Origin of the sequence: Acidovorax sp. T1, assembly GCF_002176815.1 — a bacterium.
GTDB lineage: Bacteria > Pseudomonadota > Gammaproteobacteria > Burkholderiales > Burkholderiaceae_C > Acidovorax.
This window is the reverse complement of sequence record NZ_CP021648.1, coordinates 2,113,291-2,170,961: the sequence shown is the minus strand read 5'-3', so window position 1 is coordinate 2,170,961 and position 57,671 is coordinate 2,113,291. Positions and strand designations below refer to the sequence as shown.

General features: G+C 64.1%; 46 protein-coding genes, 2 tRNA genes and 2 pseudogenes (2 of these 50 only partly in view). 29 read left to right on the top strand and 21 right to left on the bottom strand.

Annotation, left to right across the window (positions count from 1 at the left end; genetic code table 11):
* Window positions 1–42, bottom strand: partial view of a DUF6150 family protein gene (locus CCX87_RS10075; RefSeq protein ID WP_087745970.1) — the start only. Its footprint begins 243 nt before the window's first position; only the first 42 of its 285 coding nucleotides appear in the window; the start codon lies at window positions 40–42; the stop codon falls past the left edge of the window.
* A gap of 321 nt (window positions 43–363) precedes the next feature.
* On the opposite strand from CCX87_RS10075, the gene CCX87_RS10070 reads away from it, so the two are divergent.
* Window positions 364–1,668 carry a PQQ-dependent sugar dehydrogenase gene (locus CCX87_RS10070; protein ID WP_087748281.1) on the top strand — a complete coding sequence of 435 codons (1,305 nt, stop codon included), beginning with the start codon at window positions 364–366 and terminating at the stop codon, window positions 1,666–1,668.
* Window positions 1,669–1,773: 105 nt separating this feature from the next.
* Here the strand turns inward: CCX87_RS10070 and CCX87_RS10065 are convergent, their stop codons facing one another.
* Window positions 1,774–2,160, bottom strand: coding sequence for a hypothetical protein (locus CCX87_RS10065; protein ID WP_198314698.1), 387 nt, complete (start codon window positions 2,158–2,160; stop codon window positions 1,774–1,776).
* A 234-nt stretch (window positions 2,161–2,394) separates the two neighbouring features.
* Here CCX87_RS10065 and CCX87_RS10060 point away from each other — a divergent pair, with 234 nt between their 5' ends.
* The gene (locus tag CCX87_RS10060; protein WP_087745968.1) at window positions 2,395–3,105 is read left to right on the top strand and encodes a VIT1/CCC1 transporter family protein; all 711 of its coding nucleotides are present in this window, start codon (window positions 2,395–2,397) and stop codon (window positions 3,103–3,105) included.
* Between the two features lie 93 nt (window positions 3,106–3,198).
* On the opposite strand, the gene CCX87_RS10055 is transcribed toward CCX87_RS10060, so the two are convergent.
* The 11 genes and pseudogenes from CCX87_RS10055 to CCX87_RS10005 form a co-directional block, all read right to left on the bottom strand.
* On the bottom strand, window positions 3,199–3,975 hold the full coding sequence (locus tag CCX87_RS10055) for a nuclease-related domain-containing protein (protein ID WP_198314697.1): 777 nt from the start codon (window positions 3,973–3,975) through the stop codon (window positions 3,199–3,201).
* Window positions 3,976–4,063: 88 nt separating this feature from the next.
* Entirely contained in the window at window positions 4,064–5,149 is a 1,086-nt protein-coding gene (locus CCX87_RS10050; protein ID WP_087745965.1) for a sensor domain-containing diguanylate cyclase, read from the bottom strand.
* Between the two features lie 481 nt (window positions 5,150–5,630).
* Entirely contained in the window at window positions 5,631–6,923 is a 1,293-nt protein-coding gene (locus tag CCX87_RS10045; RefSeq protein ID WP_087745963.1) for an MFS transporter, read from the bottom strand.
* Between the two features lie 2 nt (window positions 6,924–6,925).
* Window positions 6,926–7,686 (bottom strand): annotated as a pseudogene (locus CCX87_RS10040) (SDR family oxidoreductase).
* A 314-nt stretch (window positions 7,687–8,000) separates the two neighbouring features.
* Complete coding sequence (locus tag CCX87_RS10035) at window positions 8,001–11,666, bottom strand: class I SAM-dependent DNA methyltransferase (protein ID WP_087745961.1); 3,666 nt, start codon at window positions 11,664–11,666, stop codon at window positions 8,001–8,003.
* 22 nt (window positions 11,667–11,688) lie between these two features.
* On the bottom strand, window positions 11,689–13,008 hold the full coding sequence (locus tag CCX87_RS10030) for a type II toxin-antitoxin system HipA family toxin (RefSeq protein ID WP_087748279.1): 1,320 nt from the start codon (window positions 13,006–13,008) through the stop codon (window positions 11,689–11,691).
* A 30-nt stretch (window positions 13,009–13,038) separates the two neighbouring features.
* On the bottom strand, window positions 13,039–13,347 hold the full coding sequence (locus tag CCX87_RS10025) for a helix-turn-helix transcriptional regulator (RefSeq protein WP_087745959.1): 309 nt from the start codon (window positions 13,345–13,347) through the stop codon (window positions 13,039–13,041).
* Between the two features lie 134 nt (window positions 13,348–13,481).
* A complete protein-coding gene (locus CCX87_RS10020; RefSeq protein ID WP_086912472.1) occupies window positions 13,482–13,691 on the bottom strand; it encodes a YjfB family protein in 210 nt (69 codons plus the stop codon).
* A gap of 73 nt (window positions 13,692–13,764) precedes the next feature.
* The gene (locus tag CCX87_RS10015; protein ID WP_087745957.1) at window positions 13,765–15,219 is read right to left on the bottom strand and encodes a dihydrolipoyl dehydrogenase; all 1,455 of its coding nucleotides are present in this window, start codon (window positions 15,217–15,219) and stop codon (window positions 13,765–13,767) included.
* Between the two features lie 227 nt (window positions 15,220–15,446).
* Window positions 15,447–18,353 carry a bifunctional diguanylate cyclase/phosphodiesterase gene (locus tag CCX87_RS10010; protein WP_232476376.1) on the bottom strand — a complete coding sequence of 969 codons (2,907 nt, stop codon included), beginning with the start codon at window positions 18,351–18,353 and terminating at the stop codon, window positions 15,447–15,449.
* Window positions 18,354–18,453: 100 nt separating this feature from the next.
* Window positions 18,454–19,047 (bottom strand): IMPACT family protein, encoded by a 594-nt coding sequence (locus tag CCX87_RS10005; RefSeq protein WP_086912469.1) that lies wholly within the window; start codon window positions 19,045–19,047, stop codon window positions 18,454–18,456.
* A gap of 151 nt (window positions 19,048–19,198) precedes the next feature.
* On the opposite strand from CCX87_RS10005, the gene CCX87_RS10000 reads away from it, so the two are divergent.
* Entirely contained in the window at window positions 19,199–21,586 is a 2,388-nt protein-coding gene (locus tag CCX87_RS10000) for a YgiQ family radical SAM protein (RefSeq protein ID WP_087745955.1), read from the top strand.
* Window positions 21,587–21,623: 37 nt separating this feature from the next.
* On the opposite strand, the gene CCX87_RS09995 is transcribed toward CCX87_RS10000, so the two are convergent.
* Window positions 21,624–22,082, bottom strand: a complete 459-nt coding sequence (locus CCX87_RS09995) for a hypothetical protein (RefSeq protein ID WP_087745953.1) — start codon at window positions 22,080–22,082, stop codon at window positions 21,624–21,626.
* A gap of 214 nt (window positions 22,083–22,296) precedes the next feature.
* A complete protein-coding gene (locus CCX87_RS09990) occupies window positions 22,297–23,493 on the bottom strand; it encodes an amino acid aminotransferase (protein WP_087745951.1) in 1,197 nt (398 codons plus the stop codon).
* A 105-nt stretch (window positions 23,494–23,598) separates the two neighbouring features.
* Between CCX87_RS09990 and uvrB the strand changes: the two genes are divergently transcribed.
* The 15 genes and pseudogenes from uvrB to CCX87_RS09915 all read left to right on the top strand — a co-directional run bounded on the left by uvrB (window position 23,599) and on the right by CCX87_RS09915 (window position 35,058).
* Window positions 23,599–25,689, top strand: a complete 2,091-nt coding sequence (gene uvrB / locus CCX87_RS09985; protein WP_087745949.1) for an excinuclease ABC subunit UvrB — start codon at window positions 23,599–23,601, stop codon at window positions 25,687–25,689.
* Window positions 25,690–25,932: 243 nt separating this feature from the next.
* A complete protein-coding gene (gene iscR, locus CCX87_RS09980; RefSeq protein ID WP_005794107.1) occupies window positions 25,933–26,469 on the top strand; it encodes a Fe-S cluster assembly transcriptional regulator IscR in 537 nt (178 codons plus the stop codon).
* 101 nt (window positions 26,470–26,570) lie between these two features.
* Window positions 26,571–27,791: an IscS subfamily cysteine desulfurase gene (locus CCX87_RS09975; protein ID WP_087745947.1), complete on the top strand. Its 1,221-nt coding sequence runs from the start codon at window positions 26,571–26,573 to the stop codon at window positions 27,789–27,791.
* Between the two features lie 39 nt (window positions 27,792–27,830).
* Window positions 27,831–28,232, top strand: a complete 402-nt coding sequence (gene iscU, locus CCX87_RS09970) for a Fe-S cluster assembly scaffold IscU (RefSeq protein WP_087745945.1) — start codon at window positions 27,831–27,833, stop codon at window positions 28,230–28,232.
* Window positions 28,233–28,234: 2 nt separating this feature from the next.
* Window positions 28,235–28,558 carry an iron-sulfur cluster assembly protein IscA gene (iscA, locus tag CCX87_RS09965; RefSeq protein ID WP_087745943.1) on the top strand — a complete coding sequence of 108 codons (324 nt, stop codon included), beginning with the start codon at window positions 28,235–28,237 and terminating at the stop codon, window positions 28,556–28,558.
* An 83-nt stretch (window positions 28,559–28,641) separates the two neighbouring features.
* Entirely contained in the window at window positions 28,642–29,160 is a 519-nt protein-coding gene (gene hscB, locus CCX87_RS09960) for a Fe-S protein assembly co-chaperone HscB (protein WP_087748277.1), read from the top strand.
* Between the two features lie 70 nt (window positions 29,161–29,230).
* Complete coding sequence (hscA, locus tag CCX87_RS09955) at window positions 29,231–31,102, top strand: Fe-S protein assembly chaperone HscA (RefSeq protein WP_087745941.1); 1,872 nt, start codon at window positions 29,231–29,233, stop codon at window positions 31,100–31,102.
* 106 nt (window positions 31,103–31,208) lie between these two features.
* Window positions 31,209–31,547 (top strand): ISC system 2Fe-2S type ferredoxin, encoded by a 339-nt coding sequence (gene fdx, locus CCX87_RS09950; RefSeq protein ID WP_087745939.1) that lies wholly within the window; start codon window positions 31,209–31,211, stop codon window positions 31,545–31,547.
* Between the two features lie 72 nt (window positions 31,548–31,619).
* Window positions 31,620–32,333: a DNA polymerase III subunit epsilon gene (dnaQ, locus tag CCX87_RS09945; protein ID WP_087745937.1), complete on the top strand. Its 714-nt coding sequence runs from the start codon at window positions 31,620–31,622 to the stop codon at window positions 32,331–32,333.
* A 37-nt stretch (window positions 32,334–32,370) separates the two neighbouring features.
* A tRNA-Val gene (locus CCX87_RS09940) sits at window positions 32,371–32,445 on the top strand.
* Window positions 32,446–32,487: 42 nt separating this feature from the next.
* Window positions 32,488–32,562, top strand: a tRNA-Val gene (locus CCX87_RS09935).
* Window positions 32,563–32,772: 210 nt separating this feature from the next.
* Window positions 32,773–33,871, top strand: a pseudogene (locus CCX87_RS09930) (NAD(P)/FAD-dependent oxidoreductase).
* A gap of 141 nt (window positions 33,872–34,012) precedes the next feature.
* On the top strand, window positions 34,013–34,315 hold the full coding sequence (locus CCX87_RS09925; RefSeq protein ID WP_087745935.1) for a DUF883 domain-containing protein: 303 nt from the start codon (window positions 34,013–34,015) through the stop codon (window positions 34,313–34,315).
* A gap of 39 nt (window positions 34,316–34,354) precedes the next feature.
* On the top strand, window positions 34,355–34,750 hold the full coding sequence (locus tag CCX87_RS09920) for a phage holin family protein (RefSeq protein WP_087745933.1): 396 nt from the start codon (window positions 34,355–34,357) through the stop codon (window positions 34,748–34,750).
* Window positions 34,747–35,058 (top strand): hypothetical protein, encoded by a 312-nt coding sequence (locus CCX87_RS09915; RefSeq protein WP_087745931.1) that lies wholly within the window; start codon window positions 34,747–34,749, stop codon window positions 35,056–35,058. The genes CCX87_RS09920 and CCX87_RS09915 overlap by 4 nt, the downstream gene beginning before the upstream one ends.
* A gap of 82 nt (window positions 35,059–35,140) precedes the next feature.
* Here CCX87_RS09915 and CCX87_RS09910 read toward each other — a convergent pair whose 3' ends face one another.
* Window positions 35,141–36,223, bottom strand: coding sequence for a quinone-dependent dihydroorotate dehydrogenase (locus CCX87_RS09910; protein WP_087745929.1), 1,083 nt, complete (start codon window positions 36,221–36,223; stop codon window positions 35,141–35,143).
* Between the two features lie 38 nt (window positions 36,224–36,261).
* On the opposite strand from CCX87_RS09910, the gene rpiA reads away from it, so the two are divergent.
* Entirely contained in the window at window positions 36,262–36,951 is a 690-nt protein-coding gene (gene rpiA, locus CCX87_RS09905) for a ribose-5-phosphate isomerase RpiA (protein ID WP_087745927.1), read from the top strand.
* A 68-nt stretch (window positions 36,952–37,019) separates the two neighbouring features.
* Here rpiA and CCX87_RS09900 read toward each other — a convergent pair whose 3' ends face one another.
* The 5 genes from CCX87_RS09900 to CCX87_RS09880 all read right to left on the bottom strand — a co-directional run bounded on the left by CCX87_RS09900 (window position 37,020) and on the right by CCX87_RS09880 (window position 44,007).
* A complete protein-coding gene (locus CCX87_RS09900; RefSeq protein ID WP_087745925.1) occupies window positions 37,020–37,661 on the bottom strand; it encodes a glutaredoxin family protein in 642 nt (213 codons plus the stop codon).
* A gap of 118 nt (window positions 37,662–37,779) precedes the next feature.
* Complete coding sequence (locus tag CCX87_RS09895) at window positions 37,780–39,825, bottom strand: M3 family metallopeptidase (protein WP_087745923.1); 2,046 nt, start codon at window positions 39,823–39,825, stop codon at window positions 37,780–37,782.
* A gap of 66 nt (window positions 39,826–39,891) precedes the next feature.
* Complete coding sequence (gene folD / locus CCX87_RS09890; protein ID WP_087745922.1) at window positions 39,892–40,746, bottom strand: bifunctional methylenetetrahydrofolate dehydrogenase/methenyltetrahydrofolate cyclohydrolase FolD; 855 nt, start codon at window positions 40,744–40,746, stop codon at window positions 39,892–39,894.
* Between the two features lie 73 nt (window positions 40,747–40,819).
* Complete coding sequence (locus CCX87_RS09885; protein WP_086912443.1) at window positions 40,820–41,446, bottom strand: response regulator transcription factor; 627 nt, start codon at window positions 41,444–41,446, stop codon at window positions 40,820–40,822.
* On the bottom strand, window positions 41,443–44,007 hold the full coding sequence (locus CCX87_RS09880) for a PAS domain S-box protein (protein ID WP_087745920.1): 2,565 nt from the start codon (window positions 44,005–44,007) through the stop codon (window positions 41,443–41,445). Before CCX87_RS09880 ends, CCX87_RS09885 begins: the two co-directional genes overlap by 4 nt.
* 166 nt (window positions 44,008–44,173) lie before the next feature.
* Between CCX87_RS09880 and aceE the strand changes: the two genes are divergently transcribed.
* From aceE to CCX87_RS09830, 10 genes are all read left to right on the top strand, one after another.
* Window positions 44,174–46,888 (top strand): pyruvate dehydrogenase (acetyl-transferring), homodimeric type, encoded by a 2,715-nt coding sequence (gene aceE, locus CCX87_RS09875; protein ID WP_087745918.1) that lies wholly within the window; start codon window positions 44,174–44,176, stop codon window positions 46,886–46,888.
* A gap of 17 nt (window positions 46,889–46,905) precedes the next feature.
* Window positions 46,906–48,552, top strand: coding sequence for a dihydrolipoyllysine-residue acetyltransferase (gene aceF, locus CCX87_RS09870; RefSeq protein ID WP_087745916.1), 1,647 nt, complete (start codon window positions 46,906–46,908; stop codon window positions 48,550–48,552).
* Window positions 48,553–48,568: 16 nt separating this feature from the next.
* Window positions 48,569–50,419 (top strand): dihydrolipoyl dehydrogenase, encoded by a 1,851-nt coding sequence (lpdA, locus tag CCX87_RS09865; RefSeq protein WP_087745914.1) that lies wholly within the window; start codon window positions 48,569–48,571, stop codon window positions 50,417–50,419.
* A 216-nt stretch (window positions 50,420–50,635) separates the two neighbouring features.
* Window positions 50,636–51,127, top strand: a complete 492-nt coding sequence (locus CCX87_RS09860; RefSeq protein WP_087745912.1) for an AlbA family DNA-binding domain-containing protein — start codon at window positions 50,636–50,638, stop codon at window positions 51,125–51,127.
* Window positions 51,128–51,210: 83 nt separating this feature from the next.
* On the top strand, window positions 51,211–52,839 hold the full coding sequence (gene istA / locus CCX87_RS09855) for an IS21 family transposase (RefSeq protein WP_087745911.1): 1,629 nt from the start codon (window positions 51,211–51,213) through the stop codon (window positions 52,837–52,839).
* On the top strand, window positions 52,836–53,600 hold the full coding sequence (istB, locus tag CCX87_RS09850) for an IS21-like element helper ATPase IstB (protein ID WP_056269326.1): 765 nt from the start codon (window positions 52,836–52,838) through the stop codon (window positions 53,598–53,600). The genes istA and istB overlap by 4 nt, the downstream gene beginning before the upstream one ends.
* Window positions 53,601–53,639: 39 nt before the next feature.
* The gene (locus tag CCX87_RS09845; protein WP_198314696.1) at window positions 53,640–54,686 is read left to right on the top strand and encodes a Fic family protein; all 1,047 of its coding nucleotides are present in this window, start codon (window positions 53,640–53,642) and stop codon (window positions 54,684–54,686) included.
* Window positions 54,687–54,726: 40 nt separating this feature from the next.
* Window positions 54,727–55,107: a M48 metallopeptidase family protein gene (locus CCX87_RS21560; RefSeq protein WP_143218392.1), complete on the top strand. Its 381-nt coding sequence runs from the start codon at window positions 54,727–54,729 to the stop codon at window positions 55,105–55,107.
* A gap of 128 nt (window positions 55,108–55,235) precedes the next feature.
* Entirely contained in the window at window positions 55,236–56,657 is a 1,422-nt protein-coding gene (locus CCX87_RS09835; RefSeq protein WP_087745909.1) for an aspartate kinase, read from the top strand.
* Window positions 56,658–56,879: 222 nt separating this feature from the next.
* Window positions 56,880–57,671, top strand: partial view of a class I SAM-dependent methyltransferase gene (locus CCX87_RS09830; protein WP_087745907.1) — the 5' portion only. It continues 183 nt past the right edge of the window; 792 of the gene's 975 nt are visible here — the first part of the coding sequence; it begins with the start codon at window positions 56,880–56,882; the stop codon falls past the right edge of the window.

The following is a 57,671-nucleotide window of genomic DNA, read 5'->3' as shown; positions in this document are numbered from 1 at the left end:
GTCGGCCTTGCTTGCCAGCGCTGCCACCAGAATCTTTGCCATGCGCAACCTCCTGCGAAAGGGAGAAAACCAACGCGTGCATGTTATCGGACCGCACCGCTGGCCGCATGGTGCGCAACCCCGCAACCCCGCCACGCCGTACAGCGGTGGATACCCGCGCCGGGGCGCGCAACGGTGAAAATTCTGACAACGGTTCGCGCCGCTGGCTGACATGCCGGTGCGCACCGCGCAGGCGCAAAATGCCCTGCGGTGCAGCCCGTGCGCTGCGCCTCAAGGCCCGCCATCATGCTGAAACTTCCCCTTCACGCAATGCCAAGCCCACGTGGCACGCAGCAAACTGGTCAACGCCGCTGGCGGCTGGGCATGCTGCTGGCCCTGGTGGCCATCACCGCCCTGGGCGCCTGCGCCGAGCCGGCCCCGCTGCCGCCCGAGGCGGGCATGGGCCCATCGCCCACGCTGCCGCCGCCCGTGCACTCCACCGTGCCCACCGTGCTCATTGCGCCTGCGGTGGGCTGGCCCGCCGGCACCCAGCCCACGCCCATGAACGGCCTGCGCGTGACGGCGTTGGCTACGGGGCTTGACCACCCGCGCTGGGTGCTGGTGCTGCCCAATGGCGACGTGCTGGTGGCCGAGAGCAACGCGCCGCCCAAGCCAGGCAGCGCGGGCGGCATCAAAGGCTGGATCACCGGCCTGGTGATGAGGCGCGCCGGCGCGGCCGTGCCCTCGGCCAACCGCATCACCTTGCTGCGCGATGCCGATGGCGACGGCGTTGCCGAAACCCGCACCATCTTTTTGCAGAACCTGCACTCGCCCTTTGGCATGGCGCTGGTCGGCAACGCCCTGTATGTGGCCAACACCGATGCGGTGCTGCGCTTTGACTACCAAACCGGCCAGACCGCCATCACCGGCCGCGGCACCAAGCTGGTCGACCTGCCCGCAGCCCCCATCAACCACCACTGGACCAAGAACCTCATTGCCAGCCCCGACGGCAGCAAGCTCTATGTGACCGTGGGCTCCAACAGCAACATTGGCGAAAACGGCATGGCCGCCGAAGCCGGCCGCGCCGCCATCTGGGAGGTCGACCGCCTCACCGGCGCGCACCGCGTGTTTGCCTCGGGCCTGCGCAACCCCAATGGCCTGGGCTGGCAGCCCGACACCGGCGCGCTGTGGACGGTGGTGAACGAACGCGACGAACTCGGCAACGACCTGGTGCCCGACTACCTCACCACGGTAAAAGACGGTGCCTTCTACGGCTGGCCCTACAGCTACTACGGCCAGAACGTGGACCCGCGCGTGCAGCCGCCCCGGCCCGACCTGGTGGCCAAGGCCATTGCGCCCGACTACGCGCTGGGCTCGCATGTCGCCCCGCTGGGCCTGGCGTTTGCCACTGGACCGGCCTTGTTGCCCACGCTGGCCAGCGGCGCCTATGTGGGCGAGCACGGCTCGTGGAACCGCAGACCCCGCAGCGGCTACAAGGTGGTGTTTGTGCCGTTTGCCAACGGCCAGCCGGTGGGTTTGCCGCTGGATGTGCTCACCGGCTTCGTCAGCCCCGACGGCAAGGCCTGGGGCCGCCCCGTGGGCGTGGCGGTAGACCAGCGCGGCGCGCTGCTGGTGGCCGACGATGTGGGCAACGCGGTGTGGCGGGTAACCCGCGCGCCCGCGCCATGAGTGCCGCACAGGGTGCAGCAGCCGGTGAATTGAGCCAAAAGTGCATGCAGCGCTTGCGCATAAATCGTAAGTAGCTATAAAAATAAAAGCAAACCACGCCGTCGATCACCGCCCGGCACACGCGCCCGTGTCGGCAGTCGGCGCACCTTTCAGCTCCACGATCAGCACATGCGTGGGCGTGGCGCCGATGTTCTCGCCAATATGCGTCTGCGGGTCCGACCACATCACATCGCCCGCCTTGAAGCTGCGCTTGAGCACCTTGCCATCGGGCAGCGTCAGCGTGCGCTCGAATGCGCTCAGTGCATACAGCACAAAGCCGGGGTGGTGATGCTGGTGCGTCTTCTCGCCCGGCTGGTCGCGGTAGTCGAGCACGCGCACGCAGGGGTTTTCCAGCACCACCTTGTATTTATCGCCATCGGTCACTACCGCGTCCTGCGCCCCTGCGCAGGGCCCCAGCAACGCAAGACCCAGTCCCAACACCATGCGGATCATGAGAGCCTCCACCATGCCGAGCCGTGGCAGGTGGCCACACCAGTCAGCTCGGCTCGTGGCTGGGGGCCATGAAAGCGACGATGGTGCGCCTGTGCCATTGCAAAGGCAATGCTTCGCAATGGCGCTGGTGGCGACAGGGGAATAGGGCATGGCCCATGCAACGCTTGGTTGACGCCTCACCCCCTTGCCCCATACCCTGACAGCTTCACCACATGCACAAAGAAAGACAACCCCATGAGCTCCGCCACACGCCGTCTGCACCCTGAACGCCACCGCACCGACCGCATTGGCTGGCTGCGCGCCGCCGTGCTGGGGGCCAACGACGGCATTGTGTCCACCGCCAGCCTGGTAGTGGGCGTGGCGGCGGCGCAGGCCAGCCAGTCCACCATCTTGATGACGGCGGTGGCCGGGCTGGTGGCCGGGGCCATGTCGATGGCGGCGGGCGAATATGTGTCGGTGCACTCGCAGGCTGACACCGAAAAAGCCGACCTCGACCGCGAGCGCCGCGAGCTGGCCGCCGACCCTGCCGCCGAGGCGCGCGAGCTGGCCGCCATCTACGAGCGCCGGGGGCTGGACGCCGCGCTGGCGCAGCAGGTGGCCAGGGAGCTGATGGAACACGACGCGCTGGGCGCCCATGCGCGCGACGAGCTCGAAATCTCCAGCGCCATGACGGCGCGCCCCGTGCAGGCCGCGCTCACCTCGGCCGCCGCCTTTGCCGCCGGCGCCGCCTTGCCGCTGGTGGTGGCCGCCGTGGCGCCCGCCAGCAGCCTGCTGTATTGGGTGGCCGGCACCGCGCTGGTGTTTCTGGCCCTGCTGGGCGGCGTGGCCGCGCGCACGGGCGGCGCGGGCGTGCTGGTGGGCGCCTGGCGTGTCACCTTCTGGGGCGCGCTGGCCATGGCCATCACGGCAGGCGTGGGGGCGCTGTTCGGGGCGCCGGTGGGGTGATACGGGGAAGGGCGCCAGGTTAGGGGTGAAACAAGGCGTAAGCCCTTTCCGGGTAAGCACTAGATGCTACAGAAAATAGAGCAATTGCTTTGCTCAAAGCTTCTGCATCGCTCGGCACTTGGGAAACGTAGAGCACCCCCAAAACTGCTTGCCCGCCTGCGCGCCCGACTTTGCGGTGCGCAGCGCCATGGCGCTGCCGCACTGGGGGCACTTGCGCTCGGCATCGGGGGTGTGGCGCTCTTTGAGCTGCTGCACATGCGCGGTGTGCGTGGCCCGAGTGGGCGCCAGCCTGCCGCTTTGCAATTGCTGCACCAGGCGCTGCACCTGCCGGGTGTCAAAAATGGGCTGCGTGAACGAGAGAATGAAATTCACGCACCCGCCGCCATAGGTCACGTTCGCGGGCATCGCGGTTTTGAACGTGCTGCCGCCCACAAACACGATGACCGAGTGAACAGCCTCTGGCGGGACCTGCAGCGTGGCCTCCAGCGCCTTGGTGTGCTTGTAGTTCTGGCGCAGCGGGTTTTGAAACCTGAAGCTGCGCTTGAAGATTTTTTGCGTCCACTCGGCTTGTCGCTCGCTGCCGAAAATCCAGCCCTGCAGGTTTTTGGTTTCGATGGCAAAGATGCCAAAGCGCGACACGATCACATGGTCGATCTGCGTGCTGCCGTCGGGCGTGGTGAGGGTGACGTTGTGCAGCGGAAAGTACACTGCCTTGTCCAGCTGCCAGCGCAGCATGAAGCGAACAAACCATTCCCCGATATGGCCCTTGCCCCACGGGCTCTGCAGGATGGCTACCACCACCATGAGCGGAATTACCCACGACAGGGTGGACAGCAGCATGTGGATAAGAGGTTGAATGGCGTTTTGCATGGTTCATCCGGACACGAGGCCGTGGTGATTGTTGTGCTGATGTGCAAACGATATTGAGTTGCTGTTTGCCGCCCCAGCGCAGGCGCCCCTAAGCCATCACCACGCGGTCGCGCCCTGATGTTTTTGCGGCGTACAGCGCAGCATCGGCCCGGGCATACAGGCTGGCGGCATCTTCCTTGTCGTGCAGCGTGGCGGCGCCAATGCTGACCGTGGTGGGCTGCCCCAGCCAGTTCGACCGGGCCACGGCAATGCGCATGCGTTCGGCAACTTCGTGGGCACCCTCGGCATCGGTGTTGGGAAGGATCACCGCGAACTCTTCGCCGCCAACCCGCGCCACCACGTCGATCACCCTGGCGCAGCCGCCCAGCAACTGGGCGATGGCCACCAGCACTTTGTCTCCGGTTTCGTGGCCGTAGGTGTCGTTGATGCGTTTGAAGTGATCGACGTCCAGCATCAGCAGGCTCAGCGGCGTGCCCCTGCGCTCCACAATGGCCAGCTCCAGTTGAAGGCTGTGATCGAATGCACGCCGGTTGGCCACGCCGGTCAGCGCGTCGGTGGTGGCCATTTCGCTGAGTGCCCGGTTCAGCGCATCGACTTTTTGAATCTGCGCCAGCAACTGCTGGTTGAGCGCGCTGGCGTCCTGCAACGCCATGCGCAGCCTGATTTCGCGCATGGCAGAGTGCGCCAGCTCGACAATGATCTCCACGTCCTGCTCGGTCCACTGTTTGGGCTTGAAATCCACGGCGCAAAAGCTGCCCAGCACTTCGCCGCTTTCAGTGCGCAGCGGAATGCCGGCATAGGCCCTGATTCCCAGCGACTTCACCGTGGGCACATCCCGAAAAACGGGCAGTTGCGTGACGTCTTCCAGGATCAGCGCCTGCCCCGACACCAGGGGATAGTGGCAAAACGAGCGCCCGCTCAGCTGGCGGGTGGTTGCCAGGGGCTCGCCCAGGCCATAAGCGCTTTTGTAGAAATCTCGGTCTGCGTCCAGCAGCGATACAAAGGTGACGGGCGCCCCCGTGAGCCTGGCCGCCAGGCGGGTCAGCCGGTCAAAAACCTCTTCAGGCGGGGTGTCCAGCAAGCCGGTGTCACGCACCGCAGCCAGGCGCCTTGGGTCGGTCAGGGCCGCCTGGATCTGGGCTGCATCAGCAGGGGTTGTGGGTTTTGATTCCATGGCGCATCGTAACAACGAGGGCTGAGGTTGTTACATATTCGCCGGATGGATCAAGGGCCTATGGCTCCCTGGGCCCCGCGCATCTCACCGTTCGGGTAGAGCGACAACCGTTCGGGCTGCGCTGGTCGAAGCCGGTGCGCGCTTTGGGTGCAGCCCGTTAACGGGCTCGGGGCGGCCGGCATTGCACGCTGGCATGTCGAATATCACCAAAAACAGCCGCAAGCGCTTTGTGGATGAGCGCTAGCAGCTATCAAACCAAGAGCGATTGTATTACCCTCGCCATGCCACTTCGCCCCCGGTGGCCACGCCCTGCGCGCGGCCCAGGTCCTCCAGCGTTTGCCGCAGCGTGGGCAGGCATTTATTTCCAGGGGCCGGGGCCTTTGACGTGCGGTTCGACGATGGGGCCCAACGTGCACTGCGCACCCTGCGGCCGGGGCCACAGCGGTGCGCAGGGTGCTTTGCGGCGGTTCAAGCCAGGCGTTTACCCGCCGAACTTGTCTTCCAGATAGCGCCCGGGCCGGGCCATCATCATGCCGCCGATGGCCATGGGCACCACGGTGGCCACATACACCCACAGCGGCGTTGTCCAGCTGCCCGACACGGCATACAGCCAGCCGCCCAGCAACGGCCCCAGCGTGCCCGCCAGGTAGCCAATGCCCATGGCAAAACCGGCGATGGACGCCGAACCCATGGTGGTGCGGGTGCGCAGGTTGAACATGGCAATGGCCAGCGGAAACGCACCGCCCGCCAGGCCCGCCACCAGCGTCATCAGCCAGGCCGGCCCCACGCCAAAGATCATGCCCAGGTAGCCCAGCGGCCCTGCTGCTGCCAGCAAGGCGGCCAGGGGCATGGGGTTTTTGAGCTTGTTGGCGATCAGCGGCGTGACAAAAGCCATCGGCAGCGTCATGAAGGTGTAAACCGAGAACGCCACGCCCACGGCATTGCGGTCCAGCCCCAGGTGCTGCTGCAAGATGGTGGGCAGCCAGGCCAGCATGGCGTAGATGTTGAGCGACGCCATGGCGTAAAACAGCGCCGTGCCCAGCGCCACCGGGCTGGTCACGAGCTGGGCCAGCCCCAGTCTTTGTGCGGCGGGTGCGGCGGCGGCCCCCGCCTTCAACGCTTCAGGCTGGGCGCTGCGCATTTTCAATAGCTGAATGGCCCACGGCACCACCGCCACCAGCGACAACACCCCCCACGACGCCAGCGAGGCCTGCCAGCCCAAGGCGTTGGCCACCGGGATGGCCGTCATGGCCGGCAGCGTGGCGCCCGCCTGCATCAGCAGCGCGAACACGGTCACCATGGTGGCCTGCCGGTCAGGAAAATACTTTTTGACCAGCGGAGCGCCCACCACGTTGCCCATGCCCATGCCCACCAGGGCCACCACGCTCAGTGCGATGAAGACCGGCGCGCTGCCCATGAAGAGGCGCGCCAGCGTGCCCGCAGCGGCCAGGGCCACGGCCAGCAGCGCGGTCTGCTCGGCGCCGATCTTGCGCACGACGACCGGGGCCAGAAACCCCGCCGCGCCAAAGCACAGCGTGGGCAGCATGCCGATCAGCGTGGCGCCCGCCGTGCCCATGCCCAGCGCTTCGCGCACGTCGGAAAGCAATGGCGACAGGCCCGTGACCGCATGGCGCAGGCCAATGCCCAGCAGCACCAGCCCGATCAAAATGGCCGCGCGGCCCTGCCACAGCCCACGGGGCGGCGTGGCCGCCGCGCCCGCGGCACCTGTTGCAGCGCCCGCCGAGGCGGACGGGGTGTTGGGGCTGGCCGCCATGATCAGCTCGCTGCCTTGGAGTCCCCATCAATCGGGAACATCTGGCCCGAAATCGTGCGGGCGTGGGGGCCTGCCAGAAACACCGCCAGCGCGGCAATGTCCGCCGGGTTGATGAACTGCTTGACCGACTGGTTGGCCAGCGCCAGATCGGTTTCTTCCTGCACCGTGCGGCCCGACACCTTGGCCCGCCCCTCAAAAACCGATTGAATGCGCGGCCCGTCCACGGCACCGGGGTGAATGCTGTTGGCGGTAATACCCAGCGGCCCCAGCTCCAGCGACAAGGTTTTGGTAAAGCCCACCAGGCCCCACTTGGTGGTGGAATACGCCACCCGGTTGGCATAGCCAAAGCGCCCGGCCAGCGAAGACATCACCAGGATAGAGCCCGCGCCCGATGCCTTGAGCAACGGAATGGCCCGCTGCGTCACCATGAAAGTGCCCGTCAGGTTGATGCCCACCACGGCATTCCAGGTGTCCATGGGGTAATCGGCCACGGGTGCGGTGGCGCCGGCAATGCCCGCGTTGTTGACCAGCACATCCAGCCCGCCCAGCTGGGCCTGCACATCGTTGAACAGGGTGTCAGGTCGGCGGCCTTGCTGATGTCGCCCACGCTGCCGGTAATGCCGGGGTTGCTTTGGGTAATTTGCTGCACCGCCTCGGCATTCACATCGGCAATGTGCACGCGCGCGCCGTTGGCCACGAAGGCCTTGGCAATGGCCAGGCCGATGCCGCCGGCGCCGGCGGTGATGAGTACGCGTTGGGTCATGATGAAACTCTTCTGGGTAGGACTGAAGAGGCTGAACAGACCGCCATTACGCAAACTTGCGGGGCTGGCAGTCAATGCCTTTCATCGGAACTGCAGAGAGTCGTCAAAAGGCGGGGTTCAGTGGGCCGGTGGGTTGTTCCGCTGGCCTGTACTTATAGTACCCACAGGACGATGGTGTCGGTAGTGGGCAAAATTTTACTTCACTGTTCCACTCATCGGGCTAATGTGTGCCCTTTGCAATTTGCCCTTTGGTGTCGCAATGCCAGCAAGGCGATACGAGGCAACACGAGGGCAAAGAGGCGCAACGCGGCGCATCACCCCCGCCACGCCACTTCGCCCCCGGTGGCCACGGCCTGCGCGCGGCCCAGGGCTTCGAGGGTTTGCAGCAGGGTGGGCAGGCCTTTCTTCCAGGGGCCACGGCCTTTGAAGCGGGCTTCGATGGCGCTCAATGTGAGCGGTATCGGGCTGGCGGCCAGCGCATCGGCCACAGCGCGCACCTGTTCGGGCAGGGTGGCGGGCCAGGGGTGCTGGGCGGGCTTGGTTTGCTCTGGTTTTGATAGTGGTTTTTCACTATCCAAATCGGCCTCTGGCGCTTGTTCCTCTTGCGGCAGCAGCTCTTGTTTTTGCAGTGAATTTTGCGGGTTTTGGAAAGCGGGCCGCAGCCAGCGCACGCGGCCCTGGGCTTCTTCTGCCGAGCGCTGGGTGTTGAGTTGCACCAGGTGGGCCAGGATGTCGTCGGTGGTGGCGTTGGCGGGCAAGCCGTAGGCGGCCAGCACGGCAGTGTCCAGCTCGTCGTGCAACTCGCGCAGCACGCCCACCAGTCCGTGGGTGTGGATGGTTTTTTCTTTGGCGGTGAGTGCGCGGCCTTCGCGCAAGGCTGTCAGCACGTTGTAGAGGCCGGTGAGGGTGAGGGCTGTGTTTGTGGTGTTTCTGGTGTTGGCGGTGTTGGCGGTTTCAGCGGGTATTGCCGGGGCAGGCGGGGACTGCGGCGGGCTCATACGCGCTTCGCTTGCGAAATCGCCCGCCGCAGCCCCCGCCTGCCCCAGCACGCGCTTGCGGTGGGCGTCGATCTGCTCGGCGAGCTGGGCGATGCGCTCGCGGAGCTGCGGGGTCAGGCCGGTGTCTTCGTCGGGGAAGGGGAAGGTTTCGAAGCAGCGGGATTTGTTATAGCGGACGTTGCCGATGTACATCCCGAGAGTGCTTCCGTTGGCCCAGGCCCATTCTGCGTGCAACTGACTGGAGAGAACGCCTAGCGTCAACGCATCGTCCACGGCGAAGGCGACCAGCATGTTGTCCGGCAGGATGTGGGCGTCGAGAAACTGGAAGGTGCGGTGCTTGGCGGTTTCGACCGTTGCGATGTAGCGGGGTAGGCCAGCGAGCTGCTTGCGTAGTTTTGGATTCGTTTCGCCAAAAAGCCACCAATTTTTGCGGCGGCTGTCGCGATTGTTTTGGTCCCGCTCGGGTTTGACGCGCTCAAGCAGCCATTGATAGACGGCGGGGTGCTGTGTGCGCAATTCTTCGGCACTCAGTCCAAAGGCATCGATCACCATGACGTTGCGCGGTTCGCCGGTCAAGTCGCGTCCGTTGCGGTAGTCACGAATCAGGGCGGCGGTGTGCAGCGCTTCGGCTTCCTCCGCAGTCACGATGAAGCCCGCGCCAAAAAGTTGAACACCACGATTGCTGAGGTTTTCGTTGGCGCATAACGCAAGCGCACCGGCTACGTTCGCGCCACTGCTGAGGTCAGCGTGAATGACGCCTACGGCTTCAGCCAATGTCACTGCCATTTCGCCGTGTTCGCCCGGCTGCTCATCCCTTACTGTCAACAACTGCCCTTCGCCCGCGCCGGGTGTCAGCACCGTCATGGCAATCCGCACCGCTGCGCCATTGGCGCCGTCCACCCATGGGTGGTCGGGAATCGCCATGAGCAGGTGGCAGCCCTTGTCCAGCGCCGCCTGCACCACGCGCCGGTTGAACGTTTGGCGCAGGCTGTTGGTGGTGATGAGCCCCATGCGGCGCGTGTGGCCCGCCGCCACTTGCGCGGCGGCGTGGTGCCACCAGAACATCACAAAATCCGCGCTCTCGGGCACCTCGGGCCAGGCGCCGCGCAGGGCTTGCACATAGCCGTCGCCCAAGGCGGCGCGCATGCTGGCGGCACCAATGAACGGCGGGTTCCCCACAATGAAATCCGCCTGCGGCCACTGCGCCTGCCGGGCGCCCACGTAGCGCCATTGCGGCACCTGGGCGGCTTCGTCGGGCACTTGTTCACCCGTCACAGGGTGGGTTTTGAAGGTGCGGCCGTCCCAGCGGCTGAGCAGTTGGCCGTTGGCGTCGTAGGCCACTTCTTGCGCGTCCCAGGCCAGCACGGCGTCGCGGCATTCGATGTTGCCGTAGTTGTGCACCACGGGCTCGGCCACGGCGGCGTTGCCGCGGGTGCGAATGTGCCACTGCAGGTAGCCAATCCACAGCACCAGTTCGGCCAGGGCGGCGGCGCGTTCGTTCAGCTCGATGCCGCGCAGTTGCTGCAGCGTGACGGTTTCGCCTTCAAAACCGAGCTGGTCTTGCGTGTGGCCCAAGGCCTCCAGCTGGTTGACGACTTCGCCCTCCAGGCGCTTCAAATGCTCCAGCGTCACGTACAAAAAGTTGGCACTGCCACATGCGGGGTCGAGCACGCGGGTGGTGCACAGCTGGTGGTGGAATTTTTTGACCTCGGCGCGTGCCTCGGCCAGCTTGGCTTCCATCGCTTTGCCTTGCAGCGCGGCGGCTTCGTGGGCCAGCACCAGGGCGGCGGCCTGGGCGTTGGCCCAGTCGGCGCGCAGGGGCTCGATCACCGTGGGCAGCACCAGGCGCTCTACGTAAGCGCGGGGCGTGTAGTGGGCGCCCAGGGCGTGGCGCTCGGTGGGGTCCAGCGCACGTTCGAGCAGGGTGCCGAAGATGGCGGGCTCCACCTCGCGCCAGTTGGACTTTGCGGCGGCAATCAGCAAATCAATCTGCTCGGGCGTGAGCAGCAGGCTGTAGCCGTCTTCGCCTGCGCCTTTGAAGAGCTTGCCGTTGAAGTGCAGCACGGGCTTGGCCAGCGCAGCGCTGAAGCCGCCCCGGTCCATGTCGGCCCACAAAATGCGCAGCATCTGCTGCAGCGTGGCGGGGTCGTCGCGGTGGGTTTGCAGCAGGCCCAAAAAGGCGCCTTTGGGCAGCAGCTCCACGTCTTCGGCAAACATGCTGAACAGGCAACGGGTGAGGTAGGCTGCTACGGTTTCAGGAGCTACTAGCGCTTGCTGTGATTGGGCTAGACCCTGATTTTGCTTGAAGTTTCCGTTGGAGGTTCCGTTGGAAGTGCCGCCATTGCCTTCGAGCGACTTGGCCAGTTGGGCCAGCAGCGCGGCCACGTCGCGCGTCACTTGCGCGCTGATGCGGGCGGGGTTCAGGCTGTCGGGGTCCAGCCAGATGCGGCGCAGGCGGTCTTGCACCTCGGGTTTTGCCAAATCGGTGAGCGCCAGGCGGTGGCTGCGCGGGTCGGGGTAGGGGGTGTAGGTGCCGCCGGTTTTGCTGAACTCGGCATACACCTCGATCACGGTGCCCACATCGACCACCAGCACAAAGGGCGGGCGGCCCTCGGCGGCTGGCAGGGTGCGGGCGTATTTTTCGCCCTGGGCGCGGGCGCGCAGCAGGCCGTCGTCAAAGCCTTTGGTGTGGCTGCCGGCCTTGAGCTTTTTGGCCTCGAGCACAAAGTGGCCGCGCCGGTAGCAGTCAATGCGCCCGGGTCGGGTGCTGCCGTCGGCGTTGTCAAAGGTGACGGGGCGCTCGAACATGTAGGTTTGCTCGGGCGTGGGGTGGGGTTTGTCCACCCCGAGCAGGGCGCACAGGTCCATCACAAAGCTTTGCGCGGTGGCCAGCTCGCTGGCGGTGTTGTGCTGCCAGCGCTGGATGAAGGCCTGGGTGGCGGCGGTGTCGATGGCTGCGGTGGCTGGGGCGGTAGAGGTCATGCAAAGGGGGGGGAAGCAAAGGTCAGAGGCCCAGGGCGGTGGCGCCTTGCAGGCGCTGCAGCACGGTGTGTTGCATGGCGGGCGGGGCGGTGTGCAGCAGCTGCGGCCAGTCGGCCTGCGCCAGTCTAACTACATCCCGTAACAAAGCCAGGTGCCGTGGCAGGCGCAGCAGGCCGGCGGACTTGAGCAGGGCCTGCATGTCGTGCCAGGTGAAGGCGCGCAGGGTGCGGTCGATGGCGCGGTTAACGGCGTATTGGGCCTCGGGCAGGCCGTCAAAAAACGCGGCAACGCAAACGGGGTCGTACACCGGGGCGAGCTGGGGCATGCGGCCGTCGGGGTAGATGAGGGCCCAGTTTTTGAGGTGCGCGTCGGTGTTGCCCATGAGGATGAAGGCCACCATGCGGGCCAGAAACTCGCGTGTGTCCTGCACGGGCTGGCTGCTCAGGCGGTTGAGCACGCGCAGCATGGTGGCCCAGTCTTGCTGGATGCCTTTGCCGTATTTTTGGCGCGGGGTGTAGCCCAGCACCTGGTTGAACTCTTCCATGTGCACGCGGGCGCCGCCGGGCAGGTGGTCAAAGCGCTGCACGGCCAATATGTCGTTGAAGGGCACGGTGTCGGGCAGGTCGGCCTGGGCGCGGGTGATGATGCGGGCATCGGCGCAGTGCAGGCCCAGCGCCTTGCACAGCTGGTAGCCGGTGTATTCGTTGGCCACCAGGTCGGGGTGGGTGGTGGTGGGCAGCTTCAAGATCACGCTGCCGGCTGCGCCCTGGCGGTGCACGGTGTAGCGGCGGCCATCTTGCACGGCGCTGAATTTGGTGACCACGCCGGGCAGCGAGGCGGCGTCTTCCACGGGGTATTCCACAAAACCGGGCTCGAGCACATCGAGGCCCTGGGTGGTGTGCCAGTGGCGCACCACATCGGGAATGCCGTCTTGCGCGGGCACGGGCTCTACCTCCAGCGCACCCATCAGGTCGTGGCCGGCGGCGGCCAGCAGCTCGAATTCATCGTCGGGGCTGCAGCCACGCTCGCGGGCGAGGCGCTCGCGGTTGTGGCCCTCGGGCAGCAGGTTCTGAAAATAAACCGGCCAGCGCCCGTCGGTGCGCACCAGCCGCGCATCGCGGGCCGAAGCGAGAATTTGCTGCGTGGCGGCCTCATCAGCGCCCTGGAAGCTGAGCGAGAGCGTGGGGCGCTGCGGGTTGCGGATGTAGGCCTCGTCAAACGACACGCGCAGGATGTCGCCATATTGCGAGAGGTAGCCAATGGCCTCGCGGCCGCCCGGTGCGCCGCTGGCCAGCGCGGGGCGGTGCAGGTACAGGCGCAGGTAGCGGATGGAGGTGCTCATGGCGGTGGCGATCATCCGGTGCGGGGTGGATCAACCGGGGCGGCTGAGGCTGTCCACCACGGAGGGCGGCGCATCCACACCCTCGGGCTGGCCCAAAAACTTGCCGCCCGACTGAATAAACGTTTGCAGGCTGGGCCGCAGGCTGCTGGGCACGGCAATGATGTCCAGCCCCAGCACGCGCGCCATTTCGGCCAAGGTGGAGTAGCGGGGGTCGAGGTCGCCGCCTTCGGTGCGCTGCACCGTCATGCGCGAAAGGCCCGCGCTTTCGGCCAGCTGGGCCTGGGTGATGTGCTGGGCCTTGCGGGCGGCGGCCAGGGTGGTGATCAGGTCGTTATGCATGATCGTGAATATACGCTTTTAACTCAAAATGTATAGTTTAAGTTTCCAGTTGATCAAAAAAAGACCGCCTGGGTGGGCGGTCTGTGAGGGGTTACCTTGGAGAGGTTCGGGGTGCAACAAGCCCGTGGATTGGCTTATGCGAAGGTGTTGACCTGGGTGCCCAGCGTGCCCGATGGGGCCAGTGCAGGCTGGGGCAGGGGCAGGGCCTGCAGCAAGGTGGCTGCGGCGCTGGCCTGCACGTCGAGGGCCTTTTTCAGCACGGTGATGTGGATGGCATCCGACGTCTGGCGGCTGGCCAGGGCGGTGGAGGTGCTGACGATGCTGTTGGTGAGGCCGACGTCCATGCGGGGTTCCTTGATTTGATGCCTTGTTATCGGCAACCGGGCGCCGCGCTGGAGGGGTGTTACACCTTTGCGGTCACTCCAGCGCCGGAACGCCCAGGGCGGGGCACGAGGCCAGGTCGGATTCGGGTGAATTGGCGGCATCGGCCAGCTGGCGTGCCGCGTCGCGCAGCGCGGTGCGCAGGCCTTCCTCCAGCACCGGGTGGTAGAACGGCATGCCCAGCAGCTCGTGCACCGTGAGCTTTTGCTGCACGGCCAGGGCCAGCAGGTGGGCCATGTGCTCGGCTTCGGGGGCGCACATTTCGGCGCCTTGCAGGCGGCCAGTGGCCCGGTCGGCATACACATTCAGGCGCCCGTGGTTGCGCTGGGCAGCGCGGGCGCGGCCCTGGTTTTCAAAGCTGACGGTGCCGGTGACGGTGTGGGCGCTTTCCAGGTCGGCCAGGCGCTGGCCCACCATGGCTACCTGCGGGTCGCAAAACACGATGGTCAGCGGCGTGCGGCGCTGAAAGCGCGTAGGCGCAGCCGCCGGCGCCGCAGCAGGTGTGAGGGCGCAGGCCATGGCGTTGATGCCGGCAATGTGGCCTTCGTCGGCGGCTTCGTGCAGCAGCGGGGCATGGGCGTTGGCGTCGCCCGCCAGAAAAACCGGCAGGTCACCGATCTGCTGGGTTTGCGGGTTGACGGCGGGCATGCCGCGTTTGTCCAGCGGCAGGCCCAGCGTCTGCAGGCCCAGGTGCTCGATGTTGGGCACGCGGCCCATGGCGGCAATGACCTGGTCCACCACCACGCGGTTGGGGCCGCTGCGCACCTCGATGCCGCCCGCCACTTCGCGCAGCTCGGCCGGCGCGCCGGTGTGCAGCACCATTTCGTGTTTGAGCAGGGCGGCCAGTTCGGCGTTGAGCGCGGGGTCTTTCAGGCCGGCCAGGGTGTCGCCGGTGCTGAACGTGGCCACTTCGATGTCCAGGCGGGCCAGCGCCTGCGCAATCTCCACGCCAATCACACCCATGCCGATCACGGCCACGCGCGGGCCCAGCGTGGGCTGCTCGAACAGGGTGTCGGTGGTGAGCATGCGGTCACCAAACGCCAGCCATTCGTCGGGCACGCGGGGGCGCGAGCCGGTGGCGATGATGATGCTGCGGGTGGCGTAGGTGGTGCCTTCAACGTCTACCGCGTTGGGGCCCAGCACGGTGGCGCTGCCTGCGATACGGGCTGCGCCCAGCGCTTCGGTGGCTTGCATGGCGCCGGCCACAAAGTTGTCGCGCAGGCTGCGCACGCGCTGCAGCACGGCGGCGATGTCGGCGCTTAAACCCGTGGCGCCGCGCAGGCCAAATGCCTCAAACGTGTGGCGGCGGTGAAAGGCGTTGGCCGCCTCAATGAGCGCCTTGGATGGCATGCAACCCACGCGCGCGCAGGTGGTGCCCCAGGGGCCTTCGTTGACGATGAGGTAACGGTCGGTGCGCTTGCGCACCTCGCGCAAAGCGGCCAGGCCTGCCGTGCCTGCGCCGATGATGACGGTGTCGAGCGGTTGGCTCATGCGGTGTCTCCCCAGGGGCCGAGAAAGCTGCAGTGTGCGGGCGCAGCGGCCGGGCGGCTTGTAGGCGCACAGGCCTTGTGCGTGGCGGTGGCGGGCTGCAATGCGGGCGGTGCACCCTGGCTTTGACCGGCTCAGCCCGAACGGGTGGGGTGGGGGATTGGCGCGAATTCGCCTATCAGGCGTTTTTAGGCTTAACCGCTTGCGGGTAAAGCGCCAGCAGCTATGTTTTATATAGCGGCTTCGAGCGTCTGGGCCGGAACATCGGCCTGTGCCGCGGGGGCGGGCGTCAGCGTGCGTGCCAGGAGGTTGGCGCGCACAAAGGCTTCGAGATGCTCGGGCAGCAGCGGGCGGCTGTAGTGGTAGCCCTGCACCTGGTCGCAACCGCGCGCGCGCAGAAAGTCGAGCTGCTCGGCGGTTTCCACGCCCTCGGCAATGGTGGTCATGCCCAGGCTGTGGGCCATCTGGACGATGGCGGTGGCAATGGCCTGGTCGTCGGTGTCGGTGCCGATGTCGCGCACAAACGACTGGTCGATCTTGAGCTGGTTGATGTGAAAGCGCTTGAGGTAGCTGAGCGATGAGTAGCCGGTGCCGAAGTCGTCGATGGACAGGCGAATGCCGAGCTGGCTCAGCTCCTGCATTTTCTGGGCGGCAATTTCGGGGTTTTTCATGGCCACGGCTTCGGTCAGTTCGAGCTCCAGGCTTTCAGGAGGCACGCCGGTTTGCTGCAGCAGCTGGCTCACCATGTCGGTCAGCCCGGCCTGGCCAAACTGCACCGCCGAGAGGTTGACCGCCACGGTCATCATGGGCAGGCCGCCATCGAGCCAGGCGCGCAGCTGGCGCAGGGCGGTGTGCAGCACCCATTCGCCGATGGGCACGATGAGCCCGTTGGCCTCGGCCAGCGGAATGAACTCGGCGGGCGACACCACGCCCCATTGCGGGTGGGTCCAGCGCAGCAGGGCTTCGGCGCCAATGATGTGGCCGTCGTGCAGCGACACCTGCGGCTGGTAAACCAGGTGCAGCTCGCCACGCGGCAGGGCTTGTTTGAGGGCGTTGCCCAGGGCCAGCGCGCGCGATGAATGCGCCTGCATCTCGGGCGTGAAGAAGCGGTAGCTGTTACGCCCGTCGTCCTTGACGCGGTACATGGCGGTTTCGGCGTTTTTGAGCAGGGCGTCGAGCGCGCGGCCGTCGTCGGGCGAGATGGCGATGCCGATCGATGCGGTCACGAAAATTTCTTGCCCCGCCACCTGCACCGGCTGTGCCAGCACGTCCAGCAGGCGGGTGCAGAACTTGGCGGCCTCGTCCTGGCAGGTCTGGGGCAGCAGGGCAACAAAATCATCGCCCGAGTGGCGCGACAGCGTGGCGCTGTCTGGCAGGCAGGAGCGCAGGCGGTGGGATATTTCCAGCAGCAGCAGGTCGCCCGCGCTGCGGCCCAGCGAGTCGTTCACGTCCTTGAAGCGGTCCAGGTCGATCCACAGCACGGCCAGGGCTGTGCTGTGGCTGGTGGCGTATTGAAAGTGCTGGCCCAGCAAGGTGCGGTTGGGCAGGCCGGTGAGCTGGTCGTAATGCGAGAGCTGCTGGATGCGCTCGGCGGCCAGTTTGCGCTCGGTGATGTCTTCTTTGTGGGCGAGGTAGTTGGTGACCACGCCCTCGGCGTTGCGCACCGGGTAAATGAGCACCGATTCGGTGAACTCGCGCCCGCTCTGGCTGCGGTTGCTCAGCTCGCCCTGCCAGGGTTTGCCTTGGGTGAGCTGGGCCCACATGGTGCGGTAGGTGGCCTTGGGGGTTTTGCCCGAGCGCAGCATGCGCGGGTTTTTGCCCAGCACCTGCGCGGCGCTGTATTCGCTGGAGCGGGTGAAGGCGTCATTGACGAATTCGATGCGCCCTTGCCGGTCGGTGATGACGATGGACAGGGGGCTTTGCGATACGGCCTGCGAGAGCTTGCGCATGGCCTCGTCGTTCTCCAGGCGTTGGGTGATGTCGCGCGAAATCACCACGAAGTGCTGGCCCTGGCCCGCTTGCGGGGCCTTGCGCGCCACCGACAGCTCAAACCAGCGCTTGCCGTCGGGCACATCCAGGGCCACCACGCGGCCGCGGGAGAAGCCTTGCTGGCGGGCTTCGTCCAGGGCGGCCATGGTGGTGCGGGCGCTTTCAACGGGCAAGACTTCGTGCATGGTTTTACCCACCAGCTCGCTGACGGGTGCGGCCAGGCTGCCGGCGTGGCCGGTGCGCACATCCACATAGCGCCCTTCGTCGTCGATCTCCAGCAGCGGGTCTGGCAGGGCATCCAGTGTGGCCTGCAGCTGCCTTTGGGATGCCCGCAGTAGGGTGTAGGGCTGTTGCACGATTTCGGCAAAAACGGCGCGGTACAGACAGGTGTAGGCCAGCACCTTGTAGATGTGGCCCATCAGGTTGTAGGTGTCGGTGACGCCGCTGTAGCGCGTAAAGAAGAACTCGCCGAGCGCCATGATGCACGCCGCTGAAAACAGGCCACTGGCGTTGAAACTGCGCGGGCGGCGCATGTGCCACAGCAACAACGCGGCGGCGGCCATGTAAAGGGCCATCAGCGCGTATTCAAAAGCGATCTTGAATGCGGTAAGCCCCTGGCCGGGAACGAAGGTGGCGGGCACCAGGTGCGGGGCCAGCAAGAACACCCCGTGCAGCGCTGCCACCAGCAGCAGCACCAGGGTGACCAGCGACCTGGCATAGGGCTGCGAGGCGCTGGTGCCCCAGGGCAGCCAGGCCACCGCGAGCAGGGCCAGCGCGCTCAGCAGCCGCGCGGCCAGCCAGAAATAGATGCCCTTGTCGGGGGAGCTGGGGGTGATGAAGTCGGGCATGCCGCTGTAAGACAGCATGTGGCTGAAATCGAGCAGGGCCACGCCCAGGAAGGCACAGGCCAGCAGCAGCGCATTGCGGGGCAATTGCTCACGGCGTGCACTCCAGACCACGCCAAACGTGAGCCCCGCCACCACGATCGCCAGCGTCTCCAGCGCCATGTGCAGGGGCAGGTAGTGCACCACGCCCTGCATGCCCTGCATGCCGGGCAGCGCCATCATCAGCACCAGCAGCAAAAACAGCACGCCCACGGTGCGGGTGGATTGGTGGGCGGCAGGTTGGTGGCTGGGGTGTATCGGCATGGGCGGGTGGGGTGGGGGTCACCAGGAGGCGGGCAGTTGCGGTGAAGCAAGGCTGTGTGCGAGTGTAGTGTTTGTAATGATGTGTTTAATGACTGCGCGGTCAGTCCGCCGGACCGGGCCAGCCGACGCGGCCCTGGCCGTGGTCGTTGATGCGCTGCACAAAGGCGTTGGCCTGGGCTTCGGGCAGGCGCAGTTGTAGCGCGACGAGCGAGCCATGCTGCACATTGAGCAGTTCGGCGCCGGCGGCCTCGATCTCGCGGCGCAGCAGGCCCTCGAGCGCATAGGGCACCAGGCATTGCAGCGTGGCCATGCGCTGCAGCTGCACCTTGGGCGCGGTGAGCAGGGCCTGGGCCACGCAGTCGGTATATGCGCGCACCAGGCCGCCCGCGCCCAGCTTGACGCCACCAAAGTAGCGCACCACGGTGGCCAGCACGCCTTCGAGGTCCTGGTGGCGCAGCACATCGAGCATGGGGCGCCCGGCGGTGCCCCCGGGCTCGCCGTCATCCACCGCGGCCGATTGGCCGCCCGCCAGCAGCGCCCAGCAGATATGGGCTGCGCCGGGGTGCTGCTTCCACAGCGCATCCACATGGGCCTGGGCGCTGGCGCGGTCGGCCATGGGTTGCACGCAGCCGATGAAGCGGCTTTTCTTGATGATGATTTCGCTGTGGGCGGGCGCGGCCAGGGTCTGGGACATGGGGCGCGAGCTTAACCCTGGGGATGCCCTGGCAGGGACATGTGCCCGGCAAGGCGACAAAAATGGCCTGGCGCCGTAAAATTGCGAGTTACCCACCACGACCGCGCCCCACCATGCCCCACGATGACCATGGGCGGCCGCACCCTCCCGCATGAACGCCCCCGTTGACGTCTCCTTTTTTGCGCGCGCCGCAAAGCCCTTGACCAGTTACCGACCGTACTGGGCCAAGCGCTTTGGCACGGCCCCGTTTTTGCCGATGAGCCGCGCCGAGATGGAGCAACTGGGTTGGGACAGCTGCGACATCGTGCTGGTGACGGGTGACGCCTACGTGGACCACCCGAGCTTTGGCATGGCGGTCATCGGGCGGGTGCTGGAAGCGCAGGGTTTTCGCGTGGGCATCATTGCCCAGCCCGACTGGCAGAGTGCCGAGCCCTTCAAGGCGCTGGGCAAGCCCAACCTGTTCTGGGGCGTGACGGCCGGGAACATGGATTCGATGATCAACCGCTACACGGCTGACCGAAAAATCCGCAGCGACGATGCCTACACCCCCGGCGATGTGGGCGGTAAGCGCCCCGACCGCGCCGCCATCGTCTACAGCCAGCGCTGCCGCGAGGCCTTCAAGGACGTGCCCATTGTGCTGGGCGGCATCGAGGGCAGCCTGCGCCGCATCGCGCACTACGACTACTGGAGCGACAAGGTACGCCGCTCCATTGTGGTGGACGCAAAGTGCGACCTGCTGCTGTACGGCAACGCCGAGCGCGCCTTGGTCGAGGTGGCGCACCGCCTGGCGGCGCGCGAGCCGGTCGAGCAGATCACCGATGTGCGCGGAACGGCCTTTGTGCGCCGGCCCGACGACGAAAGCGGCAAAGGCTGGTTCGAGATCGACTCCACCAGCGTGGACGAGCCCGGCCGCGTGGAAGCGCACGTCAACCCCTACATGACCACCAGCGAGCAGGCGGCCTCGCAAGGCAGCAACTGCAGCAAGGACGATGCTCCTGATTCAGGAGCTGCTGGCGCAGGTGGAGAAAGCGCTAGCGGCCAAAAAGACCCTAAAAGTGCCGAGCCCAACCCTGCCATCCAGCCCATGCTGTTCGTGGCCAACCCGGCGCTCAAGGCCAAGCTTAAGGTGCCACCGCGCGACAGGAGCGTTATTCGCCTGCCCAGCTACGAGCAGGTGAAAAGCGACCCGGTGCTGTATGCCCACGCCAACCGCGTGCTGCACCTGGAAACCAACCCCGGTAACGCCCGCGCTTTGGTGCAGGCGCATGGCGAAGGCACCACGGCGCGCGATGTGTGGATCAACCCGCCGCCCATCCCGCTGACTACGGCAGAGATGGACTATGTGTTCGATCTGCCGTATGCCCGCAGCCCGCACCCGAGCTACGCCGACGAGAACGGCGGCCACGACGGCGCGACCAAGATCCCCGCGTGGGAGATGATCCGGTTTTCGATCAACATCATGCGCGGCTGCTTTGGCGGTTGCACCTTCTGCTCCATCACCGAGCACGAGGGCCGCATCATCCAGAGCCGGTCTGAGGATTCGATCATTCAGGAGATCGAGGACATCCGCGACAAGGTCAAGGGCTTCACTGGCACCATCAGCGACCTGGGCGGCCCCACGGCCAACATGTACCGCCTGGGCTGCAAGAGCCCAGAGATCGAGGCGGCCTGCCGCAAGCCCAGCTGCGTGTATCCGGGCATCTGCTCGAACCTGGGCACCAACCACGATCCGCTGATCAAAATCTACCGCCGGGGCCGGGCGCTCAAGGGCATCAAGAAAATCCTCATCGGCTCGGGCCTGCGCTACGACCTGGCCGTGAAAAGCCCTGAATACGTGAAAGAGCTGGTGCAGCACCATGTGGGTGGGTATTTGAAAATCGCCCCGGAGCACACCGAGCAGGGGCCGCTCACCAAGATGATGAAACCGGGCATCGGCAGCTATGACAAGTTCAAGCAGATGTTCGAGAAGTTCAGTGAAGAGGCGGGCAAGAAGCAGTTTCTGATTCCGTACTTCATCGCCGCGCACCCCGGCACGAGCGACGAGGACATGATGAACCTCGCCATCTGGCTGAAAAAGAACGGCTTTCGCGCCGACCAGGTGCAGACCTTCTACCCCAGCCCCATGGCCACCGCCACGGCCATGTACCACAGCAACAAGAACCCGCTGCGCAAGATCACGCGCGACAGCGAGGGCGTGGACATCGTGCGCGGCGACAAGCGCCGGCGCTTGCACAAGGCGTTTTTGCGCTACCACGACCCGAACAACTGGCCGCTGCTGCGCGAAGCGCTCAAGGCCATGGGGCGGGCCGATTTGATCGGCAACGGCAAGCACCACCTGATTCCGACTTTCCAGCCCTTGACGGATGGCGGTTACCAGAGCGCGCGGCGCACCAATTCGACGCCCGCCAAGCCCGGCTCCGCCAAGGCGCCCGGCGCCACACCGGCCAAGCCGCAAAAAGGCCGTCTGCTGACCCAGCACACCGGCCTGCCACCACGCGTGACCGGCGCGGCCAAGCCGTCCGCGCGCAAGCCGCGCTGAGGCTTGACGACAGTTCGGTCCGGGGTGCGCCCAGGCCTCAAGCGTCGCCCAAATGGGTGTCGGTGGCGGTCGGTGTGTCCTGAACCATTGGCGGGGTGATCAGGTCTTCGATCACGAAAGTCCGGTAGTGGAACGCGGCGACGGCCCCCTCCGAGGCCATGGCCGTGGCCACGGCTTGGGGATCATCCTCGTCGGCCAGGGCCACCAGCATGCCGTGGTGGCCGGTGCCGGCCAGTTCCGCCATGCGGCGAACGATGTCTCCTTCTGCACCCACCGAGGGAAAAGGGGTGTCGGCCGTGCCCTGCGTTTGCGCGATGTCCTGCAGGATGACTTCGGGGCTGGCATAGGCAATTTCACCCGCATGCCCGGCCGTTTGCAGCGCAGCAGCGGCCTGGCGCACGCAGTCCTCGTCGGGAAACAGCGCAAACACATGGCCGGTGGGGTAGAAAACGCCGGCCATGCTGGTCATGGAGGAATCAAGAAGGAGGGGTTTCATGGCATCTTCCGGGGGTGTTGCGGAACTTGCATTGAAACGGCTTGTGCGCGCGCTGTGTGTAGGCCATTTGGCCATTTACATATGAATGTACATATGAATGGTTTTCAAAATGAATAGCTGCCAGCGCTTTATTGGTAAGCGCTGGCGGCCCAAAAGACCATCAAAAAACCGCCCGAAGGCGGTTGATTGATGGTGCGTGAATTGCCCCAGCAGATCAGATGACCTTGGCAATCGCATGGCAGACGTAGTCGATGTTCTTGCTGTTGAGCGCAGCCACGCACATGCGGCCGGTGTCGGTGCCGTACACGCCAAACTCGTTGCGCAGGCGCACCATCTGGTCCTTGGACAGGCCCGAGTAGCTGAACATGCCGATTTGCGTGGTGATGAAGCTCATGTCCTGCTTCACGCCAGCGGCCTTGAGGCCATCGACCAGCTTCTGGCGCATGGCCTTGATGCGCACGCGCATTTCGCCCAGTTCCTTTTCCCACAGGGCGCGCAGCTCGGGGTTGTTCAGTACGGCAGCCACCACCGCGCCGCCGTGGATGGGCGGGTTGGAGTAGTTCGTGCGGATCACGATCTTGAGCTGGCTCAGCACGCGGCCGGCTTCTTCCTTGTCGGCACACAGCACCGACAGGCCGCCCACGCGTTCGCCATACAGGCTGAAGCTCTTGCTGAAAGACGTGGAGACAAAGAAGTTCAGGCCGGCGGCCACGAACTTGCCGATCACGGCGCCGTCTTCGGCGATGCCGTGGCCGAAGCCCTGGTAGGCCATGTCGAGGAAGGGCGTGAGGCCCTTGGCCTTGACCACGGCGATGACCTGGTCCCACTGCGCGGGTGTGATGTCGTAGCCGGTGGGGTTGTGGCAGCAGGCGTGCAGCACGACGATGGTGCCGGGGGCGGCTGCGCTCAGGCTGGCCAGAAAGCCATCAAAGTTCACGCCGCGCTTTTCGGCGTCGTAGTAGGCGTAGGTATCGACCACAAAACCGGCGTTGGTGAACAGCGCGCGGTGGTTTTCCCAGCTGGGGTCGGAGATCAGCACCTTGGCGTTGGGGCTGACCTTTTTCAAAAAGTCGGCGCCGATCTTCAGGCCGCCGGTGCCGCCAATGGCCTGCACGGTGGCCACACGGCCGGATTGGACGGGTTCGCTGTCGGCACCGAACACCAGGTTTTTGACGGCGTTGTCATAGGCCACGATGCCGTCGATGGGCAGGTAGCCACGGGCGGTGGGGGTGGCCATCATGGTCTTTTCAGCGGCCTGCACGCATTGCAGCAGGGGCAGCTTGCCGTTGTCGTCGAAATAAACGCCAACACCCAGGTTGACCTTGTTGGGGTTGGTGTCGGCGTTGAATTGCTCGTTGAGGCCCAGGATGGGGTCGCGGGGGGCCATTTCGACGGCGGTGAACAGAGACATGAAAATCCTTGAAAGGTTGTCAGTAGCAAAGAATCCGGGCGTGGTGTACTGTGCCGGGTTGCGCCAATTTTAACGGCCCGCCCATCCCACCCGTTGACCGCCCCCATGCCGGATACCACAGAAGTCATCACCGAAAAGCAAGACGGCGAGTTCGTCCATTTTCCTGGCTCCCCCTTTGAGCTGTTTCAGCCGTATCCACCGGCGGGCGACCAGCCCGAGGCCATCAACAAGCTGGTGGAAGGCTTGAATGACGGCGAAATCTTCCAGACCTTGCTGGGCGTGACGGGCTCGGGCAAGACCTTCACCATGGCCAACGTGATCGCCCGCATGGGCCGCCCGGCCATTGTGTTTGCGCCCAACAAGACGCTGGCCGCGCAGCTCTACAGCGAGTTCCGCGAGTTCTTTCCCAAGAACGCGGTCGAGTATTTCGTGAGCTACTACGACTACTACCAGCCCGAGGCCTATGTGCCGCAGCGCGACCTGTTCATCGAGAAGGACAGCGCCATCAACGAGCACATCGAGCAGATGCGGCTGTCGTGCACCAAGAGCCTGATGGAGCGCACCGACGTGGTCATCGTGGCCACGGTGTCGGCCATCTACGGCATTGGCGAGCCCGAGAGCTACCACCGTATGGTGATGACGCTGCGCACCGGCGACAAGCTGGGCCAGCGCGACGTGATCGCCCAGTTGATCCGCATGCAGTACCAGCGCAACGAGGCGGATTTTTCGCGCGGCAAGTTTCGGGTGCGGGGCGACACCATCGATGTGTTCCCGGCCGAGCATTCCGAGCTGGCCATCCGCATTGAGCTGTTTGACGACGAGATCGAGAGCCTGCAGCTGTTCGACCCGCTCACGGGCCGCGTCAAGCAGAAAATTCCACGCTTTACCGTGTACCCCAGCAGCCACTATGTGACACCGCGCGACAAGGTGCTGGCGGCGGTGGAGACCATCAAGCTGGAGCTGGCCGACCGGCTCAAGGAACTGGTGGGCATGGGCAAGCTGGTGGAGGCCCAGCGCCTGGAGCAGCGCACGCGGTTTGACCTGGAAATGCTCAGCGAGGTAGGGCACTGCAAGGGCATCGAAAATTACACGCGCCACCTGTCGGGCGCCGCGCCGGGCGACCCGCCCAGCACGCTGACGGACTACATGCCCAAGAACGCGATCATGTTCCTGGACGAAAGCCACCAGATGATTGGCCAGCTCAACGCCATGTACAGCGGCGACCGCTCGCGCAAGACCACGCTGGTGGAATATGGGTTTCGCCTGCCTTCGGCGCTGGACAACCGGCCACTGAAGTTCGAAGAGTTTGAGCAGCGCATGCGGCAGGTGATCTTTGTATCGGCCACGCCGGCCGACTACGAAAAGACGCACTCAGGCCAGATCGTGGACCAGGTGGTGCGCCCCACGGGCCTGGTAGACCCGGTGGTCGAGGTGCGGCCTGCCACCCACCAGGTGGACGATGTGCTGCAGGAAATACGCATTCGCGCAGAAAAGCATGAGCGCGTGCTCATTACGACGCTGACCAAGCGCATGGCCGAGCAGCTTACCGACTACCTCACGGACAACGGCGTGAAGGTGCGCTACCTGCACAGCGATGTGGACACGGTCGAGCGGGTGGAGATCATCCGCGACCTGCGGCTGGGGGCTTTTGATGTGCTGGTGGGTATCAACCTGTTGCGCGAGGGGCTGGATATCCCGGAGGTGTCGCTGGTGGCGATTCTGGATGCTGACAAGGAAGGTTTTCTGCGGGCTGAGCGCAGCCTGATTCAGACCATTGGCCGCGCGGCGCGCAACCTGAACGGCCACGCCATCCTGTACGCCGACCGCATCACCGACTCCATGAAAAAAGCCATGGGCGAGACGGAACGCCGGCGCATCAAGCAGATCGCACACAACGAGGCCAACGGAATCACGCCGCGCAGTATTGTCAAGCGGGTACGAGACCTGATTGACGGCGTCTACAGCGAGAAGGCCGGAAAGGATGCCGAGCGGCTGGAGCAGGAGGCCCTACAGCGTGCCAAGGTGGAGGACATGACGGAGAAAGACGTGGCGCGCGAGATCAAGCGGCTCGAAAAACTCATGCTGGAGCACGCGCGCAACCTGGAGTTTGAGCAGGCAGCGCGCGTGCGCGACCAATTGACGCGGCTCAAGGACCAGGCTTTTGGAGCGCACGGCAGCGATTCGGTAGCACTCTGAATACGCTTGTTGTGTGGTTAATCGAACTTGGCCGCTGGAATTGTGACCTGTTGGTTTTTTAACCCGACTAATTCAATTGGGATTTGTGGTATACTTGCACAAAATACTCAAGAAAAGAGCCCGACGATGAAGGGCCCCGTACCAGAAGGCTTGGCGGGGTGAGGGCGGAGACGGTGCCGGCACTGCGCATTTGCGGGAAGCCGGCAGTTTTTACAACGAACAAGCCTAGACAAGGAGCTTGCGATGCGTCTCACAACCAAAGGCCGTTTTGCGGTCACCGCCATGATTGATCTGGCCCTGCGCCAGAACAACGGCCCCGTCACGCTGGCGGCCATCAGCCAACGGCAACAAATTTCGCTGTCTTATCTGGAGCAGCTCTTTGGCAAGCTGCGCCGGCATGAGCTGGTGGAGTCGACCCGTGGCCCTGGCGGTGGTTACACCCTGGCCCGCAAGGCGGCCGACATCACGGTGGCCGACATCATTGTTTCGGTGGACGAGCCCATTGATGCCACGCAGTGCGGTGGCAAGGAAAACTGCCTGGGTGAGGCGGGCCGTTGCATGACGCACGAGCTGTGGGCTTCGCTCAACCAGCGCATGGTGGAGTTTCTGGACTCCGTCACGCTGCAGAAACTGGTGGACGAGCAATTGGCCAAGGGCGTCCAGATTGAGGACAAACCCGTTGCGCGGCGCGCGATTTCGACCACTCCCGTGGTCAAGCCCATCCGTGTGAATGCACCGAACTCGGTGTTTGCGCTGGGCAATGTGTTCGCCAAGTCCTGAACCGCTCGCCACCCGTTTCGGTTCCGGGGCCAGCCGCGCCCTGAATGATTTTTTGATTGCTTGCTTTTTATTGCCAGCCAGAACCCTTTACTGAGCCAGCCATGGACATGACCCCGCATTTCCCCATTTATCTCGATTACGGCGCCACTACGCCGGTTGATCCACGCGTCGTGGATGCCATGATTCCGTGGCTGCGCGAGCATTTTGGCAACCCCGCCTCCCGCAGCCACGCCTGGGGCTGGGAAGCAGAAGAGGCCGTGGAGAAGGCGCGCGTGCAGGTGGCCGATCTGATTGGTGCCGACCCCCGCGAAATCGTCTGGACCAGCGGTGCCACCGAATCCATCAACCTGGCCTTGAAGGGCGCTGCCCATTTCTACCAGGGCAAGGGCAAGCACCTCATCACCCTCAAGACCGAGCACAAGGCGGTGCTGGACACCATGCGCGAGCTGGAGCGCCAGGGCTTTGAGGTGACCTATCTGGACGTGCAGGAAGACGGTCTGGTGAACATGGACGCCCTGAAGGCTGCCATTCGCCCCGACACCATCTTGATCAGCATCCTGTTCGTGAACAACGAAATCGGCGTGATCCAGGACATCCCCGCCATCGGCGCGCTGTGCCGTGAAAAGGGCATCCTGCTGCATGTGGATGCCGCCCAGGCCACGGGCCGGGTCGAGATCGACATGAACCTGCTGCCGATTGACCTGATGAGCATGACGGCCCACAAGACCTACGGCCCCAAGGGCGTGGGTGCCTTGTTCGTGCGCCGCAAGCCCCGCGTGCGCCTGGAAGCGCAGATGCATGGCGGTGGCCATGAGCGCGGCATGCGTTCGGGCACGCTGCCCACGCACCAGATCGTGGGCATGGGCGAGGCTTTTCGCATTGCCAAGGAAGAAATGGCCGAGAGCAATGCCAAGGCCAAGGCGCTGCAGCAGCGCCTGCTCGACGGCTTGAAGGACATCGAACAGGTGTTCATCAACGGCAGCCTGGAGCGCCGCGTGCCGCAGAACCTGAACATGAGTTTCAACTTCGTCGAAGGCGAATCGCTCATCATGGGGATCAAGGGCCTGGCGGTTTCGTCGGGCTCGGCTTGCACGTCCGCCAGCCTGGAACCCAGCTACGTGCTGCGCGCCCTGGGCCGCAGCGACGAGCTGGCCCACAGCAGCCTGCGCATGACCATCGGCCGTTTCACGACCGAAGAAGAGATCGATTACGCCATTGGCACCATCCGCGAGAACGTGGCCCGCCTGCGCGAGCTGAGCCCGCTGTGGGAGATGTACAAGGACGGCATCGACATCAGCACCATTCAGTGGGCTGCGCACTGAATTTCCGAAGATTTTGGAAGCATTGAAGAGGTACACATCATGGCTTACTCAGACAAAGTGGTTGACCACTATGAAAACCCCCGCAACGTGGGTTCGTTCGACAAGGGTGACGATTCGGTGGGCACCGGCATGGTGGGTGCGCCCGCCTGCGGCGACGTGATGAAGCTGCAGATCAAGGTGAACCCCGAGACCGGCGTGATCGAAGACGCACGCTTCAAGACCTACGGCTGCGGCTCGGCCATCGCCTCGTCGTCGCTGGTCACCGAGTGGGTCAAGGGCAAGACGCTGGACGAAGCTGCAGCCCTGAAAAACAGCGAAATTGCCGAAGAGCTGGCCCTGCCGCCCGTCAAGATCCACTGCTCCATCCTGGCCGAAGACGCCATCAAGGCGGCGGTGAACGACTACAAGGCCAAGCACCACAGCGCGGTGGCCGCAGCCTGACCATGGCCATCTCGCTGACTGAAGCTGCTGCCCGGCATGTCACCCGTTACCTGGCGCGCCGGGGCAAGGGGCTGGGCGTGCGCCTGGGGGTCAAGACCACCGGGTGCTCGGGCCTGGCTTACAAGCTCGAATACGTGGACGACTCCGAGCCCGAAGACATCGTGTTTGAAAACCACGGCGTCAAGGTGCTGATCGATCCAAAGAGCTTGGCCTACATTGACGGCACCGAGCTCGATTTTGTGCGCGAAGGCCTCAACGAAGGCTTCAAGTTCAACAATCCCAATGAACGCGACCGTTGCGGCTGTGGAGAGAGCTTCCGCGTTTGATGCTGTCTGCTGCATTGCCGCCAAACCGCCATCGCGCTGCGTGCTGGCGGTTTTTTATTGATTTGGTGTGACCTGGTATGGGCATGAATCTGCAATCTGACGATTTTGAGCTGTTTGGCGTGCCGCAACGCTTCGCCCAGGACAGGGCGGCACTGGATGCGCGCTGGAAAGAACTGCAGCGCGAAGCGCATCCCGACAAGTTCGCAGCCCAGGGCGCTGCCGCCCAGCGGGTGGCCATGCAATGGTCGGTGCGCATCAACGAGGCCTACCAGCGCCTGAAAGACCCGATGCGCCGTGCCGCCTACCTGTGCGAGCTGCATGGCGCGCCCATCCAGGCCGAAGACAACACGGCCATGCCGACAGAATTTTTGATGCAGCAGATGGAGTGGCGCGAGTCACTCGACGATGCACAGTCAGCCGCCGAGCTGGACGTGCTGGACGATGGGGTGCAGCAGGCCAAAAGCCAGGCATTGGCACTTTGCGGGCAACTGATCGACCAGCAGCGCGATTACGCCGCTGCGGCGAAACAGGTCAGAGCCCTCATGTTCATTGCGCGATTTGCCGACGATATCGAGCGCCGGCGGGATCAACTGGGACAATAGCGGCACCATCCCCCTTTTTCGAGGCATCTTCCGCAGGGCAGTGCCTCATCACGTAGAACACAAGATTTTCATGGCGCTTTTGCAGATTTCCGAGCCCGGGCAGTCCCCGGATCCGCACCAGCGGCGCATTGCGGTTGGCATTGATTTGGGCACGACACATTCGCTGGTGGCGGCTGTGCGCAATGGCGTGGCCGAGTGCCTGCCCGATGGCGATGGGCGTGTGCTGCTGCCCTCGGTGGTGCGCTACCTGGAGCAGGGCGGGCGGCAGATTGGCTACGACGCGGTGGCGGCGCAGTCCAGCGATGCGCGCAACACCATCGCCTCGGCCAAGCGCTTCATGGGCCGTGGCCTGCAGGACGTGGCGCAGGCAGAGCAGCTGCCCTACGAATTCGTCCAAAGCACAGACGCCGGCGCGGGGGGCATGGTGAGTCTGGTGACGGCAGGTGGCATCAAGTCGCCGGTCGAAATCAGCGCCGAGATTTTGGCCACGCTGCGTTACCGGGCCGAAGACACCTTCAACGACGACCTGTACGGCGCGGTGATCACGGTGCCGGCCTATTTTGATGACGCGCAGCGCCAGGCCACCAAGGACGCAGCCAAGCTGGCCGGCATTCACCTGCTACGGCTGATCAATGAGCCCACCGCCGCCGCCATTGCCTACGGCCTGGACAACGCCAGCGAAGGCGTTTATGCCGTTTACGACCTCGGCGGAGGCACCTTCGACATCTCGGTGCTGCGGCTGACGCAAGGCGTTTTCGAGGTGATTGCCACGGGCGGCGATTCCGCCCTGGGCGGCGACGACTATGACGCAGCGCTTGCCAATTGGGTGCTTGCACAACAGGGCTTGTCTGCCGATACACCCACTGACAAGGCCGCCATCCGCATGGCGGCCAGAGCCTGCAAAGAGGCCTTGACTGCTACTGAAATGGTAGCTTTTACCGCTGATCTGGCGGGCGTTAGCGTGCGATTTGATGTCAAAAAATCCGATTTTGAAGCCGCTACCGCCGAGTTGACAGCGCGGTCCATGACCGCTGTGCGCCGTGTGTTGCGTGATGCGAAGCTTGCGCGCGACGACGTTCAAGGTGTGGTCATGGTGGGTGGATCCACCCGCATGCCCCAGGTGCAGCGCGCGGTGGCCGAGTTTTTTGGCAAGGAGCCCCTGACCAATCTCAACCCCGATGAGGTGGTCGCGCTCGGCGCCGCCATCCAGGCCAACCAGCTGGCGGGCAACAGCACGTCGGGCGATTTGCTGCTGCTTGACGTGATTCCCCTGTCGCTGGGCATCGAGACCATGGGCGGGCTGGTCGAGCGCATCGTTGCCCGCAACGAAACCATTCCTACCGCCAAGGCGCAGGACTTCACCACCTACAAGGACGGCCAGACCGCACTGGCCATCCATGTGGTGCAAGGCGAACGCGACCTGGTGCAGGACTGCCGTAGCCTGGCGCGCTTTGAGTTGCGTGGCATTCCGCCCATGGCGGCCGGCGCGGCCCGCATCCGGGTGACTTTCACGGTCGATGCCGATGGCCTGCTGAGCGTGAATGCGAAAGAGCAGGGCAGCGGCGTGGAGGCCCGTATCGACGTGAAGCCCTCTTATGGCCTGTCGGACGACCAGATCGCCCGCATGCTGCAGGACGGCTTTGCCACGGCTGCGCAGGACATGCGCGCACGGGCCGTGGTCGAGGCGCGCGTGGATGCCGATCGCATGCTGATCGCCACCCAGAGCGCCCTGGACGCCGATGGCGACGTGTTGTCACCGGCTGAACGTGCCGACATCGATGCCTTGATGGCTGCCTTGAGCCAACAACGTGATGCCGACGATGCCGCTGTCATCGAAGCGGCCACCCAGGCCCTGGCCAAGGGCACCGAGGCCTTTGCCGCGCAGCGCATGAATCGCGGTATCCGGCAGGCTCTGGCCGGCAAGAACGTACAAACCCTTTAACCCTTCATGGCTTGCAGCAACGCAGACGCGCACTCGCTGATTCCGGCGATATATCCCTCAGGGATGCAGCATCGGTTGTGCAAGCCCTGACCACCAAAGCGACGCCATGCCCGTCATCAAGATACTGCCCCACCCTGAATATTGCCCCGCCGGCGCCGAGATCACCGCGCCTGCGGGCACCTCCATCTGCGAAGCGCTGCTGGAGAACCACATCAACATCGAGCATGCCTGCGACATGAGCTGCGCATGCACCACCTGCCACGTCATCGTGCGCGCGGGCATGGAATCGCTCAACGCGGCCGAGGAAGAAGAAGAAGACCTGCTCGATCGCGCCTGGGGGCTGGAGCCCCAGTCGCGGCTTTCGTGCCAGGCCATCCTTGCGCAGAAAGACCTGGTGGTGGAGATCCCCAAATACTCCATCAACCATGCCAAGGAAAACCACTGAAATGTGCAGTGTTTTTGCCCAGCACTGCATGAATGCCCTGCGCCGCGCAGCGCGTGCACCACGGGAGGCCTGATGTCACGGCAAATTGTTCTCGACACGGAAACCACGGGTCTGTCCGCCGAGGGCGGCGACCGCATCATCGAAATCGGTTGCGTGGAGCTGGTGGCGCGCAAGCTCACGGGCAACAACAAGCATTTCTACCTCAACCCCGGGCGCGACAGCCACGAGGATGCGCTCAGGGTGCACGGCATCAGCAACGAGTTCCTCAAGGACAAGCCCAAGTTTGCTGCCGTGGCGGACGAACTGCTGGACTACCTGCAGGGCGCTGAGATCATCATCCACAACGCGGCATTTGACGTGGGCTTCCTGAACAAGGAGCTGGAGCTGGTGGGTCGCCCCGCGTTCCGCAGCTTTGTGGACAGCATTACCGACACCCTGGCCATGGCCAAGGAACTCTATCCCGGCAAGCGCAACTCGCTCGATGCGCTGTGCGACCGCCTGGGCGTGGACAACTCTGGTCGCACGCTGCATGGCGCCTTGCTGGATGCCGAGTTGCTGGCGGACGTGTACATCAACCTCACCCGGGGACAGGACGCTCTGCTGATCATTGACGATGCGCAGGACAGTGCCGCTGGCGCCAACTTCGTCCCGATCGACCTGCGCAGCTTTGCCGTGCCCGTGTTGCACGCCAGCGAGCAGGAAGCAGCAGCCCACGAAGAGGTTTTGACACAAATCGACAAGGCCAGTGGCGGGAAAACAATTTGGCGATCTTCCCAGGTTGGTTGAAAAGCTGTGCCATAATCTAAGGCTGTCACAGCGACACGGGTGATTAGCTCAGCGGTAGAGCACTGCCTTCACACGGCAGGGGTCACATGTTCGATCCATGTATCACCCACCACGCTTTTGGACAGCCTCGTAAGCACCTTTCAAGGTGCACGACGGGTGATTAGCTCAGCGGTAGAGCACTGCCTTCACACGGCAGGGGTCACATGTTCGATCCATGTATCACCCACCAATTCAACCCTTGCAGATGAATGTCTGCAAGGGTTTTTTCATGGTGGGTGCACCATGGCGCTGATGGCTTTGGTCCAGCCGTGCATGCGTGGCTGAAATTGCCGACTTTGTGGGCCCTCAAAGAAGGCCATGCCGCAGCACCCACGCCATGAACGTGCTGCAAGGTGTTGAACCGGTCTCCAGGCTTTTCAAAGAACAAAGGAAGACAACAATGACGGACAAAGTGGATTGCGTGGTAGTGGGGGCGGGCGTGGTGGGCCTTGCCGTGGCCCGTGCGCTGGCGTTGCAGGGGCGCGAGGTGATGGTGCTGGAGGCCGCAGACGCCATCGGCACAGGCACCAGTTCGCGCAACAGCGAGGTCATTCATGCGGGGCTGTATTACCCCACGAGCTCTCTCAAGGCGCGTCTGTGCGTTCAGGGCCGGGATCTGCTGTACACCTACTGCGCCGACCGCGCGGTGCCGCATCGCCGCTGTGGCAAGCTGCTGGTGGCGACTTCGCCGGATCAGCTGGCAGGGCTTCGGTCGATTCGGGAGCGGGCCATCGCCAACGGTGTTCTGGACCTGCAGTGGCTGGACCGCGACGCAGCCCAGTCGCTGGAGCCCGCCCTGGAATGCGTGGCGGCATTGCATTCGCCCAGCACGGGGATCGTAGACAGCCATGCGCTCATGCTCGCCCTGCAGGGTGATCTGGAACATGCCGGCGGGCTTGTGGCATTAAATTCGCCTCTAGCGCTTGCGCAGTGTACGCAAGATGCTATTTTTTTGGAAGCAAATGACGGCACGCGCCTGCAAGCCAGCACCGTGGTTAATGCGGCGGGTTTGCATGCTCCGTCACTGGCCCGGCAGTTCTCCGGGCTTGACGCACGCCATATTCCGGCTGCGCACTTTGCCAAAGGCACTTATTTCACACTGGCTGGAAAGGCGCCTTTCAACCGCCTGATCTACCCGGTGCCCGAGGCCGCAGGCCTGCGGGGTTCATCTGACGCTGGATCTGGGTGGGCAAGCCAAGTTCGGGCCCGACGTGCAATGGGTGGACTCGGCCGATGACCTGCTGGTCGATGCGGCGCGGGGGGACGTTTTTTACGGTGAAGTGCGCAAATACTGGCCCGGCTTGCGCGACGGTGCGCTGGCGCCGGGCTATGCCGGCATCCGCCCCAAGATCCATGGCGCCGACGCACCCGCTGCAGACTTTCTTATCCAGGGGCCGCGCGACCATGGCGTGCCGGGCTTGGTAAATCTTTTTGGCATCGAATCTCCGGGCCTCACCAGCGCACTGGCCATTGCCGGCCATGTGCTCCATATGGTTTGACATGCGTCAAATCCCGGTCTTTTGGTAACGTTTACCGACCATGCGGCGTGACGGTTTCTGGGCATGTCGCTAAGATGATCCACAAGCGCTTGCAGCGTCTGTGCTGCAGGTGCTGCTCCTTTATTGCAACGAAAGGCCTCTATGACTGCTTCTGACACCACAACCACCCAGGGCGAACTCGAAAAACTGGTTTCTGATCTGCGCGGCTTGCTGGCCAGCAGGGATCTGGATACTTTCCCCGAGATCAAGGTGCTGCGCCAGCGTCTGGACGACGGCTTGCACTCGGTGCGCGAGTCGACCGTGCGCGCCGCACAAGAGGCTGCACGCCAGGCCAAGGACGCCGCCCTGGCGGCCGACCGTTACGCCCACGACGAGCCCTGGCGCGTTGCCGGCGCGGCGTTGGCCGTGGGCGCTTTGGTGGGCTTTTTGCTTGCGCGGCGCTGATCGACTGCCGTCCATCCCGCTCACGCAGGGACGGCTCCTATGAACTGGCTCTCCCTGCTTGGGCTGGAGGCATTCGCGGCGCGCTGGCGGGCGAATGTCATCGAAGGAGCCATTGCTGCTGAAGACCGGCTGGAATTGGCGCGCCTGGAATGGCTGGAGCAAAAGCAGCGTTTGCAGCATTTGCTGGTGCTGTTGATTGCTGTCACCGGGCTCACCGTGGTGACCTTGGTGTTGTTGTCGCTGGCCGTGCTGGTGCAGTTCTGGGACACTCCGCACCGTGGACTGGTCGCCTGGGTGGTGGCCGGCACCTGGCTGGTGGCTTGGTGCGCTGCCATTTTCAGGCTGGTCGCGGTGGTGCGCAGCACGGGCAATGGCTTTGCCCTCACCCGGCGTGAGTTGTCGCAAGACTGGCGTGATATCAAGGAGCGCTTGTGAACTCTTCCGAACAGGCTTTGCCCGTGCATGCAACGGCCGCGCAGCAAAAGGTGCTGGACCGCATTGCCGTGCAGCGCGAGCGTTTGCGCGCTCGCCGCGCCGCCCGGTTGCAGTCCCAGGCTTTGGCTGCCGTTGCGGGGACAGAGGATGCCGATGCCCCGTTTCTGGCGCGCGCTGTTGCCTTTGCCCGTCAGCACCCTGCCGCAACAGTGGCCGCCCTGGCCGGCGTGGCCATTGCGGCAGGCCCACGCCGGCTGATCCGGTGGGCAGGGGTTGCGCTGCCGCTGGTGATGGGCCTGCGGCGATAGGGCGATAGGGCGATAGGGCGAGGTTGCCCTCCATACATACGGGGCAGCGCAAGGCCTCGTATGTCGCCCATGAATCAGACGGTCAGCCCATCGCCTTGATGGCGCGCGCTGCCTTTGCAACGAGTGCGGGGCCTTCATAAATCAGGCCGGTGTAAATCTGCACCACGTCCGCCCCTGCGCGGATTTTGCCCAGGGCGTCTTCGGCGCTCAGGATGCCGCCCACGCCGATGATGGGAAAACGGCTTCCCAGCGCGGCGCGCAGTTGGCGGATCACCTGGTTGCTGGCCTCCAGCACGGGTGCGCCGCTGAGCCCTCCCAGTTCATTGGCATGGGGCATTCCCTTGACGGCTTCCCGGCTGATGGTGGTGTTGGTGGCAATCACGCCATCCATGCCATGGCGTTGCAGCGTGGCGGCGATCACCGACACCTGCGCCTCGTCAAGGTCCGGGGCAATCTTGACGAAGATGGGCACGCGGCGCGCCTTGGTGGTGCCTTTGCCGTCCTTCTGGGGGTGTTGCGCGGCCAGTGTTTCTCGGCGTTCGGCAATGGCGCCCAGCAGGGCATCGAGTGCTGCGTCGCTTTGCAGTGCGCGCAGGTTCTGCGTGTTCGGCGAACTGATATTGACCGTGACGTAATCAGCGTGCGGGTACACCCCTTCCAGGCAGGTGAGGTAATCGCTGGTGGCGTTTTCAATCGGCGTGCTGGCGTTCTTGCCGATGTTCAGGCCGAGCAACATGGGGTGTTTGCGTTTCTGCGTGCGAAAGCGGGCCTGCTGCACGTTGTGAATGAACGCATCCAGGCCATCGTTGTTGAAGCCCAGCCGGTTGATCAGGGCCCGCGCCTCGGGCAGGCGGAACATACGGGGCTTGGGGTTGCCCGGCTGTCCCTTGGGCGTGACCGTGCCCACTTCCACAAACCCGAAGCCCATGGCGCCCAGGGCGTCGATGCAGCGGGCGTTTTTGTCCAGGCCTGCGGCCAGGCCCACGCGATTAGGAAAGGTCAGCCCGGCCAGCTCGATGGGGTCGTCTACGGTTTCGTTGCACCAGGCCCACTGCATGGGGGTGTGCTGGCCCCGCGCAAGCATGCCCATGGTGAGTTCGTGGGCGGCTTCAGCGTCCATGCCAAAAAGAAAGGGGCGGGTGAGGGCGTAGGGGATCAATGACATGGGAAGATAATTCGAGGATTACCTTTTGATTCTCTCCCATGACGACTTCACATCCTTTGACCCAAGACGAACTCAAGGCCATGGTAGGCCAGGCAGCGCTGCAATATGTGGTGCCAGGCAGCATTGTGGGGGTTGGCACGGGCTCCACAGTCAACAAGTTCATCGACGCCCTGGCTGGTATGAAGGATCAGATCAGGGGCGCCGTGTCTAGTTCGGTGGCCAGCACAGAGCGACTCAAGGCACTGGGAATACCGGTGTTCGATGCCAACGAGGTGGAGTCGCTGGCGGTGTACATCGATGGTGCGGATGAAATCGATGAACAGGGCTACATGGTCAAGGGCGGCGGCGCTGCGCTGACGCGCGAAAAGATTGTGGCAGCCCTGGCCAGCCGCTTTGTCTGCATCGTCGATGCGTCCAAGCTGGTGCCGGCATTGGGCCGCTTTCCATTGCCGGTCGAGGTGATTCCCATGGCGGCGCAGCACATTGCGCGGCGGTTTGCCGCGCTGGGCGGCGTGGCAAGCCTGCGCATGAAGGATGGGCAGCCGCTGGTGACCGACAACGGCCAGCACATCCTGGATGTGCGAGGTCTGACCATCACTGACCCGCTGGCTTTCGAGACCGAAGTCAACCAGTGGCCGGGCGTGGTGACGGTGGGCGTGTTTGCACACCAGAAAGCCAACATCTGCCTGCTGGGCACGGCGCAGGGCGTGAAGATCCTGGCCTGCTGAAATTCAGCCAGTGATCGCTGGGAGCGAAGGAGAACGTGGCGCGACCAGTTTTGAACGTGCGCGGGCCATCAAAAGCGGATCCCTGCCGGATTGCTGGGCGTGGGGCCGTTGTTGACGGGTGGAGTAACCGGCCGTGGCGCTGGGGCCGAGGTGGCAGCTGGTGCAGGCGTTGCCTGCTTGACGGCCACCAGGGGGGTGGGGGCAGGTGCCTGGTAGTTGGGCGGTAGCTGCGATTGCTGCGGGTAGCCGGCTGCGTTCAGGTACTGGGTCCACTCGACGTCGGAGAAGCCGCGCAGCTGCTGTGCGCCGATCGTGCCAAAGGGCAGGCTGGTCTCGCCGCTCAGGCGCTTGAGAGCGTCGATGTCGTCGTTGCTGGTCACGGTGCGTTCGGTGAACGGAATGCCACGGTTGGCGAGCAGGTTGCGTGCGCTGTTGCAGGGCGCGCAGTCGGTGCTGGTGTACAGCGTCACGGGAAAGCGCGTGGTCACCTGGCGCAGTTGGTAGGGCAGGGCCTCCGGACCGCTGGCGCTACGCGGGCCGCCGCTGAGGGTGGCACTTTCGGCGCCCGCGGCGGGCGCGCGGTCGGAGAAAGTCACCTTGCCATCGGGGCCGACGATGCGATACACCTGCTGGGCCTGCGCGGCGGTGGCCAGCAAGGTGGCTGCGGCGCAGGTGGCGGCAAGGGCGGAAGCGGTGCGAAGGCTAAACATGCGGTTTCCTTTGGGCTGTAGACTATCAAAAATCATAGCTGCCAGCGCTTGTATTTAAAGGGCTAGAGCCCAAAAATTACCTAAAACACGCGAAAGAAAGGCGCTGGCAGCATTGCTTTTAAGTGGCCATGCCCTGGTGGCGCAGCAGCGCATCCAGCGTGGGCTCGCGGCCGCGAAATGCCTTGAAGGACTCCATGGCGGGGCGACTGCCGCCCGCTTCCAGGATGGCTTGCCGGTAGCGGCGGCCCGTTTCGGTGCTGGGCAGGCCGTCGCTGCCGGCGGTTTCTTCGAAGGCCGCATAGGCATCGGCGCTGAGCACTTCCGCCCATTTGTAGCTGTAGTAGCCGGCCGCATAGCCGCCGGCAAAAATATGGCTGAAGGTGTGGGCCGTGCGGCTGAACGAGGGCGGGGGCAGCACCGACACCTCGCTGCGCACCTCGGCCAGCAAGGGCATGAAGTCCTGGGCCGGGTCGTGGTCGGTGTGCAGCAGCATGTCGAACAGGGCAAATTCGATCTGGCGCAATGTGCCCATGCCGCTCTGGAAGTTTTTCGCGGCGGTCATCTTGTCGAACAGTTCGCGCGGCAGTGGCGCGCCGGTATCGACATGGGCGGTCATGTTGCGCAGCACATTCCATTCCCAGCAGAAGTTTTCCATGAACTGGCTGGGCAACTCGACGGCATCCCACTCCACGCCGCTGATGCCTGATACATCGCGTTCGTTCACTTGCGTCAGCATATGGTGCAAGCCGTGGCCGAATTCGTGAAACAGCGTGATCACGTCGTCATGGGTGAGCAGCGGTGGCTTGCCATCCACACCGTCGGCAAAATTGCACACCAGATGTGCCACGGGGGTCTGCAGCACGCCGGTGTCGGGGCGCAGCCAGCGGGTGCGCGCATCGTCCATCCAGGCGCCGCCGCGTTTGCCGGTGCGGGCGGGCTGGTCGAGATAGAACTGGCCTACCAGTTCCGTGCCGTTGGGGCCGTTGCGCTCGATGCGATAGAACTCGACGGCAGGGTTCCACACGGATGCGCTGTCGCGGCGGATGCTGACCTCGAACAGCGTTTCGATGATCTTGAAAAGACCCGCCAACACCTTGGGGGCCGTGAAATATTTTTTGACTTCCTGCTCGCTGAAGGCGTAGCGCGCCTCTTTGAGCCTCTCGGCAAGATAGGGCCAGTCCCAGGCCTGTGGATCGTGCAGGCCCAACTCGCTGGCCGCAAAGTCGCGCAGATCGGCCACGTCCTTTTCGGCGTAGGGGCGGGCGCGGCGCGCCAGGTCGCGCAGAAAGGTCACTACCTCGTCGGGCGATTGGGCCATCTTGGGCACCACCGACACCTGGCCGAAATTGTCGTAACCAAGAAGGCGTGCCTCCTCGCGGCGCAGCGCCAGGATTTCACGGATGAGCGCCGAGTTGTCGAAGCGCCGGGCATCGCCTTCAGCCTGGTCGGAGGCGCGCGTCACGTAGGCGCGGTACATCGTTTCGCGCAGCGCGCTGCGGGTGGCAAACTGCATCACCGGCAGATAGCAGGGCATCTTGAGCGTGAGCTTGTAGCCGCTCTTGCCTTCGGCCTGGGCCGCCGCCAGTGCCGTTTGCTGCACGTCGGCGGGCACGCCATCGAGCTCTTCTGCCGTGGCGTAGTAGGCAAAGGCGTCGGTGGCATCGAGCGCGTTTTCGCTGAACTTCTGGCTCAGCTCGGCCTGCCGTTCCTGGATCTGCGCAAAACGCTCTTTCGCAGCCCCGGTGAGTTCGGCGCCGCTGAGCACAAAATTGCGCACGGCATTCTTGTGGGCCTGGCGTTGCTCAGGGGTCAGCGTGGCAGGGTCGATGGCCTTGTACTTGGCATACAGGCGCTCATCGGCGCCGAGGCGGGTCCAGAATTCGGTGACCCGGGGCAATGCCGCGTTGTAGGCGGCCCGCAGCTCCGGTGTGTCGGCCACGCTGTTCAGATGGCTGACGGCCCCCCAGGCGGTGCCCAAATGTTCCGTGGCGACGTCCAGCACCTTCGCAACGGCATCCCAGCGGGCCGGAAAATCGGCGGCCGTGACCGTTTCAAGGGCCGCGTTGGCCTTGTCCAGCAACGCGTCCATCGCAGGGGCGACGTCGGCGGGCGTGATCCGGTCAAACAGGGGAAGATCGGTGAAGTCGAGGAGGGCGTTGCTCATGCGGTTCTAGATGGCGCCTCGTGGCGCGGGTTCAAGTGGCGAGGCCTCGGGAAACGGCGGCGGGCTTCAGGCGCCTGCAGCGCGCTCGGCGGCTTCCAGGGTGTTGACCAGCAGCATGGTAATGGTCATGGGGCCCACCCCTCCGGGTACAGGGGTGATCCAGCCGGCCACTTCCTTCACACCGCCGAAATCCACATCGCCGCAGAGCTTGCCTTCGTCATTGCGGTTCATGCCCACGTCGATCACCACGGCGCCGGGCTTGACCATGTCAGCCGTGAGCACGTTGCGCTTGCCCACGGCGGCGACGATCACATCGGCCTGCAGGGTTTGTGCCTTGAGGTCGCTCGTGGCGCTGTGGCAAATGGTGACGGTGGCATTTTTTGCCAGCAGCATCAGCGCCATGGGCTTACCGACGATGTTGCTGCGGCCAATGACCACGGCGTGCTTGCCTTTGAGGTCATAGCCGATCGATTCCAGCATTTTCATGCAGCCATATGGCGTGCAGGGCCAGAAGCCGGGCATGCCGGTCATCAGCGCTCCGGCGCTGGCGATGTGAAAACCGTCCACGTCCTTGGCGGGCGAGATGGCTTCGATCACCTTTTGCGCGTCGATGTGCTTCGGTAATGGCAACTGCACCAGGATGCCGTGAATGGCCGGGTCGTTGTTGAGGGCATCGACGCGTGCCAGCAACTCGGCCTCGCTCAGGTCGGCCGGGTATTGCTCCAGCACCGAGTGCAGGCCAGCATCATGGCAGGCCTTGACCTTGTTGCGCACGTAGACCTGGGAGGCGGGGTTGTCGCCCACCAAGACGACGGCAAGACCGGGCGTGACGCCACGGGCCTTGAGAGAGAGGGCGCGCTCGGCGACTTCAGAGCGCAGTTGGCGGGACAGGGCGTTGCCGTCGATGGGTTGTGCGGTCATGTCAGAAAATACAAGCAAAAATGGCTTGTAGCGCTTTGTCTATAAGCGCTGCAAGCTATTAAAAAGTGAGTAATCAGGCTTTGGCGGCGTTCTGGCCCAAGGCAATCTTGAGCAGGTCGGCCACGGTGTTGGCGTTGAGCTTTTCCATGATGTTGGCGCGGTGCGCCTCCACGGTCTTGATGCTGATGCCCAGGTCGTCGGCAATCTGCTTGTTCAGACGGCCGGCGACGATGCGTTCGAGCACCTGGGCTTCGCGGCCCGTGAGCTTGGACAGCAGGGCATCGCGGCTGGCGGCTTGCTGGTAGCCGGCAAAGGCCTCGCGGGCGTGGTCCAGCATGCGCTCGACCAAGCCCACCAATTCTTCTTCGTCGAAAGGCTTCTGGATGAAATCGAGCGCGCCTTTCTTCATGGTGTTCACGGCCATGGGTACATCGCCGTGGCCAGTGATGAACACGATGGGCAGGGGCGATTTGCGCTCGATCAGGCGGTCCTGCAGCTCCAGCCCGGTCATGCCGCCCATGCGGATGTCCACGATCAGGCAGGCCACCTCGCGCGGGTCGTAGCGCGAGAGAAAGGTTTCGGCCGAATCAAAGCAGCGTACCCGGTAGTCCTTGCCCTCCAGCAGCCACTGCAGGGAGTCGCGAACCGCCTCGTCGTCATCCACCACGTAAACGGTGCCTTTTTTCGGAATCAAACTCATGCAATTGTCCTTGGGGGTTGTGCGTTTGCTACAGAATTTGTAGTGGCATCCACAGGCTTGGCAAGCGGAAGCCAGAAGGAGAACCGGCAGCCTGTGACCTCGGAACCATTGTAGAGGTTCTGTGCCTGCATTCGGCCGTGGTGCGACTCGACGATGCTGCGGCACAGGTTCAGTCCCATGCCCATGCCTTCTTCCTTGGTGGAAAAGAAGGCTTCGAACAGGTGTTCGAGCACCTCGGGCGCCAATCCCTTGCCTGTGTCCTGCACGGAAAACTCCACCACGTCGCGGTCTTCGATCTGCTTGGGCACGACGCGCAGCTCTACGCTGCGCCCGGACGTGGGGCGGCTGGCCATCTGGATGGCCTCGGCACCGTTCTTCATGAGGTTGACGAGCACCTGTTCGATCAGGATGGTGTCTGCCATCACGGGCGGCAGTCGCGCGGCGATGTAGTGGGTCAGGCGCACGTTGTGGCGGCGCAGCTCGATGTCAGCCAGCTCGACCGCCTCGCTCACTATCGAATGCACATCGGCCAGTGCGCGATTGGGTTCGCTCTTTTTCACGAAGGCCCGGATGCGCTGGATGATCTGCCCTGCGCGCTGCGCCTGGTGGGCTGTTTTTTGCAGGGCCGTCAGCAGCGCTTCTTCGGTCAGCTGGCCGCTCTGGATGCGCGAAACCATGCCGCTGCAGTAGTTGTTGATGGCGGTGAGCGGCTGGTTGAGTTCGTGCGCCACGCTCGACGCCATCTCGCCCATGGTGATCAGGCGGCTGACCGACTGGGCCCGTTCGGCCTGCCGGGCTGCCTGCTCCTCGGCAAGGCGGCGCGGCGTGATGTCGGTGGCAATCACCATCTGGGCCAGTCGCCCGTCCACCCAGTTGAGGTAGCGTGAACGTACTTCGAGCCATTTACCCAGGTCGGGCAGGTAAATTTCGGTGTTTTCCGTCCGTGCGCTGGTCAGCGAGTCGGTGGGCAGGCCCATCAGGCCGTCCTCATCGTCCATGCCTGCAGGGCTGCTGACCGCCGCCGGCACCACGCCCGCCTGCGCCACCAGCTGCAGGTGGCCGACGGTTTGCGAGCCAAACCACTGGCGGTAGAGCTTGTTGGCAAACAGCAATTCCTGGCTGCCCAGCGGCGCTACCGAGACCGAGGCGTCCAGCGACTCCAGCACGATGGTGAAGCGCTCGTAGGATGCAGACAGCTGCTCGCGGATGCGGTTGGGCTCGGTGATGTCGGTCATCGACGTCATCCAGCCTGTTTGCTGGCCATGGGCGTCGATCAGCGGCGACACATACAGGCGTGCATCAAACTGCGTGCCGTTCTTGCGCCGCACGCGCACATGAAACCCGCCCCCCAGGGTTTTGCCACTGAGCTCGTCGCGCAGCTTGGCATACAGCGCCTCGTAGTCGGATTCGGGCCAGTAGGGGAAGGGAGCTGTCAGGCCCACCAGCTCGGTCTCGCTCCACCCCGTCATCTGGCAGAACGCTGCATTCACATAGGTGATGCGCCCCTCCAGATCCAGGGCGCGCATGCCGGTGAGCACGGAGTTTTCCATGGCCCGGCGGAAGTTGGTTTCTGCCACCAGCGCCTGCTGGGCCTGCATCCGACGGCGGGTGTGGCGCCAGGTGGCAATCAGCATCCATGCCGTCATGGCGCTGAGCGTGCCCACCAACCAAAACAGACCGTTACCCACCACGCCCAGTGATGTGCGGTAGGCCTGCGCACGCAGCACCAGGCCGTTGCCTACCGGCGAGACGGGCACTTCGTACTCGTTGGCGCTCGGGCTCCATGCCTGCAGCTGGGTGCCAGGGTTGCGGCGGGCCAGTGGCGTGCCCGCCAGCACCTGGTTCTTGCCGTCGAGCAACGTGACGGCGTAGCGTTCCAGCACCTCGGTGGGCGTCCCATAGCGCAACAGGCTGTCGATGGAATATTCGCCCAGCACCACGCCACTGAATTTGCCCCGCTGGTGCAGCGGCACCTGCAATTGCAGCAGCGGTGTGGGGTCGCCCTGCGTGGCAATGGGTTGCGAATACACGGGTTGCTGCAGATCGCGTGCCAGCTCGTAGGTGTCTGCGGTGTCGCCGGGGGTCAGCACTTCGCCGGCCACGCGCAGCTCACTGCTGCCCAGGGTGGGAGCGGCATGGCTGGCGCGGATGCGCCGTTTTTCATCGATCCAGGTGACGGCTTGCAGTTCAGGGTATTGGCTGATCAAGGATTCGGCCCGGCTGACGAATTCTGCGCGATCCAGTTCCTGGTTGGACAGGTCTCGTGCAATGCGCATCAGTTGCTCCTGGCGCTCCAGCAGGCGCAGGCGCACGCGTTGCTGGGCGTATTCCACATCACGTTTAAGGGCTTCGTGTTCGCGCTCTACCTCCTCGGCCCGCAAATACCAGAAGGCGGTCACGATGGCCGCCATGAACAGCAACACGGCGGCCAGCGGTGCCAGTGCGGCAAAGCGGTCCTGCCGCGCGGGCGACAGGCTGCGCCACCAGGTGCGCCACTTGCGTGCAGGGGCAGCCATGGGAGTGGCCGGCGCGGGCGGGGCAGTGGCAGGGGTGTTGTCCATGGGGCGAGTGTAGGGGAGGGTGGACGCTTTATGGACTGTCGGCGGTATGTGCGTTTGCAGCAAAATATCATTATGCGAAATGGTGCGGCACTATTTGAAATTGGAAAAAAATATGCGAAACTTGGGATAACGCACTAAATTGCACCCCTATACACAGGAGACAAGCATGTCAGCTCAGCCCGCCCCCCTGGCCGGAAACGCCGCCGCGCCCGCCGTTGATACCGATCAGCAAGAAACCCGCGAATGGATGGACGCACTGTCCGCAGTCATCGACAAAGAGGGTGCCGAGCGCGCCCACTTTCTGATCGAGCAATTGCTGGAGCACGCCCGCCAGAACAGCATCGACATGCCGTTTTCGGGCAACACGGGGTATGTGAACACCATCGAGCCCGAGCAGGAAGCCCGCTGCGCCGGCAACATCGCCATCGAAAAGCGCCTGCGCGCCTACATGCGCTGGAACGCCATGGCCATGGTGGTGCGCGCCAACCGCCTCGATCCCGCCGACGGCGGCGACCTGGGCGGGCATATCGGCTCGTTTGCATCCGTGGCCAGCATGTTTGGCGCGGGTTTCAACCACTTCTGGCACGCCGAAAGCGAGAACCACGGCGGCGACCTGCTCTACATCCAGGGCCACAGCTCGCCCGGCATCTATGCGCGTGCGTATCTTGAAGGCCGCCTGACCGAAGAGCAGCTCGACAGCTTCCGTCAGGAAGTGGACGGCAAGGGCCTGTCCAGCTACCCGCACCCCAAGCTGATGCCCGAGTTCTGGCAGTTCCCTACCGTGTCGATGGGACTGGGCCCGCTGATGGCCATTTATCAGGCGCGTTTCTTGAAGTACCTGCATGCCCGTGGCATTGCCAACACTGAAAACCGCAAGGTCTGGGTGTTCTGCGGCGACGGCGAAATGGACGAGCCCGAATCGCTGGGCGCCATCGGCCTGGCGGCGCGTGAGAGCCTCGACAACCTGGTGTTCGTGGTCAACTGCAATCTGCAGCGCCTGGACGGCCCGGTGCGCGGCAACGGCAAGATCGTGCAGGAGCTCGAAGGCGAGTTCCGTGGCAGCGGCTGGAACGTCATCAAGCTGCTGTGGGGTGCCGGCTGGGATGCGCTGCTGGCCCGCGACAAGACGGGCAAGTTGCGCCAGCTCATGATGGAAACGCTCGACGGCGACTACCAGGCCATGAAGGCCAACGACGGTGCCTTTGTGCGCAAGAATTTCTTTGGCAAGTACCCAGAGACGCTGCAGCTCGTCGAGCACATGACCGACGAGGAGGTGTTCGAACTGCGCCGCGGCGGCCACGAGCCCACCAAGGTCTACGCCGCCTTCCACGCCGCCAACGAGCACAAGGGCCAGCCCACCGTGCTGCTGGTCAAGACCGTCAAGGGCTATGGCATGGGCAAGGCCGGTGAAGGCAAGAACACCGTGCACCAGACCAAGAAGCTCAGCGACGAAGACATCAAGTACATCCGCGACCGGTTCAACATCCCGATCCCGGACAGCGAGCTGCACAAGCTTCCGTATTACAAGCCGGCCGACGACACGCCCGAAATCAAGTACCTGCACGAGCGCCGCAAGGCGCTGGGCGGCTACTTGCCGCACCGCCGCGTGAAGGCCGACGAGCACTTCACCGTGCCCGCTCTCGAAACCTTCAAGGCCATCCTCGACCCCACGGCCGAGGGCCGCGAGATCAGCACCACGCAGGCCTATGTGCGCTTTATCACGCAGCTGCTGCGCGACCAGGCCTTGGGCCCACGCGTGGTACCCATCCTGGTGGACGAGGCCCGCACCTTCGGCATGGAAGGGCTGTTTCGCCAGATCGGCATCTACAACCCCAAGGGCCAGCTGTACACCCCGGTCGACCGCGATCAGGTCATGTATTACCGCGAAGACAAGGCCGGCCAGATCCTGCAAGAGGGCATCAACGAAGCCGGCGGCATGGCCAGCTGGATCGCTGCAGCCACCAGCTACAGCACCAACAACCGCATCATGGTGCCGTTCTACGTGTACTACTCGATGTTCGGCTTCCAGCGCATTGGCGACCTGGCCTGGGCCGCCGGCGACATGCAGGCGCGCGGTTTTCTGCTGGGCGGCACCTCAGGGCGCACCACGCTCAACGGCGAAGGCCTGCAGCACGAAGACGGTCACAGCCACATCCTGGCCAACACCATCCCCAACTGCGTGACTTACGATCCCACCTTCGCCCACGAAGTGGCCGTGATCATGCACCGGGGCATGAAGCGCATGGTGGAGCAGCAGGAGAACGTCTTCTACTACATCACGCTGCTCAACGAGAACTACCCCATGCCTGGCCTCACGGTGGGCACGGAAGAGCAGATCATCAAGGGCATGTACCTGTGCAAGCCCGGTGCCGAGGGCGGCACCCGCGTGCAGCTGCTGGGCTCGGGCACCATCCTGCGCGAATCGCTGGCCGCACAAACGCTGCTGGCGGCCGACTGGGGCGTGCAGGCCGACGTGTGGAGCTGCCCCAGCTTCAACGAACTCACCCGCGAAGGCCAGGACGCCGACCGCTGGAACCTGCTGCACCCGCTGGAGACGCCGCGTGTGCCGTTTGTGGCGCAACAGCTGGGCACCAGCACCGGCCCCGTGGTCGCATCCACCGACTACATGAAGGCCTATGCCGAGCAGATCCGCCCCTTCATCCCCAAGGGCCGCAACTACAAGGTGCTGGGCACCGACGGCTTTGGCCGCAGCGACTTCCGCAGCAAGCTGCGCGAGCACTTCGAGGTGAACCGCCACTACATCGTGGTAGCCGCCCTCAAGGCGCTGAGCGAAGACGGCGTGCTGCCCGCCACCAAGGTGGCCGAGGCGATTGCCAAGTACCGCATCAATGCTGACAAGATCAACCCGCTGTACGCATAACCGAACCGGAGACAACAATGGCATTGGTAGAAATCCAAGTTCCGGACATCGGTGACTTCGACGAAGTCGGCGTGATCGAGTTGCTGGTCAAGCCCGGCGACACCGTCAAGGCCGAGCAATCGCTGATCACGGTGGAGTCCGATAAGGCATCGATGGAGATTCCTTCGAGCCACGCGGGCGTCGTCAAAGAGCTGCGCGTGCAGGTCGGCGACAAGGTCAAGCAAGGCTCGGTGGTGCTGACGCTCGACGTTGTGGGGGCTGTTTCTGAGTCAAATACGGCTCCAGCCCAATCGCAGCAAGCGCAAGCAGCTACTCAAACAGTAGCAACAACGCCGGCCCTCAACGCCGCTTCTGTGGCGGCGGCGGCGCCCGCCGGCCCGCTGGAAGTGCGCGTGCCCGACATTGGCGATTTCAAGGACGTGGCCGTCATCGAGATGCTGGTCAAGGTCGGCGACACCATCAAGGTTGAGCAGTCGCTGTTCACCGTCGAGTCCGACAAGGCCTCCATGGAGATCCCTTCGCCCGCCGCAGGCGTGCTCAAGGAACTCAAGGTCAAGATCGGCGACACGGTCAATATTGGCGATCTGGTGGCCGTGCTGGAAGGCGCCACCGCAGCGGCAGCCCCCGTGGCTGCCCCGGCAGTTGCCGCAGTTGCAGCGGTAGCTGCGCCTGCCGCTGCCACAGTCTCGGTGGCCGTTCCCGCTCACCAGCCCGGCACGCCCACGGCAGGCCTGCCCCATGCATCGCCTTCCGTGCGCAAGTTCGCCCGCGAACTGGGTGTGCCCATCGACGAGGTCAAGGGCACCGGCCCCAAGGGCCGTATCACCCAGGACGACGTGGCCGCCTTCACCAAGCAGGTGATGGCAGGCGCCGTGCAGACCAAGGCCCAGGCGGCCAAGGCGCCTGCAAGTGGTGGCGGCTCCGGCGTGGGCCTTGATCTGCTGCCCTGGCCCAAGGTCGATTTCACCAAGTTCGGCCCGGTGGAGCGCAAGGACCTCTCGCGCATCAAGAAGATCAGCGGCGCCAACCTGCACCGCAACTGGGTGGTCATCCCGCACGTCACCAACCACGACGACGCGGACATCACCGACCTGGAAGCCTTTCGCGTGCAGTTCAACAAAGAGAACGAAAAGAGCGGCGTCAAGGTCACCATGCTCGCCTTCATGATCAAGGCCGCCGTGGCCGCGCTCAAGAAGTTCCCCGAGTTCAACAGCTCGCTCGACGGCGACCAGCTGGTGATGAAGAACTACTTCCACATCGGCTTTGCGGCCGACACGCCCAACGGCCTGGTGGTTCCCGTCATCAAGGATGCCGACCAGAAGGGCATCGTCCAGATCAGCAAGGAAATGGGCGAACTCGCCGCCAAGGCGCGCGAAGGCAAGCTGGCCCCGGCAGACATGCAGGGTGGATGCTTCTCCATCAGCTCGCTGGGCGGCATTGGTGGCCGTTACTTCACGCCCATCATCAACGCGCCTGAAGTCGCCATCATGGGCGTGTGCAAGAGCAGCATCGAACCCAAGTGGGACGGCAAGCAATTCGCCCCACGCCTGATGCTGCCCCTCTCCTTGAGCTGGGACCACCGCGTGATCGACGGCGCCGCCGCCGCGCGCTTCAACGTGTACTTTGCCTCGCTGCTGGCGGACTTCCGCCGCATCGTGATGTAACGCGAGGGCAACACCCATGGCAATCATCGACATCAAGGTGCCCGACATCGGCGACTTCGCCGAAGTGGCCATCATCGAAGTGCTGGTCAAACCCGGCGACACCATCAAGGCCGAGCAAAGCCTGATCACCGTGGAGTCTGACAAGGCCTCCATGGAGATCCCCTCCAGCCACGCTGGCGTGGTGAAAGAGCTGAAAGTGAAGCTTGGCGACAAAATCGCCGAAGGCTCGGTGGTGCTGACGCTGGAAGTGCAGGGTGCAGGCGCAGCCGCTCCAGCGCCTGCAGCTGCCCCTGCGCCCGCGGTTTCTGAGCAAAAACAGGCTCCAGCGCCCGCCCTACAAGCGCAAGCAGCTATCAATACAGTAGCGTCCAGCTTTGCTGGTACGGCGGATCTGGACTGCGACGTGCTCGTGCTGGGCGGCGGCCCCGGCGGTTATTCGGCGGCGTTCCGCGCGGCCGACCTGGGCCTCAAGGTCATCATCGTCGAGCGCTACGCAGCCCTGGGCGGCGTGTGCCTGAACGTGGGCTGCATCCCGTCCAAGGCGCTGCTGCACGTGGCCGCCGTCATGGACGAGGTCAGCCATCTGTCCGCTGCAGGCATTGACTTTGGCGCGCCCAAAGTCAACGTCGATACGCTGCGCGGCCACAAGGAAAAGGTCATCGGCAAGCTCACCGGCGGCCTGGCCGCCATGGCCAAGATGCGCAAGGTGACCACCGTGCGTGGCTACGGTGCCTTCGTTGGCGCCAACCACCTTGAAGTGGAAGAGACCACCGGCACTGGCCAGGAGAAGACGGGCACCAAGAAGGTCATCGCCTTCAAGAAAGCCATCATCGCCGCCGGCAGCCAGGCCGTGCGCCTGCCGTTCATGCCCAACGACCCGCGCGTGGTCGATTCCACCGGCGCCCTGGCGCTCAGCGGTGTGCCTAAGCGCATGCTCATCCTGGGCGGCGGCATCATCGGCCTGGAAATGGGCACGGTGTACAGCACCCTGGGCGCACGCCTGGATGTGGTGGAAATGATGGACGGCCTGATGCAGGGCGCCGACCGCGACCTGGTCAAGATCTGGCAGAAGATGAACGCCAAGCGCTTCGACAACATCATGTTGAAGACGAAAACCGTGGGTGCCGAGGCCACACCTGAAGGCATCAAGGTCACATTCGCGCCAGCGGAAGAGGGCGGCACCACCCCCGAACCCCAGGTGTACGACCTGGTGCTGCAGGCCGTGGGCCGCACGCCCAACGGCAAAAAGATCGCTGCTGAAAAGGCTGGCGTGGCCGTGACGGACCGTGGCTTCATCAACGTCGATATCCAGATGCGCACCAACGTGCCGCACATCTTCGCCATCGGCGACATCGTGGGCCAGCCCATGCTGGCGCACAAGGCGGTGCATGAGGCACACGTGGCGGCAGAAGTCATCGCGGGTGAACTGCAGGGCAACAAGGAACTGGCAGCCGCCGCCTTCAACGCCCGCGTTATTCCCAGTGTGGCCTACACCGACCCCGAAGTGGCATGGGTCGGCCTCACCGAAGACCAGGCCAAGGCCCAAGGCATCAAGGTCAAGAAGGGCCTGTTCCCCTGGACGGCCTCGGGCCGCGCCATTGCCAACGGCCGCGACGAAGGCGTGACCAAACTGCTGTTCGACGACTCGCCCGAGGCCCATGGCCACGGCAAGATCCTGGGCGGCGGCATCGTGGGCACCCACGCTGGCGACATGATCGGCGAGATTGCCCTGGCCATCGAAATGGGCGCCGACGCCGTGGACATCGGCAAGACCATCCACCCGCACCCCACGCTGGGCGAAAGCATTGGCATGGCGGCGGAGATTGCGCACGGCAGCTGCACCGACGTGCCGCCGCAAAAGAAGTGAGCCAATGAGGCTCTGAAAATGCTACTGATTCAGTAGCTAGCCGCGCAAGCTCTGCAAGGGCTGCGCGGCTTTTTCTTTTATGGTTTGCTACCGTGGCTCGTGGGACCTGCCGTGGCATACTTTTGGGCTATTTCGGCGCGCGCAATGACCCCCATAAAAATCACCCTTTACCGACCTACTGGAACCCGCTGCCGCCTGACCCCCGAGAACACGCCCATGCGCCACCAAGAATCCCAACACACCGAATGGAAAGAAACGTGGCGCGACGACTATTTGCGCTGGGTGTGCGGCTTTGCCAATGCGCAAGGCGGGCGTTTGTTGCTGGGGGTGAATGACCAGGGCCGGGTGGTGGGCCTGCCCGATGCGGCCAAGCTGCTGGAGGACTTGCCCAACAAGGTGCGCGACCTGCTGGGCATGGTGGTGGATGTGAACCTGCACAAAGAAGGTGGAGAAGGCGACTTGCCATATCTGGAGCTGGTGGTGCAGGCCTACCCCAACCCCATCAGCTACCGGGGCCACTACTACATGCGCAGTGGCAGCACGCTGCAAGAACTCAAAGGCGCGGCGCTAGACCGGTTTTTGTTGGGCCGCCAAGGCCGCACCTGGGACGGCGTGCCCTTGCCCCAGTTCAGTCTGGCCGATGTGTCCCCTGATGGCCACCCAAATTCCCCCGTCTATGGCCACCTCAAACTCCCCCACCTGAACTGATCGGGGATAGGGGTTAAACGCCGGCGCCGTCGGCACCTGTTGGCAGGACATTGATCCGGTCTTCCTCGAGGGAAGGCCAAGGAGTGAATGTCTTGAAGTCCAACCAACGCGCCACCATAGAGACACTGCTGGAGCGCAATACATCGCAACGCGAGATCGCCCGCATCACGGGCATCGACCGCAAGACGGTCAGGAGCTATCACCAACGCTGGCTGGAGCAACTGCAGTCAAATTCCCCCGGGGTGGCCACCGGCTCGGCCCAGCAAATTCCCCCACCCTGGCCACCGGCTGCTGTGCCGGTGGCCACCTCCCTGTGCGAACCCTGGCGCGAGTTCATCGAAGCCCAGTTGCGTCTGAAGCGCAACGCCATGGCCATCTTCCAGGACCTGGTCGACCAGCACGGATTTACTGGTCAGTACAACTCGGTCAAACGCTTCTGTGCAAAGCTGCGCCACAAGGAGCCCGAGCAGTTCGACCGCCTGTCCTTTCTGCCTGGGGAGGAGATGCAGGTGGACTACGGCGAGGGCGCGCCCACCCGCGTGCCGGGCAGCGAGCGGTACCGCAAGCCCCGCCTGTTCGTGGCCACGCTGCGCTACTCGCGCGCCAGTTTCCGGTGCGTGGTCTGGAAGTCCAGCCAGCAGATCTGGGCCGAGCTGCACGAGCGGGCCCTGCGGTACTTCGGGGGCTGCCCCCAGTACGTGGTGCTGGACAATCTGAAGGAAGGCGTCCTCAAGCCCGACCTGTACGAGCCCGATCTCAACCCGGTGTACGCCGCCGCCCTGGCGCACTACGGCGTGGTGGCCGACCCGGCGCGGGTGCGAGACCCCAACCGCAAGGGCACGGTGGAGCATGCCATCGGCCATACCCAGGCCACGGCCTTGAAGGGCCGGCGCTTTGAGTCCATCGAGGCCCAGAACGAGTTCCTGGCGCACTGGGAGAAGAGCTGGGCATCCAAGCGCATCCACGGCACCGAGCGACGCCAGGTGCAGGCCATGTTCGAGGAAGAGCGCAGCCACCTCAAACCCCTGCCAGTGCTGGGAATGCAGTATTTCGACGAGGCGGTGCGCACCGTCTGCGACGACAGCTGTGTGCGGGTGGATCACAGCAGCTACGCCGCTCGCCCGGCGAACATCGGCTCCAAGGTGTTGGTGCGCATCTACGCCCAGCGCATCGAGATTCGTGACATGCACACCCGTGCCTTGCTGCGCACCCACGCCAAGGCCGAGCGTCCCGGCACGGTGATTCTGCCCATGGAGGAGCGGGTGTTCAATCCGTCTCGCGAGACCCGCCTGATCCTGCGTCAGGCCGGCGAGATTGGTGAGCACGCCAGCCGGCTGTGTGAGCTGCTCTTTGCCATCGAGGGTCGTGTCGGGCAGCGCAAGCTCTGGGGCATTGTGGGACTCATGCGCCGTTACCCGGCGCACTGCATCAATGCCGCCTGCGCCCAGGCCCTGGAGCAAGGGGTCTACAGCTACAAGCGCGTGCTGGCGCTGACCGAAGCCCTCTTTGCCCAGGCGATGGCGGCCATCGAGGCTACCTGCGGCGAAGCACCCGCCGCCGGTGCCCACGCGCTGACGCAGCAGCATGAGCTCATCCGAGACGCTGAGGAGTACAGCGATCTCTTCGCGCTCGCCGCCGCCACGGCAAACACCACCACCACCACCACCACCACCACCAACAACACCACCAACGCACCGGGAGTTCAGCCATGAACATGATCGAGATCGAACGCGCGCTGCGCGAGCTGCGCCTGTCCGGCATCGCCGAGACCCTGTCCACCCGCGTGATGCAGGCCCAGGCCGCCCAGCAGCCTTTCCTGGAGACCTTCGCCGCCATGCTGCAAGACGAGCTGGACCGCCGGCGCTCTCGCCTGACCGAGCGCCGCTTCAAGCGCTCGGGTCTGGATGAGCGCCCCTCGCTGGCTGACTTCGACTGGCGTTTCAACCCGAAGCTGCCGCGCAGCGCCTGCTTCGAGTTGCACACCCTGAAGTTCATCGGCGAGGGGGCCAACGCGCTGATCATCGGCAAGCCGGGCACCGGCAAGAGCCATGTGGCCAAGGCCGTGGCCTACCAGGCCACGCTGCAGGGCTATGACGTGCGTTACCTGGAAGCCGACACCGAGTTCGCCCGTTACGCGCTGGCCACTACGGCAGAGCGCACCGAGCTGCTCAAGGACTGGGTCGCGCCGGACCTGCTCGTCCTCGATGACCTGTTCCTGGCCAGACGCATCAGCGAGCATGCCGCTGAAGTCCTACAGGCCATCGTGCACCAGCGCTACAAGCTGCGCCGCGCTGTTCTCATCACGTCCAACCGCGTGGTGCAGGACTGGGGCAAATACCTCGGCGACGCCACCATGGCCAGCACCATCCTGGATCGCCTCATGCACCGCTGCGCGATGCTGGAGTTCGAGGGCAAGAGCTACCGCCTCAAGGAGGCCGCTGCACGCATCGCCATCACACCCGAGTCGTCATAATCCGACCGTCCTGCCTGGGGGAATTTGGGGTGGCCAAGGGTGGGGGAATTTGACCTGGCCATCGGGGTGTCGCACCCGGCCATGGCGCGGTTTCGCCAGCTGGCCCAGCGCAGTGGGCGGCTGGATGCCGAGACGCTGGCCGAGAGCGATGCTAATTTGCTGGACAAGCTGCGCCTGAAAGACGGCGCTTATTTCAAAAGGGCCACCGCCTTGCTGTTTGCGGCAGACCCGCAGCGCTTTGTGACTGGGGCGTTTGTGAAGGTAGGGTATTTCCAGACCGAGACCGAGCTGCTGTACCACGACGAGGTAGAGGGCGACTTGTTCCACCAGGCCCAGACCACGCTGGATTTGCTGCTGACCAAGTACCTGAAAGCGGTGATTTCATACGAGGGCATTGTGCGTGTGGAGACCTTCCCCGTGCCGCGTGCAGCGCTGCGCGAGGCGGTGCTGAACGCACTGGTGCACCGCGACTATGCGGTGACCGCACCGGTGCAAATTCGGGTGTACGAAGACCGCTTGCGCCTATGGAACCCGGCGGTGCTGCCCGAGGGCTGGACGATGGACACGCTGCTGGGCGCGCATTCGTCCAGCCCCTACAACCCGGCGCTGGCGAATGCTTTTTTCAGGGCGGGCGAGATTGAGGCCTGGGGCCGTGGGGTGGAGCGGATTTTTGCGGCCTGCGAAGCAGCGGGGTCGCCCAAACCGGTGCTGCGCTATGAGCCCAACGATATGTGGCTGGAGTTTGCGTTTGACCCGGCGTATTTGAAGGTGCTGCGGGCTGGGCAAAAGCAGGCCGAACAAGTCGAAGTCCTGGTTGCCCCCGAAGTCACCGAACAAGTCACCGAACAAGTCACCGAACAAGTCGAGCGCCTGATGAATGTGCTGGGCGATCAAACACTGAGCTTGCAAGCGCTGATGCAGGCATTGGGCTTGGTGCACCGACCCAACTTTATGGCGCTGTATGTGCGGCCCGCGTTGGGTGCTGGGCTTGTGCAAATGACCGTGCCAGAGAAGCCGAACAGTCGGCTCCAAAAATACCAATTGACTGCCCTAGGGAGGCAGTGGCTTAACAAGGACAGGCCATGAGCAAGCTGAGCCAGCAACAAATCAAACTCGACGAGCGCATGTGTTTCGCCTGCTGACTGATGGCACCAGCGTGAGTGAAAACCGCGCGACGGGCGAAAAAAGCTCCACGGTGCGGTTCATCGATTTTGACAAGGTGAGCAACAACCGTTTCATTGCGGTGTGCCAGTTCAAGGTGCGTATTTTGGGCACAGAGCACCACATCGTTCCCGACGTAGTGCTGTTTGTGAACGGTATCCCGGTGGTGGTGGTAGAGGCCAAATCACCGAAGGTGAAAGACGCTTTGTCGGTGATTGACTACGTCATCGTGCATGAGTTGGCGCATCTGTTGGAGTCGAATCACACGCCAGACTTCTGGAACATTGTGCGAGCCAAGGTGCCCGGAGTTCAATTTGATAGTTTTATTGAGTCGCGATTGGCCTGAGTGCGCGTCTCAGCAAACAAGGTGAAAAGCACCTCCAAAAACTCGTGGAAAATAGCGGGCTTGCTGCCGCCCCTTGGGGTGCTGCACCCGCCCCGGTTTTCCACCTTTTTGCTCCCCTGAGCCTGTCCATGCAAGACGTTCAAAACTCCAAGATCTCTGTCGAGAAGATCGGCGGCACTTCCATGACCGCCTTTGGCGATGTGCTGCGCCACATCATGCTGCACGATCCCCAACGCATTTACGGCCGGATCTATGTGGTGTCCGCCTACTCTGGGGTGACCAACCAGCTGCTGGAGCACAAGAAGACGGGCGAGCGCGGCATCTACGCCCTGTTTGCTGAAGGCAAGGGCTACCAGGACGCCTTGACCCAACTGGCCGCCAGCCTGAAAAAGCTGAACGCGGGTTACGCCGACCTGGGTTTGCCGCTCAATGTGGCCGATGCCTTCATCGACCAGCGTATCGGCCAGGCGCGCGAATACCTGAACGCCATGCAGCATGTGCTGGCCAGCGGTTACCTCAGCCGCAAGGATGTGCTGCTGGCGGCGCGCGAAGTGCTGGCCTCCATTGGCGAGTCGCACAGCGCGTTCAATTCGGTCGAGATCCTCAAGGCCAATGGCGTCAATGCCATCCTGATGGACCTGGCCGGTTTCAACGACAGCGAAGCATGGACGATTGACGAGCGCATTGCCCACAGTTTCAAGGACCTGGACCTGAGCGACAAGGTCGTGGTGGCCACTGGCTACACCAAGGGCACCGAAGGCATCATGCGCGAGTTTGACCGGGGCTATTCCGAGGTGACTTTCAGCAAGATCGCCGTGGAAGTGCGCCCCGCCGAGGCCGTGATCCACAAGGAATTCCACCTGTCGTCCGCCGACCCCAACCTGGTGGGCCTGGAAAACGCCATCGTGGTGGGCGCCACCAACTACGACGTGGCCGACCAGCTGGCCGACGTGGGCATGGAAGCCATCCACCCGAAGGCCTCCAAGCCGATGGAACTGGCCGGCATTCCCATCCGCCTGAAGAACACCTTTGAGCCCAACCACCCCGGCACACTCATCACGAAGGACTTTGTGGGCGAGCGCGCCCGTGTGGAAATCGTCACCGGCACCGACAAGGTCACGCTGATCGAGATTCACGACCCCAGCATGGTGGGCACCGTGGGCTTTGATGCGGGCCTGATGAACGTGTTCTGCAAGCACGACGTGAGCTACATCCTGAAGGCGACCAACGCCAACTCCATCGCCCATCTGGTGTGGGACAACCAGGTCACGTCCGAGCTGGTGGCGGAGCTGCAAGACGCCTACCAGGTCGTGACGATCAAGCCCAGCGCAATTGTTTGCACCATTGGCTCCAACATCGGCATCCCCGGCGTGCTGGCCAAGGCAGCGCAGGCGCTGGCCGATGTCCATGTCAATGTGAACTGCGTGTCGCAAACCCTGCGCCAGGTGAACATGCAGTTCGTGATCGAGCGCGAAGACTACAAGACCGCCATCAAGGCGCTGAACATGGCGCTGTGCGTCAACTCGGGGACGCCGGTTCCGCGTGTCTGACGCGAGCGTGGCAGGGCAGCGCTTTGCGGCTTCCTGCGCCCGAACCAGAGCCCGCCGTGAGCGGGCTTTTTTTGTGGTGCGCCCAGCATGGGTGCACATCCGCGCTGCGCTGTACCGCCAGCGATCATTCCCTCGTGCTATTGAATCAATAGCTGCTCGGCCATGATTGACTAGCGCATTCTGTTGTTTTCACTCTGATTTTCTTGTCGGAAGCCTTTTTGCATGCAAGCCCTCCTTGACGCCATAGCCGCCATGCCTTTGCCCACCGATGCAAGGCGCATTTTTCATGGCCGTGGCGGGCGCTTTCCTGGCTGCGAGCAGTGGACGCTCGATGCCTACCCGCCCGTTTTCGTGCTCACCAGTTTTTTGCCTGCAGGCGACGAGACAGAGGCGCAACTGGCCGCCATCGGCGCCGCACTGGCCCAGCGGTGGGAGGCCTTGGCGCCAGGGCAGCCACTGAACTGGGTGTTCCAGTGCCGCAACGAGGCGCTGCGCACCCAGGGCCGCACCGAAACGCGCTTGATGGCCGGCAGCGTGCCCGACCCGCATGTCGTGACAGAGCACGGCGCCCAGTTCAAGGTGCATGTGCTGCGCGGCCAGAACCACGGCCTGTTCCTGGACATGGCGGCGGGCCGCCGCTGGGTGCATGACTACGCTGCCGCGCGCCGCGCCGACCGTTATGGCCTGAAGGTGCTGAACCTGTTTGCCTACACCTGCGCGTTTTCGGTGGTGGCGCTGCAGGCGGGGGCCAAACAGGTGGTCAATGTGGACATGAGCCACGGCGCCATCGGCATCGGGCAGCAGAACCACCAGCTCAACGGCATTGCCACGGGTGCCGCCTTTTTGCCGCACGACATCTTCAGCAGCTGGGGCAAGATCAACCGCAGCGGCCCCTACGGCCTGGTCATTGTGGACCCGCCCAGCTACCAAAAGGGCAGCTTTGTCGCCACCAAGGACTACGCCCGCCTGATGCGCCGCCTGCCCGACCTGCTGGCGCCCGGCGGCCACGCACTG

Bases quoted from the DNA above. Each gene is read 5' to 3' on its own strand.
- aceF (WP_087745916.1), top strand. From the start codon at position 46,906: ATGGCATTGGTAGAAATCCAAGTTCCGGACATCGGTGACTTCGACGAA.
- CCX87_RS10000 (WP_087745955.1), top strand. From the start codon at position 19,199: ATGAACGCCCCCGTTGACGTCTCCTTTTTTGCGCGCGCCGCAAAGCCC.
- fdx (WP_087745939.1), top strand. From the start codon at position 31,209: ATGCCCGTCATCAAGATACTGCCCCACCCTGAATATTGCCCCGCCGGC.
- CCX87_RS10055 (WP_198314697.1), bottom strand. From the start codon at position 3,975: ATGCAAAACGCCATTCAACCTCTTATCCACATGCTGCTGTCCACCCTG.
- CCX87_RS09975 (WP_087745947.1), top strand. From the start codon at position 26,571: ATGGACATGACCCCGCATTTCCCCATTTATCTCGATTACGGCGCCACT.
- istB (WP_056269326.1), top strand. From the start codon at position 52,836: ATGAACATGATCGAGATCGAACGCGCGCTGCGCGAGCTGCGCCTGTCC.
- CCX87_RS09910 (WP_087745929.1), bottom strand. From the start codon at position 36,223: ATGTCATTGATCCCCTACGCCCTCACCCGCCCCTTTCTTTTTGGCATG.
- iscA (WP_087745943.1), top strand. From the start codon at position 28,235: ATGGCCATCTCGCTGACTGAAGCTGCTGCCCGGCATGTCACCCGTTAC.
- CCX87_RS10005 (WP_086912469.1), bottom strand. From the start codon at position 19,047: ATGTCCCAGACCCTGGCCGCGCCCGCCCACAGCGAAATCATCATCAAG.
- iscR (WP_005794107.1), top strand. From the start codon at position 25,933: ATGCGTCTCACAACCAAAGGCCGTTTTGCGGTCACCGCCATGATTGAT.
- rpiA (WP_087745927.1), top strand. From the start codon at position 36,262: ATGACGACTTCACATCCTTTGACCCAAGACGAACTCAAGGCCATGGTA.
- CCX87_RS10070 (WP_087748281.1), top strand. From the start codon at position 364: ATGCTGCTGGCCCTGGTGGCCATCACCGCCCTGGGCGCCTGCGCCGAG.
- CCX87_RS10060 (WP_087745968.1), top strand. From the start codon at position 2,395: ATGAGCTCCGCCACACGCCGTCTGCACCCTGAACGCCACCGCACCGAC.
- uvrB (WP_087745949.1), top strand. From the start codon at position 23,599: ATGCCGGATACCACAGAAGTCATCACCGAAAAGCAAGACGGCGAGTTC.
- CCX87_RS09995 (WP_087745953.1), bottom strand. From the start codon at position 22,082: ATGAAACCCCTCCTTCTTGATTCCTCCATGACCAGCATGGCCGGCGTT.
- CCX87_RS10065 (WP_198314698.1), bottom strand. From the start codon at position 2,160: ATGATCCGCATGGTGTTGGGACTGGGTCTTGCGTTGCTGGGGCCCTGC.
- folD (WP_087745922.1), bottom strand. From the start codon at position 40,746: ATGACCGCACAACCCATCGACGGCAACGCCCTGTCCCGCCAACTGCGC.
- CCX87_RS10045 (WP_087745963.1), bottom strand. From the start codon at position 6,923: ATGGCGGCCAGCCCCAACACCCCGTCCGCCTCGGCGGGCGCTGCAACA.
- CCX87_RS09925 (WP_087745935.1), top strand. From the start codon at position 34,013: ATGACTGCTTCTGACACCACAACCACCCAGGGCGAACTCGAAAAACTG.
- CCX87_RS10050 (WP_087745965.1), bottom strand. From the start codon at position 5,149: ATGGAATCAAAACCCACAACCCCTGCTGATGCAGCCCAGATCCAGGCG.
- CCX87_RS09895 (WP_087745923.1), bottom strand. From the start codon at position 39,825: ATGAGCAACGCCCTCCTCGACTTCACCGATCTTCCCCTGTTTGACCGG.
- dnaQ (WP_087745937.1), top strand. From the start codon at position 31,620: ATGTCACGGCAAATTGTTCTCGACACGGAAACCACGGGTCTGTCCGCC.
- CCX87_RS09860 (WP_087745912.1), top strand. From the start codon at position 50,636: ATGCGCCACCAAGAATCCCAACACACCGAATGGAAAGAAACGTGGCGC.
- CCX87_RS10035 (WP_087745961.1), bottom strand. From the start codon at position 11,666: ATGACCTCTACCGCCCCAGCCACCGCAGCCATCGACACCGCCGCCACC.
- iscU (WP_087745945.1), top strand. From the start codon at position 27,831: ATGGCTTACTCAGACAAAGTGGTTGACCACTATGAAAACCCCCGCAAC.
- CCX87_RS10020 (WP_086912472.1), bottom strand. From the start codon at position 13,691: ATGGACGTCGGCCTCACCAACAGCATCGTCAGCACCTCCACCGCCCTG.
- CCX87_RS09920 (WP_087745933.1), top strand. From the start codon at position 34,355: ATGAACTGGCTCTCCCTGCTTGGGCTGGAGGCATTCGCGGCGCGCTGG.
- CCX87_RS09880 (WP_087745920.1), bottom strand. From the start codon at position 44,007: ATGGACAACACCCCTGCCACTGCCCCGCCCGCGCCGGCCACTCCCATG.
- CCX87_RS09885 (WP_086912443.1), bottom strand. From the start codon at position 41,446: ATGAGTTTGATTCCGAAAAAAGGCACCGTTTACGTGGTGGATGACGAC.
- CCX87_RS10015 (WP_087745957.1), bottom strand. From the start codon at position 15,219: ATGAGCCAACCGCTCGACACCGTCATCATCGGCGCAGGCACGGCAGGC.
- CCX87_RS10010 (WP_232476376.1), bottom strand. From the start codon at position 18,353: ATGCCGATACACCCCAGCCACCAACCTGCCGCCCACCAATCCACCCGC.
- lpdA (WP_087745914.1), top strand. From the start codon at position 48,569: ATGGCAATCATCGACATCAAGGTGCCCGACATCGGCGACTTCGCCGAA.
- CCX87_RS10030 (WP_087748279.1), bottom strand. From the start codon at position 13,008: ATGAGCACCTCCATCCGCTACCTGCGCCTGTACCTGCACCGCCCCGCG.
- hscB (WP_087748277.1), top strand. From the start codon at position 28,642: ATGAATCTGCAATCTGACGATTTTGAGCTGTTTGGCGTGCCGCAACGC.
- hscA (WP_087745941.1), top strand. From the start codon at position 29,231: ATGGCGCTTTTGCAGATTTCCGAGCCCGGGCAGTCCCCGGATCCGCAC.
- CCX87_RS09990 (WP_087745951.1), bottom strand. From the start codon at position 23,493: ATGTCTCTGTTCACCGCCGTCGAAATGGCCCCCCGCGACCCCATCCTG.
- aceE (WP_087745918.1), top strand. From the start codon at position 44,174: ATGTCAGCTCAGCCCGCCCCCCTGGCCGGAAACGCCGCCGCGCCCGCC.
- CCX87_RS09900 (WP_087745925.1), bottom strand. From the start codon at position 37,661: ATGTTTAGCCTTCGCACCGCTTCCGCCCTTGCCGCCACCTGCGCCGCA.
- CCX87_RS10025 (WP_087745959.1), bottom strand. From the start codon at position 13,347: ATGCATAACGACCTGATCACCACCCTGGCCGCCGCCCGCAAGGCCCAG.
- CCX87_RS09835 (WP_087745909.1), top strand. From the start codon at position 55,236: ATGCAAGACGTTCAAAACTCCAAGATCTCTGTCGAGAAGATCGGCGGC.